Raw genomic sequence first — 57671 nt, 5'->3', positions numbered from 1 at the left:
AATCAGTGCTTCCAGCTGCGCCGTGGTGACGGTGATGCACAGACGCGGATTGATGCCGGACAGGATCGGGTCGATCAGTTCGAAAGTGCGCCGCACGCGTGTCGCAAAAGCCTCGCCGTGTTGATTGGCAAAAAGACCTGTGCTGGTGCGGGAAAACAGCGACATGCCAAGCTTGCGCTCTATTTTCGCCAGTGCCTGTGTCACGGCGGGTTGTGAAACATGGCAGGTTTCAGCCGCCCTCGTTACGGAATTGCTGTCGACAACCGCCAGAAACACGCGCAGATGCCGGAAATTATGACGTGTGTCCGATTGTGAAGACGACGATATGTGTGGGAAGAGCGGTGTTTCAGCGTTCATTTTTTCGAGCTTGCCAAGGGTAGCAAACTCTAGGCTGAGTTTAACGCTCTGTCCACGAGAGACACGGCGATGCGGTGTACTTGGTCGAGACTGATCCATGCGTCAAACCTCACATAACCGCTTTCGAAGCATAAACGGGAGCGGCAAATATTGCCGCTCCCGTCGCCGTTTACTTTGCAGGGTCCTTGACCTGATCGTAGGTCTTAAACTCGGTGTTATAGAGTTCTCCGTCAACTTTCTCGACCTTGCGCATATAGATGTTCTGGACGATATCCCGCGTTGCTGGATCGATGGAAATCGGACCACGTGGGCTGTTGATCTGCATGCCTTTGGCAGCATCGACAAATGTATCGCCGGTTGCATCGCCACCTGTCTTTTCCAGCGTCTTGTAAATCAGCTCCAGTGCGTCCCAGGCGGACACTGCCACCATGTTGGGACGCATGCCGCCGTTTTCCTTTTTGAAGGCTTCCACGAAGGCCTTGTTTTCAGGCGATGCATGGTTCGCAGAGTAGGGACCTCCGGTAATAACGCCGATAGCCGGTTCACCCATATCATTGATGAGGTCATCGTCGGTGACGTCGGCCATGGCGATGACTTTGATACCCGACTTGTCGAGTCCGCGCTCCACAAACTGCTTCATGAAAGCCGCACCCGCGCCGGTCGGTACGAAGACAAAGATCGCTTCTGGCTTTTCGTCTGCGGCGCGTTGCAGAAACGGAGCGAAGTCTGGATTTGCCAGCGGCACTTTGAGCTTGGACAACAGCGTGCCGCCATTGTCCTGCAACGTCTTTTCAAACCATTTTTCGGCATCCGCGCCCGGGCCATAGTCCGACACGATGCTGACGAATTTCTTGGTACCGTTTTCCGGTGCCCATTTGCCGATAACCGCTGCCATCTGCGGAATGGTCCAGGACGTCCGCAGAATGTAAGGCGATGCACCGGGGATTGAAGAAGTGGCTGCCACCATGATGATCTGTGGCACCTTGGCACGCTTTGAAAGCTGCGCAACCGATAAGGCCGTCGGTGTGTTGCCGAAGCCAGTCAGAATGGATACCTTGTCTTTGGTCACCAGTTCCTGCGACAGCCGCAAGGCGTTGTCGGGCGTGCTGGCATCATCCTTGATGATGAATTCGACCTTCTTGCCGCCCGCCGTATCACCATGCGTGGCGAGATAGGTTTTGAGTGCGGCATTGATCTGCCGTCCATTCGATTGAAAGCCGCCGGTCAGCGGAATGACCACGCCGACTTTAACAGTGTCTTCAGCCTGTGCCAGTGCAGGCAGACCGATTGCTGCTGCTGTCAGCGCTCCAATTGCAAGTTTCTTTAATCCCATTGTTTTCCTCCTCCAAATTTTACCGGATACCCACGGCTCCGGCGATGTGTTCAAGTTGTCGGCTGGTCCTACGAAAGGCCGACCCCCAGAAGCTGCCCCAGTGTGTGTTCATCACGGGCCAGCTCGTCACTTCGGCCCGCATAGGCCACAGTCCCGCGGTCGAGAACGATGGCTTCGTCTGTGATGTTGAGTATTTGTTGTGCGTGCTGTTCCACGATGATGGCAGAAAGGCCTTCCTCGCGAACGATCCGGCGGATGGCGGCCAGCAGTTCTTCCACGATGATCGGCGCCAGACCTTCGGTCGGCTCGTCGAGCAGCAGCACTTTGGGATTGATCACCAGCGCACGCGCGATAGACAGCATTTGTTGTTCGCCGCCTGACAGTTGATTACCCATATTGGCGCGCCGTTCCTGCAATCGCGGAAAAAGCGTATAGACGGCGTCGAGTGTCCAGCGACCGAGCCGCGCAATGGCCGTGATGTTTTCCTCGACTGTCAGTGAGCGGAAAATGCCGCGCTCCTGCGGAACCCAACCGATCCCCGCCGCAACGCGCCGTTCCGGTGCCATGCGCGCTATGTCTTCGCCATCCAGCAAAATGCGCCCGCTGTGAAAGCGGGTCAGCCCGACAATGGTGTTGAGCGTCGTTGTCTTGCCAACTCCGTTGCGTCCGAGTAGCGCCAACGCTTCGCCAGCACGCAAGTTGAAGTTCACGCCATGCAGCACGGTTGCCTTGCCATAACCGGCACAAAGTCCTTCCAGTTGTAGAAGATCAGCCATGCTGCCCGCCTCCAAGATAGACTTCCTTGACGCGTGGATCAGAGGCGATCTCTTCAACATTTCCTTCCGCAAACAAGGCTCCGGAAACCAGAACTGAAATGCGGTCGGCAAAGCTGAAGACGAGGTCCATATCGTGTTCGATCAGTAGAACCGAGACATCGGCCGGAAGTTTCGCCAAACGCTTGAGCACTTCCTGCCGGTCGGCCTGCGGCACACCTGCCGCGGGTTCATCAAGCAGCAAAACTTTCGGTTCGCAAGCGATGGCAAGGGCAATTTCCAGCAGGCGTTGTTTGCCATAGGGCAGGGACGAGCAGGTGGAATCCATGACGTTTTCCAGCCCGAAGTCCTCGACCAGCCGCGCAATTTCGTCGTCGATTCCAGGCAAGGCACCAGTGCGGCGATACCATTGGGTGCCATATCCTCGACGCTCATTGATGACGAGCGCCAGACTTTCAACGACGCTAAGCTCGGCGAAGAGCTGGTTGATCTGGAATGTGCGCACCAGTCCGCGTTTCACACGCTTCTCACGCGAAATGGTCGAGATATTGGCCCCATTCAGACGAATTTCGCCTTGTGACGGGGTAATCACGCCGGTCAACAGATTGATCAGTGTGGTTTTTCCGGCTCCGTTTGGCCCGATCAGGGCATGGCGTGCGCCGCGTTCCAGGCGGAAAGTCACATCATTAGTGGCTTTCAGTCCGCCAAAGAATTTGCTGAGATGAATAGTTTCCAGTGCGGCGACGGTCATTGTGTGGCCTCGCGGGATTTCTGAGTGCGCCGCGACAGCCGTGCCGAAAGCGCGCGGATGAATTGACGAGGACGGTCGCGCCCAAACAGAACGAAAGACACGAGAAGGACGCCGAGCCAGAACTGCCAATATTGTGGTGTCACGGATGACAAGGCGTCCTGGATCAGTTCGTAGACGAGTGCGCCAATCAGGCCGCCATAGAGATAGCCGGTGCCGCCGATGACAAGCACCATCAGGCCGTCTGCCGATTTCTGGAACGACAGAACATCGAGCGAAATGAACTGCTGTGTCTGGGTGAAAAGCGCACCCGCTATGCCGGCATAGGCACCGGCAATGGTGTAGATGGTCACCAGTCGGGAGCGCACGGGAACGCCGACTGCCGAAGCGCGCAGCGGGTTTTCGCGGATCGCTTGCAACGAATAGCCGAAAGGCGAGAAGACGATGAGGCGGGCAAGTACGAACAGCACGAATAATACGGCCAGACTGTAGGCGTAGCCGGTGTGGCCAAACAGATCGAACTCGAAGACGCCGAAGATTGGCTCGATGGTAATGCCCTGAAGCCCGTCCGCACCTCCTGTCAGCCAACTCGCCTGATTGGCGATTTCATGACACACGGCAGCAACGCCGAGTGTCACCATGAGGCGGGTGAGGTCGCCGCCGCGCAGCAAGAGAAAACTGGTGGCGAAGGCCAGAAGTGCACCGGAGACAGCGCCGACAGCGAGACCCGTCAGCGGTTCACCGGAAACATAGATCGAGAACAGGCCGCTGGCATAAGCGCCGACGCCGTACATTGCAGCCTGTCCAAGGGTTACCACGCCGCCATAACCGAGGATGAGGTCGATAGAAAGCGCCAGAATGGCAAAGCCGACGACCTCGATCAAAATGAGATGCTGGTCGGGAAAGAGGAACCAGGCGGCGATCGCTGCAACCCAGAAAACGGCTTCAAGTAATCCCCAGCGGGTTCTCCGCTTGAGGCTCTGCGCGACATCCGAGGCGGAAACTGTCTGTGTCAGGGCGTTAACCATCAGCTTGCCCTCGCAAACAGGCCCTGCGGACGGAAAACAAGCACCGCAACCAGAACGATATAGATGATGAAACCGCCGAGTGCGGGAACGTAATATTTGCCCATCACATCGGCAATGCCGAGCAAGATCGACGCGACAAGTGGTCCGGTCATGCTGGAGGTGCCGCCGATGGAAACGACGATCAGGAAATAGACCATGAATTTCAAAGGAAAGGTCGGGTCGAGGCCGAGGATTTCGGCACCCAGTGCTCCGCCTAGTCCAGCCAGACCAGAGCCGACAGCAAAGGTCACGGCGAAAACGGTGTTGACGCGAATGCCAAGTCCGCGCGCGACACGGCGATCATCGACCGAGGCGCGCAATTGGCTGCCGAAACGGGTCTTCGCTAAAGCCAATTGGAGCGCTATAGCAAGAGCGCCACACACGACAATAAGAAATGCGCGATAGATGCCGATGCCCACGCCAGCAATTTCTACCCGTCCGCGCAGGAACTCAGGGAGATTGAGGATCTGCTGCTGTGATCCCATCAGATAGTCGATTCCGGCCACGGCGATGAAAACAATGCCGATGGAAAACAGCACCTGATCGAGATGCGATTTCTCATAAAGACGGATATAGAGCGTCTTTTCCAGTATGACCCCGGCTATAGCCGTCACGATGAACGCGATGGGCAGCGTCGCCAAAAAAGGCACGCCAATACGGTTCGTGAGAATGACGGTGACATAGCCTCCGGCCATGGCGAAAGCGCCATGCGCGAGATTGATGAAATTCATCAATCCCAACGTAACCGCCAATCCGCATGACAATACGAATAGCAGCATTCCATAAGCTACCCCGTCGAACAAAAGGGTAAGCATTCTTCCTCCCAGTCGGATCGCGCCGAAAGGCGCGCCTCTCTATCGGATGATCGGAAGCAGCCATGCACTCGCGGCGCTTCCAATGCGTCCTGATTGGCTGTCAGGATTATGGAAAGTGCGCGTCAAACCCATTTAGAAATGGGCGTGACGACATAAGAAAATGCTATAGTTGGAATGGCACACATCGACGGGTTGGATTTATCTATAGCAAAAACTTATCATGTTGCGCCCATAACCAAATTGGAATGTGGCGCGGTCTGTTGTGAAGTTTCCTCAGATTAGAGGAGAGTTTCATGACCGAGAAAAAGACGGCGCTCGTTATCAGTGCGCATGCGGCCGATTTTGTCTGGCGCTGTGGCGGGGCAATCGCGCAGCACGCCGAGCTTGGATATAACGTAACCGTCGTCTGCCTTTCCTTTGGTGAGCGTGGAGAGTCAGCCAAGCTCTGGAAAGATGCAGGCATGACGCTGGAGCGCGTCAAGGCGGCGCGCCGTGCGGAATCGGAAAAGGCGGCAAAGGCTCTTGGCGTGCATGACCTCGTTTCGTTCGATCTTGGCGACTATCCGCTGCGTCTGAACGATGAGGACAAGTTCAAGCTCGTCGATGTAATCCGCGATGTGCAGCCGGCTTTCATGCTCAGCCATTCGCAATATGACCCCTACAATACCGACCATATGTATGCGACCGAGATTGCGCTTGAAACGCGCATGATCGCACAGGCCTGGGGGCATAAGCCGGGTGAGAAAGTGCTTGGCGCGCCGCAGCTTTATCTGTTCGAGCCACACCAGACCGAACAGATGGGCTGGAAGCCTGACACGTTTTTAGACATCACGTCGGTATGGGACAAGAAATGGGCCGCCATCCAGTGCATGGAAGGGCAGGAACATTTGTGGGCCTATTACAAGAATGTCGCCGAAAATCGCGCGAACCATTTCATGCGCAATTCGGGCGGGCAGTCCGGTGGTCGCAAGGCAAAATATGCCGAAGGCTTCCAATCAGTATTTCCACGTACCGTGGATGAGCTTTAAACAGCATGGCGTATGACAGGGAGGACGCCATGGAGCGGAGTTTTGATATTGCCCACCTCGCGCATGTTGAGGTGTATACCGACAAATTCGAGGAAAGCCTCGATTTTTTCACGCGCATCTACGGGCTGAAACTGTCCGGCATGGATGAGCAGTCCGCCTATTTGCGGGCCTGGGACGATTATGAATTCCATTCGCTCAAATTGACCCGGCATCACACCACTGGCGTCGGACATATCGCTTATCGCGTAGCGTCGCCGGAGGCATTGGAGCGCCGTGTGAAAGCGATCAGCGAAAGCGGATACAAGATCATCGGTTGGGTGGGGGGTGATCGAGGACATGGCCGAGCGTTCCGGTTTGAGGATCCGTTCGGCCATGTCTTCGAGATCTATTGGGATACCGTGCGTTATACGGGACAAGGTGCGGATGCGCCGGTGCTCAAGAACACCGCAAGCGCCTACACCGGCGCAGCACCGCGGCGGATCGATCATCTTAATCTCCTGTGCAGCGACGTGACGGAGTTCCGCAGGTTTATGGAAACCTGTCTTGGGTCGCGTGTCACGGAGATGATCCAGCTCGATAATGGCCGCATCGGTGGTGCGTGGTTCACCATCAACAACAAGACCTACGATCTCGCCTGCACGGAAGAGCATGGGGGTGGCCATGCGCGTTTACATCATCTCACCTATGCGACGGATCAGCGAGAAGACATTCTGCGTGCGGCCGACATCTTCCTTCAAAATGGCGTTCATATCGAGACCGGTCCGCACAAGCACGCCGTGCAGGGCACGTTCTTTCTCTATGTCTGGGAACCGGCGGGCAATCGTGTGGAACTGGCCAATTCAGGCGCACGTCTGATCCTCGCGCCGGACTGGGAACCGATCGTCTGGACGGAGTCGGAGCGCAGAAAAGGACAGGCCTGGGGTCTGAAGACCATTGAGACGTTCCACACCCATGGAACGCCCCCGGTCGCAGGAAGTAACAAGGAGCGTTGAAATGCCAGTTGTCGTTCAGAATATTGCGCGCGCCAAACCGGAAGTCATTGATGGGCTGGCGGCGGCAGGTGTGGCAACCGTCCATGAAGCGCAGGGACGCAAAGGTCTGCTGTCAAGCTATATGCGCCCGATCTATTCCGGCGCACAGGTTGCCGGATCGGCTGTAACGATTTCGGCGGCACCGGGCGACAACTGGATGATCCATGTGGCGATCGAACAGTTGCAGCAAGGCGATATTCTGGTTCTGGCGCCAACAAGCCCCTGCGAGGACGGCTATTTCGGCGATTTGCTTGCCACTTCGGCACAGGCGCGGGGTTGCCGCGGGTTGATCATCGATGCGGGTGTGCGCGATGTGCGCGATCTGACATCTATGGGCTTTCCAGTTTGGTCAAAGGCTGTCTTTGCGCAGGGAACGGTGAAGGAAACGCTGGGGTCGATCAATATTCCTGTCGTCTGTGCCGGAGGCTATATCGAGGCGGGCGATATTATCGTGGCCGACGATGACGGTGTCTGTGTCGTGAAGCGCACTGAGGCCGAAGACGTGTTGAGTGCAGCGCAAACGCGCCTTGCCAATGAGGAAGCCAAACGCGCGCGGCTGGCGGCGGGTGAACTGGGTCTCGACATCTACAAGATGCGCGAACGTCTGGCGGAAAAGGGACTCAAATATGTATGAGGACGGCATTCCCTGCCTCTGGATGCGGGGAGGGACATCCAAGGGCGCCTATTTTCTGGCCGCCAACCTGCCGTCTGATAAGCAACAGCGTGATGCAGTGCTGCTGGGCGTCATGGGCTCGCCGGATGTTCGCCAGATTGACGGTATCGGCGGTGCCGACCCACTAACCTCGAAAGTGGCCATCCTGTCGCCTTCCAGCCGCGATGATGCGGATGTGGATTATCTCTTTTTGCAGGTCTTTGTGGACCAGCCACTTGTCAGTGATGCGCAGGGTTGCGGGAATATTCTGGCAGGTGTTGGACCGGCAGCCATTGAAATGGGCCTGGTGGCTGCGAAGGACGATGTGACGCCGGTGCGCATTCACATGGTCAATTCGGGTGAGATTGCGCTTGCCCAGATTTCCACTCCCAACCGTCGCGTCAATTATGCCGGTGATACCGCAATTGCTGGCGTTCCGGGCACTCATGCCGCCATACCTCTTCTGTTCATGAATGTCGCCGGCTCCATGTGCGGAGCTCTGTTGCCGACCGGCAACGAAATGGACATCATAGAGGATGTCGAAGCAACTCTTATCGACAATGGAATGCCTTGCGTCATCATGCGCGCTGCCGATTTCGGCCTGACAGGCATGGAGACCCGCGAAGAGCTGGAAGCGAATAACGATCTTAAAGCAAAGCTTGAAGTAATCCGGCTAAAAGCCGGCTTATTGATGCATCTCGGCGATGTGCGCGAGGCGTCCGTACCGAAAATGACGCTCGTTTCTGCGCCCACTGCCGGAGGTGCCATATCGACGCGCAGCTTCATTCCGCATCGTGTTCATGCTTCCGTCGGTGTGCTGGCGGCGGTGACGGTCGCGACAGCAACACGCTTGCCCTCCAGTCCCGCAGCAAAGCTGGTGAACGCACCGCATGATGGTCGTTATGCGATTGAACATCCAAGCGGCGCGATGGAAGTTTTCCTCGATCTGGCAGCAGACGGAACGGTCAAAGGCGCAGGCACCATTCGCACGGCGCGCAAACTGTTCGAAGGCAGGGTTTTTCCGGCGGCGATTGAGTAGCCATTTGACATGCATTTGATGAATATGCCTGTGTGAGGAGCGAAACAGGCGGGAAACAAATGCTGACATTGCGACAAATCGAAGTTATCCGGGCAATCATGGTGACCGGGACGATTGCCGGTGCGGCCAAACTACTGAATGTCTCTGCTCCGGGGATCAGCAGGCTCATGAAATATTCGGAAGATTCCCTCGGCATCCGGCTCTTTGATCGTCGCGGCGGGCGTTATGTTCCAACATCACAAGCCCGCAATATCTTCGATCTTCTGGATACGGTGCACCGGAAAATCGATGATCTGCAATCGGCTGTCGCGGATTTAAGCAAGGGCAAGGCGCAGGAACTCTGCGTTGCGTCCGTGCCAAGCATCGCCAATGTGATGGTGCCGCGCGCGGTCGCAAAGGTGCGCGAGCGTTACAGCGATGTTCACCTCGACCTCAATATTCTCAAGATTGAAGAAGCCGTTGACTATCTTCTTCTAGGACGTGGCGAGATCGTTGCAATCTCATCGCGCTTCGATCATACGCTGATCGAATTCGAGCCGCTGGCAAAGGGGCGGTTGCTCTGCATCGTGCCTGAGACAAGCCCGCTGGCATCACGCGAAAAGATCACGCCTCGGGAAATGTCGGAACATCCGCTGATCGGCATCAACCCGAAAGACCCGTACGGTGCAATCATGGCGGCGATGTTCACCAATGCGGGCCTCGACTATCGCATGAACATCAAAGCCCGCTTCGGGACGACTGTGTGCAGTCTGGTTGCAGCCGGGCTGGGTATAGCGATAATCGACGAGTTTACGGTCGCGCATGGTGTGGTGCGAGGCCTGAAAAGCATTCCAATTGACGCGGAGAGCGCCTTTCACACTTATATTGCCTATCGCAACGATCTGCCGCTTTCCGTCTATGCGGAACATTTCATCGATGTGTTGCGCAAGGAAATGAACGCTGTCAGCTCATTCGGCCACAAATACTGACGCGCCGCCAATTAACATCATGTTATGGAATCCTATTCATTTGGTAGGCGATATTATCTCTGCCATTCGCTAATCTGTTCCTGGGAGCGCTCTAATGCGAGCGCGCAGGCTAGGATCAGTGAATTCATGGCATATGGCGATAATGCTCAATCTTTGCAGGACAACGGGCCGTTTCCGAATGGAGCGACGCGCCTTTTTCCTGTGGTTGGAGATCCGATTGAGCAGGTGCGTTCGCCGGAAGTCATGACGGAACTGTTCCGCGAGCGCGGCGAGAATGCGCTTGTTGTTCCGTTGCATGTTGCGCCATCCAATCTGCCAGTTGTTTTCGCCACATTGAGCGTGGTCGACAATATCGGCGGTTTGCTGGTGACGATACCGCACAAACAGCAGGCCTATGAGCTATGTGCCGGACTGACGGACAATGCCACCTTCATTGAGGCGGTCAATGTTGTTCGGCGCGCTGGAAATGGGTGGTACGGCGATAATACTGACGGCATCGGCTTTCTCGATGGCATTGAATGGGAAGGGTTCGATGTGCAAGGGAAAAGCGTCCTTCTCGTCGGATGCGGCGGTGCCGGAACAGCCATTGCGCTGGAAATGCTGAAGCGAGGAGCAGCGCGGCTTGCCATTCACGATGTCGATAGCGACAAGCGTGATTCTGTAATCGGCAAACTCAGTGCACGTTATCCGGGTAAGGTTGTCGTTGGCAGCGATGACCCTTTCGGGTTCGATCTGATTGCAAATGCTACGCCGATGGGTATGAAATCGAATGATCCATATCCCGTAAACGTAACAAAGTTGCGGTCAGAGCAGTTTGCTGCTTGCGTGATCACTAAACCGCACGTATCGCCATTTATCGAGGAAGCTAGAAAACGGGGCTGTCAGACGATGATTGGTGCTGGAATGTTCGATGCGCAGGCGGAGGTCCTGGCGGATTTTCTGACCGGTCACGACGGGCACCATGCAGGTTGTGCGCCGTTGCCGACACCCGAAAAAGGGTAGGCTTATCTCTATATCTTGATCTCTATGAACTTAAGGGGAGGAACTAAAATGCATTATCGTAAGAAACTTCTGGCGCTTTCGACGGCGGTTTTTGCGACTTTCGGCGCAGCCCACGCAGAAGACGTGGTCAAACTCGGCATGGTTGTCGAACTGTCCGGTCCGGGCGCGCCGTCTGGCACGAACTGGCGTGACGGCATCAAGATCGCCATTGATGAAGTGAATGCGGGCGGCGGCATTCTGGGCAAGAAGGTCGAGCTGGGCGAGTATGATACCCAGACCGATCCGCAGGTCTCGCGCGCGCTCGTGCAGAAGGCCATTGATGATGGCGCATATGCCATTCTCGGCACGATCTATTCGGGCTCGACGATGGTCAACATGCTGGTTGCCCAGCAGAACAGCATTCCGCAGTTCGTCGGTTCGGAATCGCCGAGCATTGTCGAAAAGGGCAATCCGTTCGTCTTCCGCACCTCGACCGGCGCTCAGAAGGGCGTTCCAGCACTGACGTCCTACTTCACAGACACGCTGAAGGCGAAGAAGGTTGGTGTGGCCTGGCTGAACAACGAGTTCGGCAAAGGCGGTCATGACGTTTTCGTTGAGGAAATGAAGAAGGCCGGTATCGAAATTATCGCCGATGTTGCCTCCGAGCAGGCGCAGACTGACTATGCGGCCGACGTTGCGAAGCTCAAGCAGGCTAATCCTGAAGCGATTTTCGTCTATATGAATCAGGAAGAATCTGCGCGTTTCCTGATCGAAGCCAAGAAGCAGGGGCTGAAGATGCCTCTCGTTGGCGAAGTAACGCTGACGGAAGCCAAGGTAGTTGAACTTGCAGGCGGTGCTGCGGATGGCGCTATCGCGCATGTTGGCATCACAGCTGCGGCGACGGATGTGCCGGGCATCGGCGAATTCGCCAAGAAGTTCGAAGAAGCCTACAAGCGCAAGCCGACGCATGACGCTTTGAAGGGTTATGTCGGCGTCTGGACCACCAAATATGTCACTGACATGGTGGGCAAGCTCGACGGTGAAGCATTTGCTGAAAAGATGCATGGTCTTTGCCTGAAGGCGGCTGACTATCCGAAAGTGCTTCTCGACACCTGCTGGGATGACCGCGGAGAAATGTCCCGCCCAAGCTTCATGGTTCAGGTGAAGGGCGGTGTGCCGACGGTCATTGGTACTGTTCCGGCAAACTGATCAATCCTTTCAGCAGAGGCGGCGGTCTGGCTGCCGCCTCAGACGGGTAAAGTCATGTCCCAGTTTCTACAGGTTTTGTTATCCGGTCTTGCGACCGGCTCCATTTACGCACTTGTTGCGATCGGTTTCACGCTTGTTTGGCAAGCAGCCCAGACCGTGAACTTCGCGCAGGGTGAATTCGTGATGCTGCCGGCCTTCTTCGTTCTGGCGGCAATGACCATCTTTGGTATTTCGTTCTGGCCCGCTCTGCTTATCGGGCTGGTGGTTGCTCTGATCGTGCTTGGGCTTTTGTTCAAGAAGCTGATCGTTGAACCCATTCTGCCCCATGGGGGGATCACGCTGATCATCGCGACGATGGTCTTGGGCATCTTGCTCAAAGAAAGCGTGAAAGAATTCTATTCCGCTGAAGCACAGCCGTTCCCATCGATGTTCCCGAACGATCCAATCGAGTTTTTCGGCGCGGTTCTCTCATTGCGTGACATTCTCAATCTGGCGCTATCGCTCGGTATCGTCGTTCTGCTAACGCTGTTCCTCAATCGCACCCGCACGGGTCGCTGCATGCAGGCAACAGCCCAAAACCCGGCTGTTGCTGAAATTCTTGGCGTCAATGTCAAGCGTATGATCCTCTATACATTTTTGATCAATGCAGCTCTGGCGGCTTTGGCGTCCTACTTGATCAGCCCCGTCTACCTCGCAAAGTTTTCCAACGGTGAAACGCTTGGCCTTATCGCCTTCATTGCGGCCATTGTTGGTGGTTTCAACCAGATCCGCGGTGCGCTCGTCGGAGGATTGCTGATCGGTGTTCTCGATAATCTCACGGCGGCTTATGTGACCGCGCAATATCGTGCCGCTTTGCCATTGGTCCTGTTGATCGTGATTATCCTCGTCCGCCCACAGGGCATCATGGGCACTTCCGAAGGGAGGGCCGTGTGATGACTGCAAGCAAGCGCAATATTTCAATTGCCGTATTGTTGCTTTTGTCGGTGCTCGCACCGATTGGGCAGGGCAACTACATCATCTACGTTTTGACATCCTGGCTGATCTTCTCGATCGCAGCGATGGGTCTTAACCTGACGCTCGGTTATGCAGGCCAGATTTCGCTGGCGCAGGCGTCCTTCATGGCGATTGGCGCCTATACCACGGCGCTTCTGACGCTCGCCGGATGGCATTGGTTTCTGGCAATGCCGGTCGGCCTGGTACTTTGCTTCATTGTGGGCCTTGTACTTGGATATCCGGCTTTGCGTGTCAAAGGGCATTTCCTTGCCTTCGTGACGCTTGCCTTCAACACTCTGGTCTTTCTGGTGTTGCGTAACGAAGAGTGGCTGACCGGCGGCAATTACGGTCTCGTCGGTATGCCGCGTCCTCATCTCGGACTGTTCGCCACCACCAAGCAGCTGCCATTCTATTACTTCACGCTTGGCATCACTGTTATCGCCGCGCAGATCATGTGGGGCATCGTGCGTTCCCCGTGGGGCCGCGCCTTCAAGGCTCTGCGGGAAAACCCCATCCGGGCTGAAAGTCTTGGCGTTGATACACGTCGCATCACGCTTCTGGCGTTTGCCATCGGCTCGGTCTATGGCGGGCTTGCCGGATCGCTGATCACGCCGCTGGTACAGTTTATCGAGCCGGGTTCGTTTGGTCTCGTCCATTCACTGCGCATTTTGCTTATGGTTGTTGTGGGTGGTGCAGGCTTCTTCTTTGGCCCCTTCATCGGTGCAGCAGTTGTCATTCTGCTACCGGAAGTGCTTCGCTTCACGGAAGGCTACTATCTGATCATTTATTCCGTGCTGGTGATCGTCATGCTGATCTTCGTGCCTTCGGGTCTGATCGGAGTGTGGGGCAAGTTCCGCGAAAAATTCTGGCCGAAGCGTCAGGTGCGCGGTGACATGAGCGAAGGAGCGCGGCTGAAATGAGCAGTCCTGTACTTTCCGTACGCAATATCGAGAAGCGTTTCGGCGGCATTCACGCCGTTCGCGACGTGTCCTTCGACGTCAATCAGGGTGAGATCCTCGGGCTGATCGGGCCGAACGGTTCCGGCAAGTCGACGCTGTTCAACTGCATCCTTGGCCAGCTTCAGCCCAATGCTGGCGAGGTGCAGGTCAACGGCAAGAATGTCTCGGGCATGCGTGCATCCGACCTCAACAAGCTTGGCGTCGGACGAACCTTCCAGCAGCTTTCAGTCTTTCCGAAGATGTCTGTTCTTGAAAACATCATCCTCGCTGGACAGGAACACATAGGCACCATGGCCTCGCGGCTTTTCGGTCCCGGCGATGCCGGACTGACCGAAGAAGCAGAGCAGATGATTTCGTTCTTCCGCCTCAACCATCTTCGCGACGAACTGGCGGGGTCGCTTTCCTACGGCCAGCAAAAGCTGGTCGATGCTGCCATGGCGTTCATGGCAGGCCCCAGTCTTGTTCTGCTCGATGAACCGGCCGGTGGCGTTAATCTGACAATGCTTGCTAATCTCAAGGATCGGCTCGTTGCTTATAATGCGGAACATGGAACGACTTTTGTGGTCATCGAGCACAATATGGAGTTCGTCATGAGCCTTTGCACGCGCATTATAGTGCTGGCGGAAGGCCGCATCATTGCTGAAGGCAAGCCCGAAGAAATCCGGTCAAACCAGATGGTTATCGACGCTTATCTGGGAGGATGACATATGCTTGAACTCAAAGACCTTCACGGTGGCTATGGAAAGATCACCATTTTGAACGGTGTGTCTTTCTCCATTCCGAAGGGCTCGATTACGACTGTGATCGGCCCGAATGGAGCAGGTAAGTCAACCGTATTCAAGGCGATCTTCGGTCTCTTGAACATCCACTCGGGACAAATCCTGCTGGACGGAAAAGACGTCACCCGCAATACGCCGCGCCAGATGATCGCCAACGGCGTGACCTATGTGCCGCAAGGGCGCAATGTGGTGCCGCAACTTTCCGTCTACCATAACCTTGAGCTTGGGGGTATCACATCACCTGATCCATCCAAGGTTCGCGCCCGCATCGAGCAGGTCATGGATCAGTTTCCAATGCTGCGGCAGTTCCGGGACCGTAAAGCGATTGAACTGTCAGGCGGCCAGCAAAAGCAGTTGGAGGTCGCCCGTGCTCTTCTGCTTGATCCGAAGCTCATTTTGATCGACGAACCGTCCATCGGTCTGTCACCCAATCTCGTTCAGGAGGTGTTTCAAACACTCATTCGCTTGCGCGATCAGGGTGTAACCATTCTCATGGTCGAGCAGAATGCGAAAGCCGCGCTCGCCATGTCGGATTACGGCCTGGTTCTCGAACTTGGTCAAACGCGCATGCATGATGAAGCCTCAAAGCTTCTTGCTGATCCGCGCGTGGGGCAGCTGTTCCTTGGCGGACATGTCGAGCATGACGACGCAAAAGTTTGACATCATCGACGCTCCTGCCAATCGTCTGGGGGAGTGTCCAGTCTGGTGTGAGCAGACGGGCACCCTATGGTGGGTCGATGTGCTCACACCGGCGCTCATGAGCTATGTCCCGCAAGCGGGGCAAGTTCAACAGCACAAGGTTGAGGCCCGCCGTATTGGGTCTCTGGCCTTGCGGGAAAAAGGCGGCCTTATTCTAGCTTGCGACAATGGTCTATTTGCCTTTGATCCCGCGAGCGGCGAACAGACGTTTCTTGTGGACCCTGAACCGGATGTCTCAGGTCATCGCAAGAACGATGGACGTGCGGATTGGGCGGGCAATTTCTGGATCGGCACCTTGCGCGAAGCGGATTACGCACCTGTGGGCGCGCTTTACCGGGTACAACCGGATTATGCCGTATCAAGGGAAGCCGCCGATCTTGCAATTCCTAACGGACTAGCCTTCGATCAAGATCGCAAGCGCATGTATTTCGCTGATACACGTGCCTATACGATCTGGATGCGCGATTATGACCCCGCGCAAAACCAGCTTGGGGAGCCGCAGATTTTCACAACGACGACTGCGCCGGAACGACCGGATGGCAGTTGCGTTGACGAAGAAGGCTTTATGTGGAGTGCGATTTACGCTGGCGGCAAGCTCATCCGTTTTGACCCGGACGGCGCGATAGACCGCGTGATCGAACTGCCGGTCAGCCATCCGACCTGCTGCTGCTTTGGTGGCGAAGCCCTCGATGCACTATTTGTCACCTCGGCGATTGAGCCCCTTGGTCCTCAAGAGCGAACGATAGAACCACTTGCTGGCAAGGTGCTGGCGTTCAAACCGGGCGTCCGGGGACGAGCCGAATTTAAAACCCGACTTTGAAACAACGCGCAATGAACCGACGATACTGGCCCGAATTTACTGAACGCGGGCGCAACAAGAACCGGAAGCAGGAGAGCACGCCATGAAAACTTCGATAGCAACGGTTTCGATCAGTGGTGATCTGCCGCAAAAGCTCGAAGCTATCGCCAAAGCCGGCTTCGACGGTGTGGAGATTTTCGAGAACGACTTTCTCACTTTTGATGAAAGCCCGCGTCAGGTTGGCCGTATGGCGCGTGATCTCGGACTAGAGATCACGCTGTTCCAGCCTTTCCGTGATTTTGAGGGCATGCCTGAACCGTTGCGCAGTCGCACCTTTGACCGCGCTGAGCGCAAATTCGATCTGATGCAGGAGCTAGGCACTGATCTCGTTCTTGTGTGCTCGAATATATCGCCGGTTGCTATGGGCGGCCTTGATCGGGCAGCCGATGACTTCCGCGAGCTTGGCGAGCGGGCAGCGCGCCGCAATTTGCGCGTGGGTTACGAAGCGCTCGCCTGGGGTCGCCACATTAACGATCATCGCGATGCCTGGGAGATTGTGCGCCGGGCAGACCATCCCAATGTCGGCCTGATCCTCGACAGCTTCCACACGCTTGCGCGCAAGATCGACGTGAATTCGATCCGCTCCATTCCAAAGGAAAAACTCTTCATCGTTCAGATGGCCGACGCGCCGCTGATCGATATGGATCTCCTTTATTGGAGCCGTCACTATCGCAATATGCCGGGTGAGGGTGACCTACCGGTTCTGGATTTCATGCGCGCCGTGGCCGCGACCGGCTATGACGGCTATTTCTCGCTGGAGATTTTCAACGATCAGTTCCGCGGTGGGTTGCCTGCGTCCATCGCGGCTGATGGCCGTCGCTCGTTGATTTATCTTGGCGATCAGGTGCGTCGTGTGGAACCAGAAAACCGGCTGACTGTGACCGATATGCCGGCGAGAGCCAAAGTGGCGCGCGTCAGCTTCATCGAGTTTACGGCCCATGCCGATAGCGCCGATAGGCTTGCATCGGTGCTGGGCGCCTTGGGTTTTCAGCTCGCGGGCAAGCACAAAACCAAGGATGTGGCGCTCTATCGTCAAGGTGAGATCAATCTGGTCGTCAATACCGATATACGCGGCTTTGCAAGCTCGGCCTATGCTGTTCATGGCACAACGGCTTATGCCATGGGCCTTGTCGTCGATGATGCTGCAGCCGCGCAAGCAAGAGCAGTTGCATTGGGAGCAGAACCGTTCGAACAGCCGCTCGACCCCGGCGAGATCGGCATGCCAGCGATACGCGGTGTTGGCGGTGGCCTCATCTATTTCCTTGATGAAAAGACCGATCTGGGTCGTATCTTCGATATAGAATTCGAACCTGTCGCAGAGGCTGGCAACTTCCACGGGGTGGGGTTGACCCATATCGACCATGTCGCCCAGACGATGAAGTTCGATGAGCTTTTGACCTGGCTTCTGTTCTACACGTCGCTTACGGAATCCCGGAAATCGCCTATGGTTGATATTGTCGATCCCGGCGGCGTCGTGCGCAGTCAGGTTGTTGAAAATGACAGCGGCTCATTGCGGATCACGCTTAATGGTGCTGAGAACCGCCGCACATTGGCTGGCCGGTTCATTGCAGAAACCTTCGGTTCAGGTATTCAGCATCTGGCATTTGCTACTGACGATATTTTCGCGACAGCCGCAGCACTGAAAGCCAACGGCTTTCATACACTGGAAATTTCGCCCAACTACTATGATGATCTCGAAGCGAGGCTCGGCCTCGATCCGGATTTCACGGATAAGCTCAAAGCCGCCAATGTGCTCTATGATCGCGATGAAACCGGCGAGTATTTCCAGCTCTATAGTCCGACCGACGATCAGGGCTTTTTCTTCGAAGTCGTGCAGCGGCGCAGCTATAAGGGCTATGGCGCTGTGAATGCCATTTTCCGCATTGCAGCGCTTCGGCGCTATCTGAGGCCCGATGGCATGCCCAGGATGATGCTCTGAGGCAATATCGCGATACGACCACGAGCTACTGCCTGAATATTTCAGTTACGCGCCGCAAACATTTAAGTGTTTGCGGCGCGTTTCATTATTATAGAAAACTATTTTAAGTCGGCTCGCTAGGGCTGATAGAACCTTCCTTGATAAATTCTATATAAATTATAGGCTTTTCGCGAATGCGAGAGACCATGACCAAAAATACGTTAGAAATATCAACGGATGTGCTTGTTGTTGGAGGAGGGCCAGCGGGTTGCTGGGCCGCGTGGAATGCTGCTGCAAACGGTGCGAGCGTCGTACTAGTAGAGAAGGGTTATGTTGGCACGAGCGGTGCTACCGCTGCCGGCAACACCACGACGATCTACACACGTCGCGGTAGTGCCGAACGGAGCGCGACGGTCACACAGAGGGTGCGGTTGGGGCAAGGGTTCGCAGAACAAGAGCGCATCGAGCGCGTGCTCGACCGAACCTATGAAAACCTCGATTTGCTCGCCCAGTGGGGCTACGACTTTCCAACTTATGAAGATGGAACACCCTATCGCGGCATGCTGCGGGGACCCGACTATCTGCGGTTTATGCGGCAGAAGCTCATCAAGGCGCGTGTCCAGATCATCGACCATTGCCCGATCGAAGAACTGCTTGTGTCGGACGGAGTGGTTGCAGGTGCCATTGCGCGATATCGGCGATCTGGTGAAACTCTGCATATCCGTTCCGGTGCAGTTGTGATCGCTACGGGCGGCTGTGCTTTTCGAAGTGGTGCGCTTGGCACCAACAACCTTACTGGCGATGGTTATCTTATGGCTGCGGAAGCGGGTGCCGTTCTTTCCGGCATGGAGTTTTCGGCGCAGTTTGGCATTTCTCCCGCCTATTCAAGTGTGACGAAAGGCGTTGTCTATTTCTGGGGCACGTTCAGTGACGAACAAGGCAATGAACTTTCTGCGGCAGGGGATCGCCAAAGCGTTGTCGCGCGGGAACTAATCAAGGGCCCGGTCTATGCGGTGCTGGACAAAGCGCCGCCGCGTCTACAAGAGGGGTTTCGCCGGGGACAGCCGAACATTTTTGTGCCCTTCGATCGCATGGGGATCGACCCATTCACGCAACGTTTTCCCATCACCCTCCGTCATGAAGGCACGGTTCGCGGTACTGGTGGGCTCAAGATTGACGGTCGTACAACGACGACGATCCCTGGTTTGTTTGCCGCTGGCGATGCCGCTTCCCGTCAGGGCATGTCTGGGGCTTCGAGCGGCGGTGGCGGACCGAACTCCAGCTGGGCGATGGCGACAGGTTCATGGGCTGGCGAGGATGCGGCGAAGTTTGTGCAATCGCTTGGTGCAAACTGGCGCGACCGGGCTGTGCGTTCCGCCAATGCGCAATTGAGCGAACGGGCCGATCAGGCAACTGGCGATGTCGATGCGGTTTTGGATGATGTCAAACAACAGGTTCTTCCGTTGGATGGCGGGTTCTTCAGGAATCATGATCGTCTGGTCGCCATGTCTGACAGGCTGACCGCACTTTGGCAGGACGAGCCCTGGCGATTACCACGCTCAACGAAGGCGCGTGAGGTCGAAGCGCTTATCGCGACCGCCCGCTGGGCAACCCATAGCGCGCTGTTGCGTAAGGAAAGCCGTGGCTTGCAGCGCCGTACGGATTTTCCGGAAGCAAATCCCACCATGGCGAAGCCGATCGACTCCGGTGGTGTCGACAACATCTGGGCTTCGTTCCAGAGCGCAAATCGAGTGAGTGCAGCATCATGATTGAGATCGTTAGTGAAGACCGCTGCATCAAGTGCGATCTTTGTGTTGAGGCCTGTCCGGACGATGTGTTCGAGGCTGTTCCCGATGGCGCACCCATCATCGTGCGGCAATCGGACTGCCAGACCTGCTTCTTGTGTGAGCTTTTTTGCCCGACAGACGCGCTCTACGTGTCGCCTCTTTCCGAGGCAATTGAAGGCGCGACAGAGAGCGAACTCATCGCACGAGGTGTGATGGGGAGCTTCCGTCGAGAGATGGGATGGAAAAATGCCAAGCCGCGCGGAACGGCTGGCGACTGGAGTTACCGGATCTTCGAGACCGGCAAAATCATACCCTGACTGGAGAAATGTATGAGACGTTTTCTATCAACCATGCTGTTGGCTGTCGGCGTTCTAACAGCTGCGGTGGCGCCATCGCATGCAGAGGATGCGCCTGAGACTATTCGCTTTGGTGATGTGGGCTTTGGGTTTGGGACGCCATTCGGCGTTGGCCTTCAGGCTATTGCTGACGCGAAGGGCTTTATCGCCGACGAATTCAAAGGCACCTCTACCAAGATCGAGTTTACCTATTTCACGGGAACGGGTCCAGCGATCAACGAAGCGCTGTCTAACGGTCAGCTGGACTTTGCGTCCTATGGTGCGGTTCCCAATATTATTGGCAAGGCCAATGGTCTCGATACTGTCATTCTGGCGTCCTATGGCGGCACCACGATCTTTGGCGCGTCCAGGCCGGACCTCGACATCAAGACGATTGCCGACTTGAAGGGCAAAAAAGTCGCCATCCAGAAAGCGACAATCATTCACTGGGCGCTGATTACGGCTTTGAAGAATGCTGGCCTCTCCGAAAAAGATATCACCATCGTCGATCTGAAAAATGCGGACCAGCTTGCGGCTATTGCAGCAAAGAGCGTCGATGCCGTATTCGGTGCAGACTTCCTGCTTCCACTTGAGGATAAAGGTCTGGCCAAGATCTTCTACAAATCCTCTGCTGTTGGCGCGACCGGCGACGGTTTCGGCGCATTCCTCGTCACCGACAAGTTCCGTAAAGCCTATCCGGAAGCAACGCAGAAAGTCGTGACGGGCTTTGTCAAAGCCGCGCAATGGCTGTCGGATGACAAAAACCGGGAAGAGGCATTCAGTATCTGGTCGCGGGCAGGGTCGCCAATAGAGGTCATTCGCAAGTCCAATGAAGGCGGCGAGCTTGGTAAGAAGTACAATCCGCGTCTCGATGGTTTCTTTGCGGCGCGTTATCGCAGCGGTATCGACTTCGACAAGCAGCAGAAGCTCATTAGGCATGATATCGATCTCGATACATGGGTCGATAGAAGCTACGTGGACAATGCCGTCAAGACATTGAACCTTCAGTCGTTGTGGCCTGATCGTTCCGCGACGGGTGAACTTCTGAACTGATCGGAGAAAGCTGATGGCGACGTTCGAAGCTGGAGCCGACTTTAGCGTCTCCCGGAGAATGAAAGACGAGCGACTGGCGAAACTGCAGTTTCTCATCAAAAGCTCAGTTCTGGCCTTGACCGGGCCGGTCTGCTTGCTGGTTCTCTGGTGGATTGCGTCGGCTTACAGCTGGATTTCGCCGCAAGTACTGCCGCGTCCGGATTGGGTCTTCAATACGTTTCTGGATCTTCTAAAGGATGGCGACATATTCTCTGCCGCCGTCGTCAGCTTCCAACGCATTGCCGAGGGTTTTCTGATTGGCGCATCCCTCGGCTTTGCGTTCGGTTTCCTGATTGGGAAATCTAAAATCGCAGAGGCCTATCTGGGGCCAAGCTTCAGAGCGCTTGCCGCAGTACCCTCACTTGGGTGGCTGCCAATACTGATCCTGCTATTCGGCATCGAAGAAAGCGTGAAGATCATCATCCTTTCTAAAGCCTGTTTCGTGCCCATGGCTATCAGTACTGCCGAAGGAGCAAGGAACATTCCTAAAGGGTTCAACGAGGTTGCCGACATTCTCGGCCTCCGTGCGCGTACCCGGTTTTTCAAGCTGACAATCCCGGCCATGGCGCCCTATATCGCGAGCGGCGTCCGACTTTCGCTCAGTCAGGCATTTGTTTCCCTGATCGTTGTGGAAATGCTCGCGGGCACTGACGGGCTTGGTTACATGATGGTCTGGGGCCGCACGCTTTTCCAGCTCGATATCGTTATTGTTGGCATGCTCGTTGTGGGCGTTGTCGGCTTTGCCCTCGACCTTCTCCTGAAGCGGGCGGAAGCGCTGATGCGGAAGGGTAGTCATGTCTAAAGCTGAACGTTCCGCTTTGCGGATTCCTCGTGGCGCAGTGGTGCCGCTTGTGGCGGTCGCCGTTTGGTGGGGTGGTGTATCTGCAGGGCTGATCACTGGCCCCATGGCCATTCATCCCTTGCAGGTGCTGGAGGCGCCGTTCTTTGACCCTTCTGGGCGCGAATTGTGGGCGGGGCTTTTAGCAAGCATTGTTCGCGTGATGATCGGTGGCACTATCGGGTGCATTGCTGGGCTTGCACTCGGCTATGTGGTTGGCAGCTACCGCTGGGCCGGTTTGGCATTCGCACCGTCTATTCATGCCGTGCGTCAGGTTGCGCTCTTTGCCTGGATACCACTGCTGACGGCATGGTTTGGAAACGGTGAGGGCACCAAACTTGTGTTTACCGCTCTCTCGACATTTTTCCCGCTCTTTCTTGCAACAGAGCAGGGTGTGCGGCAGGTGCCGTCCTCGTTGATAGAAGTTGCTGACACATTGAATTTGCGGCGCTGGACCCGCATTCGTCGCCTTTGCCTGCCGTCGGCGCTTCCGAACATCTATGTTGGTTTGCAGATTGCCGCTCTATCGGCCTGGATCGGAACTGTCGGTGCTGAATATGCTATTGGAAATGGTCGTGGATTGGGCAGCTACATTGCCAGCGCACGCGATCAATTCCGCATGGATATCGTGATCGTGGGCGTCTTCACCCTGGCAGCGGGCGGCGTCTTGCTTGCATCCATCATCCGCCGTGTCACATCGATTGTATCGCCCTGGAGCTCAGAGAATTGATGAACGCCCTTTCAATCGAACATGTCAGCAAGTCCTTTATTCTCGATGGCGCACCTCGACCCGTATTGAAGGATATCAATTTTCAGGTCGGGCACAAGGAGATCATATCCATTGTCGGCGCGTCGGGCTGCGGAAAATCCACTTTGCTGCGGCTGATTATCGGACTGGATGGCGACTATCGCGGATCGATTACGCGTGGCGACACTGACAAAACATCACCGACAAAGATCGGGATGGTCTTTCAGGACCATCGCTTGTATCCATGGCTGACTGTTGAGGGCAATGTCGAGCTGGCTTTCGACAAGTCTGATCTTTCGCCCGCATCCAAGCGCGAAAGAGTACAGCATTACCTCGCGCTCGTTGGTCTCAGCGACTATGCGAAGGCCTATCCGAAGCAGCTTTCAGGCGGGATGGCTCAACGCGCGGCGATAGCCAGAGCGCTGGCGCAAGAACCCGATATTCTGCTTATGGATGAACCTTTCGGTGCGTTGGATTCCATCCTGCGAATGCGTCTTCAAGATGAACTTTTGTCCATCTGGGAGAAGAACAAGGTCTCCATCATTATTGTTACGCATGATGTGGAAGAAGCGCTTTATCTCGCTGACCGGGTTTTGATCATGGAGCCTAATCCCGGTCGGGTGCGTGATGTGTTCGATGTCGGACTACCGCGTCCACGCGACCGCAGCGCGCCCATATTGGCTGATCTGAAAAAGCGCTGCCTTGCAATGCTGGTTTGAACCACTGCAGACCTTCTAAATCATGATTTCCCAAGCTGTCTGCACACCGCTCTGCACAGTTCCGAATATGAACGGAATCGCTTGACTCGCTCAAAACGATCACTAATGTTCACATTGGGAGCAGGACATGAGCGAAGCAAGAACACGTTTTCCGCAGGAACGTCACCGGCAGATGATGGACGTCATCGCCGACGCAAAGCGTATTGGCACCTCGGATCTGGCTGGCATCATGGGTGTTTCGCTTCCGACATTGCGTCGTGATCTCATCACGCTGGAACAGGCGGGGTTGATACTGAGAATTCACGGCGGCGTCGTTGCCCGTGGTGCGGGTGAGGGTGTTGCCGAGCCGATGTTTCTCGAAAAGCTACGCATAAGCCAGAGCGCCAAGGCGCGGATTGGCGAAGCTGCTGCTGCTTATGTTGCCAATAATTCCACCGTTATTCTTGATTCCGGCACGACAGCGCTTTCTGTCGCGCGCGCGCTTGCGGGCAGGGCGATCACGCTTGTAACGATGGACCTGAAGATTGCCGAAGCGGCGGCTGTTGGCGCAACGGAAGTGCATATCATCGGCGGTCGGGTCAGAAATGACTATTATTCGCTCATCGGGGCCTGGGCCACGGAAACGCTACGCCATATCCGCGCCGATTGTTTCTTTCTGTCCGCCGACTGTGTCGATCTTGACGGTGTTTCCACGTCTACCGTCGAGGAAGCAGAAGTGAAACGCGCAGCAATCGCCATTGCGCAAAAGACGATACTTGTCGCCGATCAGCGTAAACTTGGATGCCGCAGTTTTGCGCCGGTTTGTGGGCTGCAGGATTTGAGCGGCTTTATCACCGATATTGGTTTCGAAGGCTCTTTGCAGCCTTATCGCGACCAACTGCCTTTTCTGGAAACCGTTTAACGGGCGCCTCGGGGGAGGAACTGAAATGCTAATCGCCAAACACGTTTTCGCCCGCTAAGCGGGCCAAGGCAACCAGCGCAGGGGAGAGCGCCAATGGATGCAAGACAGGACACGACGGGCAATTATCTGAAGGGGCTGGCCGTTCTGGCTATTGCCATCTTTGGAGTGTTGAGCCTGCTCGCGCCGGGCTTTCTAACGGCTGCAAACCTCAATTCAATGGGATTTCAGTTTCCTGAATTCGGGCTGCTTTCGTTGGCCGTTCTGCCGACGATGGTGTCTGGCGGCATAGATCTTTCTGTCGTGGCCACAGCCAATCTCGCCGCTATCGTCGCAGCGGTGATGATGAGGGCCGGACCCGAACTCGCCATCCTCGCCATTCCGGTTGCGCTGCTGATCGGTGTTGCTTGCGGGCTGCTCAACGGCTTTCTGATTGCCTATCTGCGCCTGCCGCCAATTCTGGCTACGCTTGGCACGATGCAGCTGTTCTCCGGGATTGGTATCGTAATTACCGGCGGCCCTGCAATTACGGGCCTGCCACAGTGGTACACAGCCTTTGGCAACTGGTCGGTCGGCGGCGTGGTGCCACTGCCACTCGTTCTGTTTGTGGCCACAGCGCTTCTGTTGGGCTTTTTGCTGAAGAGAACACCGGTTGGTATCCACCTGCGGCTGTTCGGAGCCAATCCCGTCGCGTCCCATTTTGCGGGCACGCGCGAAAAAGGTCTGTTGCTTCGTATCTACGCTATTGCTGGTCTCATCGCATCGATTGCGGGGCTTGTTGTTCTGGCGCGTGTCAATTCCGCCAATGCCGATTATGGTAGCTCCTATCTGCTTCTTGTCATTCTCATCAATATTCTGGCAGGCGTTTCGCCAGCCGGCGGCTTTGGCACCGTGACCGGTGTGACGCTCGCCGTCATCTGTCTCCAGCTCATATCGAGCGGCCTGAACTTTCTGTCGTTCAGTGCGTTTTCACGCGATCTGTTCTTTGGTGGCCTGCTTGTGGTCGTCATGTCGGCACGCGTTCTGGCAGGCCTACTTGGCCTTGCGCCCGTTTTCCAAAGAAAGGCCCGTACGGCATGAAAAATCGATTACGTTCAACGCTCGAAGCATTGATGTTGACGCCTGGCCTGTCGGGCCATGAGGATCGCGTGCGGCGTCTCATCGCCCGCGATCTGGCTGATCTGCCGCTCGAATTTGCAACCGATCGTCTGGGCAATCTGATTGCAACGATGAAGGGGGATGAAAATGCGCCCTCCGTCATGCTGTTTGCGCATACGGATCAGCTGGGCTTCATCGTGCGCAAGGTCGAGGACAATGGCCTGATCCGTATCGAACGGTTGGGCGGTATTCCGGAAAAGGCGTTGCCTGCGCAAGCGGTGCTATTTTGTGTCGGCGAAGGGCGCGACGTTCACGGCGTCATTGCGAATAAGAGCCATCATGCCACGCCAGCCGAAGAAAAATACAAGGTTACGCCCTATGCCGAACTTTTCATCGATGTCGGCGCGGAAAGCGCTGCGGATGTAAAGGCGCTCGGCATTGAGATCGGTACGCCGGTGGTCTATGCACCGCGCGTCATCCATCTCAACGAAAACCGCGTTATTGGAACGTCGGTTGATGATCGGGCCGGTTGTGCCGTCGTGATGGAAGTTGCCCGTCAGCTCGCGAAAGGTGGTCCACGACCAACCGTTCATTTTGTTTTCGCGGTTCTGGAAGAGTTCAACCTGCGTGGTGCCATGGTCGCAGCGCAGGCCATCAAACCGGATATCGCCATTCAGCTCGATATCGGGCTCAACGCCGATACGCCGGATATGGCTCATCGCGGTGAAATTCAGTTGGGCGGCGGTCCGGCCATCAGCCTTTACTCTTTCCATGGGCGCGGCACGCTCAATGGAACGATCCCCCATCCGGCACTGCCGAAACTATTCTCCGACACCGCTGCCAGCGAAGCCATCCAGTTGCAACGCACGGCCCATACAGGCGCATTGACGGATTCGTCTTATGTACAGCTCGTCAATGAGGGCGTTGCCTGTATCGATGTGTGTTTCCCGTGCCGTTATACCCATACGGCGCTTGAAATGTGCGATCTGCGTGATCTTGAAAGTCTCACTGCGCTTCTGGTCGCGGCTATTGGCAGGATCAACAAGGACTTCAGCCTCGACAGGGATCTTTACACCTGATGCGCTATTATCTGGGCATCGATATAGGCACATTTGAATCGAAGGGCGTTCTTTCCGATGAGGAAGGAAGGATCGTCGCCTCTGCCGCACGTCCGCATCGCATGCTGGTTCCACAACCGGGGTGGGCGGAACATGATGCTGAACAAAACTGGTGGGGTGAATTTTGTTCGATTAGTCGTGAATTGATCGAACAAAGTTCTGTGGCAGCCAGCGATATTCGCGCAGTCGCGGCCAGCGGCATTGGCCCCTGTATGCTGCCAGTTGATGAAAACGGCGCTCCGCTCATGAATGCCGTTCTTTATGGCGTCGACACGCGCGCGGCTGCTGAGATAGAGGAACTGACCGCTGAAATCGGGCTTGAACGCCTGATGCGGGAAGGCGGCAATGCGTTGACCTCGCAATCGGTTGGCCCAAAAATCCTTTGGTTGAAGAAGAACCATCCTGATATTTTTGACCGCACACACAAGTTCCTCAATTCCTCCTCCTTCCTCGTTCACAGGCTGACGGGGAACTATACGATTGATCACTATTCCGCGGCCGGATTCTCGCCGCTTTATGACGTTGCACGGCAGGACTGGACTGACGATTTTGCCGAACGCATCGTTTCACGTGAGCAACTGCCCGATCTCCTCTGGACAACCGACATTGCGGGAACGGTGACGCCGCAAGCCGCAGCCGCGACCGGGCTCGCTGTTGGAACGCCTGTGATCGCTGGCACCATCGATGCTGCGGCTGAGGCTGTAAGCGTTGGCGTGCAGAAGTCTGGCGAAATGATGGTCATGTATGGCTCGACCATGTTCATCATTCTGGTTACGGATCAACGCATCGCTGATACGCGGCTGTGGTATGCGCCTTGGCTTTTCCGTGGAGAACATGCCTGTATGTCCGGCACGTCGACCAGCGGAACGCTGACACGGTGGTTTCAGGAGCAGTTCGCTCGCGAGTTGCCCGCCGCCAGCGCCTTGCAAGCACTGGCGGAAGAAGCCGCATCGTCACCGCCCGGCGCAAAAGGGCTCTTTGTACTGCCCTATTTTTCCGGTGAGAGAACACCAGTTCATGATCCGTCAGCACGAGGCATGATTTTCGGTCTCGATCTTACGCATAAGCGCGCTGACATTTATCGCGCGCTACTTGAAGGCGTCGCTTATGGCGTCAACGACATTTTCAATACCTATCACGCAGCAAATGCACCGCTGGAGCGAATAGCTGCTGTGGGCGGAGGCACCAGAAATGCCGTTTGGTCGCAGGCCATTTCCGATGTCAGCGGAAGGGTCCAACTCGTGAGAAGCAAGACCATCGGTGCGGCCTACGGAAATTGTTTTCTGGGTGCACTTGCGGTCGGCGACGTCGCGAAGGCCGATATTGAGCAATGGAACCCGGTGGAAAGGCGCATTGAACCTGATGCGGGAACAAAGCACGTCTACCAGCAGGGTTTCGATACGTTCAAGAAGCTCTACGAGCGGACTGCCGATCTGATGCGGATCGCATCGGCTTGAAGGGAGGCCGGACGCAGTCACGCGTCCGGAAAGGAATTGGTGAAAGCCGCAGAAGCTTCGCCAGAATACAGCCTGACTGATTGCCGGGAAGGCAAGCAGGGGCGAACCAACGGAGGGAATAACAATGAATATCAGCTTGAGGAAAATGGCAGCCGGTCTTGCTGTCAGCGCAGCTATTGTTGCTGGTGGTGCATTCTATGCGAACGCGCAGGACGCAAAACACACCATCGTCACCGTCGTCAAACTTTCCGGCATTGCCTGGTTCAATCGCATGGAAACCGGCGTGAAGGAATATGCCAAGGAAAGTGGAAACAACGCCACCCAGATCGGACCTGCTTCGGCTGATGCTGCCCTGCAGGTTCAGCTGATCGAAGACCTGATTGCCAAAAAGGTGGACGCGATCACCGTGGTGCCGAATTCCCCGGAAGCTCTGGAGCCCGTGCTCGGCAAGGCGTTGGAGGCCGGGATCAAGGTAATCGGCCACGAAGCATCAAGCATGAAGAACGTCACCTATGACGTCGAAGCTTTCGACAATGGCGCCTATGGCGAACATCTGATGAAGGCACTGGCCGAAGCGATGGGCGAAGAGGGCGAATATGCAGTGTTCGTTGGCCATCTGACGGCAAAAACCCATAATGAATGGGTTGATGCAGCCATTGCCTATCAGAAAGAGCATTATCCGAAGATGAAGCTCGCGACCGACAAGATCGAGAGCAACGAGCAACAGCAGACGGCCTATGCCAAGACCAAGGAACTGTTGAGAACCTATCCGAATCTCAAGGGCATTCAGGGCTCCGCAGGTGAAGATGTTGCCGGTGCGGCGCTCGCGGTCGAGGAAGCGGGTCTTGAAGGCAAGGTCAAGATTGTCGGCACGAGCCTTGTTTCGGTTTCAGGCCCATATCTTGAAAGCGGCACGATCAACATGATCTCGTTCTGGGATCCGGCCAAGGCTGGTATCGCCATGAACAAGCTCGCCGCAATGGCCATTGATGGCAAGGCCGTAACCGATGGCATGGACCTTGGTGTCGAAGGCTACAACAAGGTTCAGCTCAAGGACAAGGTTGTCTATGGCCAGGCCTGGGTCGATGTGACCAAGGAAAATATGGGCAATTACGACTTCTGATCCATGGACAATGGGCCGCCGGGACAACCGGCGGCCTCTATGGGAGAGCTGCATGAGTGATACGCAGAATTCCGGCGCTTTTGTTCTGGAAATGCAGGCTGTTGCCAAGTCTTACGGTCCCGTACGGGTGTTGGAAGATGTGGGTTTAAGCCTGCGACCGGGTGAGGTGCGCTGTCTTGCCGGTGAAAACGGGTCCGGTAAATCGACTTTGATCAAGATATTATCCGGTGTCGTTCGTGCCGACGCCGGGACGGTCACGATTGGCGGCAAGTTCATCGAAAATGACGCGAAAGCCGCGATAGCAGCGGGGCTTTCAGTCATCTATCAGGACTTTGCGCTTTTCCCCAATCTGACTGTTTGGGAGAATGTCAGCTTTCTGGCGGCAGTGACCGAGAACAAGCGTTTCTTCAATCGCATGTCGGGACGTAAACGGGCGATTGAAACGCTTGCACGAATGAAGGTCGATATTGATCCCGATATTCTGGTGGAAAGACTGCCTGTTGCTTCCAAGCAGCTGGTTGCCATTGCGCGTGCGCTTGCCAATGATGCGCGCATTATCGTTATGGATGAACCCACCACGGCCTTGACCCGCAGCGAGGTCGCCAAGCTTCTTGATATCGTCTTTGCGCTGAAAGCAGAAGGCGTTGCCTTTCTGTTTGTCAGTCACAAGATCGAGGAAGTTTTTGCTGTTTGCGACAGCGTCACGGTTCTGCGTGATGGTCATGTCGTGGTGGCAGGACCGATAGGTGAATTCGATCCAGCGCGTCTGGTAGAGGCCATGTCCGGTCGACCAATTGACAGCCAGCGTCTGGCGCGTGAGGCGGTCACGCCTTCGCAAGCCATATTCAAAGTGCGCGATCTTGGGCGACGCGGCCAGTTCGCCTCGATCAATCTCGATTTGCGCGCGGGCGAAATCATATCCGTTGTGGGCCTTCTGGGGTCAGGACGAACGGAACTTGCGCTGGCTTTGTTTGGATGTCTTACGCCGGACGAGGGTCGCATTGAAGATGTGAATGGACCAATACATCTCATGGCTCCTGCAGACGCGATGGAACACGGCTTTGCCTATGTGCCGGAAGATCGTCTGACAGAAGGCCTTTTTCTCAATCAGCCGATCCGTGAAAACATCATCGTCTCAAGTCTTGAAGCGGATACTAAAGGTGGCATTGTCAGCGCGTCGAGCCTCACCGAGCGCGCGCGCGAAGCCGTTAAGCGGTTGCGTATCAAGACACCCAGTGTCTTCCCACCTGTGGTGACGCTGTCAGGCGGCAATCAACAGCGTGTCGTTCTGGCGCGATGGATGGAGAGAAAACCGAAGCTGCTTATCCTCAATGGTCCAACAGTCGGCGTCGATGTTGGTTCCAAACGGGAAATCCACGAACTATTGCTCGCATTGAGCCGTTCGGGAACAGCGGTTCTGGTGGTGACTGACGACATTGGCGAAGCCATTGCACTGTCCGACACGATCAAGGTGATGGTGAAGGGGCGAATTGTTGCCAGTTTCGATGCCGGTGATATCGATGAAGAAACGCTCTATCAGGAAGTCATTCGGGAGGACCGGCCATGAATAATTCGTTGATCCGGGTGCTCTCGACACCACAGGGTGTCGTCTTTATGACCGCAGTTGCTTTTGCGATTGTGCTGAGCATTCTCAATCCTGCGTTCTTCTCACCGGCAACGCTGATAGACCTGGCACGTAACTCACTGGTGACCGGAATATTCGCGCTCGGCGTTATGATGGTGCTGGCATCCGGCGGCATTGACGTGTCCTGCACGGCAATCGGCGCCTTTGCGATGTATGCAACGGTGAAAATCGTCATGGGTATCGATATCCATGTTCCGATTGTCGCCTATTTCGGACTGGCAGCCCTCATAGGGGCCAGTCTTGGTCTCATCAATGGAATACTGGTCGGTGGAGTTGGTCTACCGACGCTTATCGTCACCCTAGGTACAATGAGCCTTTTTCGGGGCGCGTTGCTGACCTTCGTCGGGACGGTCTACATCACGTCGGTGCCGCGTGAAGTTATCAATTTCGCGCGCAGCATTCTGGTGCGGATGGAGAACGCATTGGGTCAGATGGTCTCGCTTCCAATGTCATTCTTTGTTCTGGTAGGGGTCGCTGTATTCGTCGCCTTCATCATGAACTTCACGCTGTTCGGGCGCAAAATCTACGCCATCGGCGGTTCTGAAGAAGCTGCCGCTCGCATTGGCATTCGCGTGGGGCGCGTCAAGCTGTTGATCTATGTTCTGGCGGGCGCAATTGCTGGTCTGGCTGGCATGACCCATATGACCCTGTCGCGCATGGCAAATCCGTTCGATCTTGTCGGCATGGAGCTGAATGTCATCGCAGCCGTTGTTCTCGGTGGAGCCCGAATAACAGGCGGTCACGGTACAGTGCTCGGGACGCTACTTGGAGTATTTGTCATCACAATGATCAATACGACGCTGTTGATGGCGGGTGTGCCATCCTATTGGCAAAAGGTCGTTATTGGTTGTCTCATTGTGGCGGGTACGGGCTTGCCGATATTGATCGAACGATTGAGCCGGCATCGGGCGCGTCTGGCACAGCCTTTGGGAGCATGATAGGCGTAAATCGCGCGCGGCGAACAGTCACCGCGCGCGATTGTCTTTTCATTAGTCCTTGCGGGCTTTCTTCACGATGTTCATGAATTCCTTGGCGCGTTCCGGATCGACCGCATTCCAGGTGTTGCCATCGACCTTCAGCGACGAACCGACAATGCAGCCATCGGCAATCTTGAGGATGTCGGTGACGGTTGCATGGCGTACGCCCGTATTGGCCAGCACCGCCGTGTTTGGCAGCACCCGCTTGACGGCTTCGAGGTCCGAAACATTGGCGGCTTCACCGGTGATCGTGCCCGACACCAGAACGGCATCCGGAATGGACGAGAAGACTGCCGATCGTGCCCGATCGGGCAGGGGGCGGCGATCCATTGAATCCGCGAATTCAGCAGATACGTTGTCCAGCATGACAAGATCCGAACGGCCCAGACGATTGCGATAGCGCATCGTTTCACCCGCATTTGGCGTCCATGGCCCCATGTCGGAGGCATAAGTGCCGGTCAGGATTTCGCGCATGAATGACGCGCCGGTTGCCGTGGCCAAAGCGACCGAGCTTTTGGGGTCCCAGAGAACATTGACGCCAAAAGGCTTTGCGATTTCACCACGCAGGCGGCCAATGACATAGGCCATGGTCGCCGTGGAGGCGACATCGACAGCAAGTTCGTATGGACGGTCGTTTTCATTGCCGAACATGACAGCATCGACATCAGCGTCCTGCAAAGCAGTGAGATCGCGACGCGCTGCCTCGACGATACCTTCGATGCCAGCTTCCGCGTCATAAAGCGGAGCGCCAGGCATCGGGTTAAGATGCACCATCGCGATGATGGGCTTCTTCGTCGGGAAAAGATCAAAAAACTTGCTCATGGTGAACCCCTTTGTTGTGCCCGTCTTCGGTTCAATCCGGAGACGGCGTTAGCTTCGTATTCTTCTTCCGACCTTGGGTCGGTTGATCTTCATGCGGTCTGCGCGCTCACATATGAGCGCGCAGGATTGCCGGTAGCTCGGCGTAGTGATGCAGGTAGTGATCGATTGGATTTCCGGGCTGTTCAGCCAAACCGTAGCCGACGACCTTCATGCCTGCGGCACGCGCCGAGATTGCTCCCGTCAAACTGTCTTCGATTGCTATCATCTGTGCTGGAGCAAGGCGTAGCCGCTCGGCCGCAGCCAGATAAGGCTCTGGATCAGGCTTGCCATGCAGTACATCATTGATGCTGATGGAAAAGCGCAGCTTATCTGCAATTCCAAGCGCGGCGATGTTGGTGTCGACAATATTTCGACCGGAATTTGAGACACATACCTGCAACAGACCGTAGTCCTTTGCCGCGTCCATTGCTTCCAGGACGCCCGTGATGGGCCGAAGTTCGCCCGCATGGGCGATGTAATGGTCACGAATGCGTTCGATCCATGGCTCAAAGCTCAAATCGGCTGGCAATCGCGGTTTGACCGCTTCAAAGACGGCATCCATATGGACCCCGCGAAATCGTTCTTCTGGAATATCGCTGAGATCGGTGCCGAAATGCGCCGTGCCAGCCAGAAGTGCCTTGTGGTGAAGCGGCTCACTATCCACGAGCGTACCGTCAATATCCCATGCGATGGCTTTGATCGTCATCGTTGTGATTACTCTCTGTAAAGCGGCTTGAGGTTGGTGTAGATCTCGCGGAAACGTTGGTAACCGCTGTTGTAAGTCGCTGCATTTTCGGGTCTTGGCAGGATGAGGTCGCCGTTTTCAACGAAGGCGGCAATTCCCGACCAGCCGTCTACGGCATTTGCGCCCACAGCCGCCGCCCAGGCTGCGCCTAATGATGAGCCTGGATGCCCTTTGAGCTGGCGAATTGGAGCCTGAAGTACGTCCGCCACGATCTGCATCCAGACGCGGCTGTTCGCACCGCCGTCAGAAGCGAGATATTGCTTGGGGTGGTGCCCCATATCCTGAAGCACCTCGATATGGTGGCGTGCAGCATAGGCATAGGCCTCAAGCAATGCCCGCCAAACATGGCCGACCTTGTGATTGAGACTAAGACCGGTAATGGTGCCTCGGGCGAAGGGGTCGTGGATAGGCGTCTTCTCGCCAAGAAAATACGGAACAATCGCCACGCCGTCAGCGCCCGCATCGATTTTCGCGGCAAGCGTGTCGAGATGCTGGTGCAAGCTTAAACCCGCATCAACTGCAGCTTGCTTTTCGCCGCCTGCAAAGTTCTCGGCAAACCAGTTGAGCCCGGAACCGCCGGTCGACATGCAACCATTCGGCATATAAAGCCCCGGTACCAGATGGTAGTCGAGGAACATGCGCGGATCTGGCGCTGCCTTTGCGGTCGCAACCAGAATGTCCAGCGCGCCGCCAAATTTGAGCAGTACCTGACCTTCTTGCGAAACACCTGCCGCAAGCGCTGAGGCAATCATATCGGCAGCGCCGCCGACGACCGGTGTCCCCTCTGCAAGGCCCGTGGAGAGGGCAGCGGATTTCGTTATCGTTCCCATGACCGCATGAGATGAGACCTTCGCTGGAACGACCGACAAAGGCAGGTGGGTGAGGGCGATCAACTCCGGGGACAACTCGTTGGTTGCGATGTCGACAAAACCAGCTTCCAGAGCCCAGTTTTGTTCAATCCGCCGTTCTCCGGTCAGCTTCCAGTTAATGTAATCATAGGAGCCGAAGACGGTTGCGATCTTGGCAAAGACCTCCGGTTCGTGCCGTTCGATCCAGCGCAGCTTGGTGGCGACAAGCTGCTGGTTTATGCCGTTGCCAGCCTTGGCAATGAATTCAACTTCCTCGATTTCACTGCGCAGTTCCGCGACTTCAGCGGCGACACGTCCATCGCTTTGCTGAATGCTTGGTCGAAGCACAGCACCATTCTCGTCAAGGAGAACAACTGCAGGCAACATACCGGTAACACCAACGCCAACAATCTCTGAGGCTGAGATGCCGGCTGTGCCAATCAGCTCTTGAATGATGGCACAGCAATTGCTCCACCATTGTTCCGGGTCTTCTTCAGCCCAGCCGGGCTGACGCGACGTCAAGGTAACGGGTCGCAATGTGATGCCGAGCACTTCGTCCGGAAGTCGCACGAGAATGCCGATCGTAGAGGTGGTACCGATATCAAGACCTAGAACGCAGCTCATGGAAATTTCCGGTCAAATGCCTGTAACAGGGGGAGCGATGATGATCTCGACATTCGCTCTGGAAAGCGCGCTGGCGATATTCGGAGGAGGGGCCGCGTCGCTGATCAGGGTGTCGATTTCGTCGAGATCGGCGATCCTGATGAGGGACATATGGTTGAACTTGGCGCTATGGCAGAGAAGCACCTTGCGATTGGCGCGGCGCAGGTAAACCCGCTTCAGGTCGCTATCTTCCGGCGAATAATCGAAGAGACCATCTGCCGTAATGCCCGAAACGCCAATAAAGGCGATATCAAACCACAAGCGCTCAAACTCATCGCAGGCCGACTTGCCGCAGATGGAAAGTTCTTCACCGCGGATCTGACCAGCAGGGACGTAGACTTCGCGTTGTGCGCCACCGAGAAGCTGCGCGGTCCGGAGGCTGGAAGTAAAAAACTTGACACCCACAGTGTCACACAGGGCTTCGGCGAGAAGATAAGTGGTCGAACCGACATCAAGCGCGACGCTCATGCGGCGTTCAACAAGCTCCAGTGCCTTGGCGACGATGCTCATCTTTTCGGGATTGTGTTCACGCAAGCGGGCTGAAAAGGCAGGTTCCTCGCGGTCGAGAAAAGGCTCCGGCGCGTCCTCGTCGATAACCGCTCCGCCGTGGGTTCGAACCAGCAGGCCGTCGCGTTCCAGTTCAACGAGATCACGGCGAATGGTCATTTCAGAGACGCCAAGTTCAGCAGCGATATCAACGACCTGGAGAAATCCACGCTTGCGTGCGGCGTCGACGAGATGGGCATGGCGAACACGGGCAGGCAGCCGTTTTGCTTCCGCTGGCTGGATGTCCTTTTGCTTGTCCGTCATGCTTTCCTCCGGAGGTTCGACCAGACATTCAACTTATTCATTAGGAGAAGGATCGAACAAAATCAATCGCAAAAAAACATAAACGAACATAATTTTATGTATTGCCAACATAATCAAACAGTGAATATGCTTTTTCGTGATCGATAACATTCGTTCCGAGGGTGAACAAAATGACCAACGCTGCAATGCCGGGCAAACTGGCCAGCGAACTGAACGGAAAGCGCGCCATTGTGACGGGTGCTGCTTCCGGCATAGGCAATGCGATAGCGCGTGCATTGGCGCGCCATGGCGTTCGTATTGCAATTGCTGATATCAACGATGATGCTGCGAAACGCGCAGCAAGCGAACTTGGCGGTGATGCTGTCGGACTGGCGATGGATGTCAGCCAGCGTGCATCCGTCGAGGCAGGCTTCGATGCTCTGATCGCCCAATGGGGTGGTCTTGATATTGTCGCGGCAAATGCCGGTGTTTCCACGATGAACCGTGCCGTCGACCTCACTGACAAAGAGTGGGACTTCAATTTCGACGTCAACACACGTGGCGTGTTTCTGACCAATCAGATTGCCGCCCGCTATTTTCTGGCCAGCGATACAAAGGGCGTGATCGTCAATACGGCATCGCTCGCCGCCAAGATTGGGGCGCCGCTTCTGGCCCATTATTCAGCAAGCAAATTTGCAGTTCTTGGTTGGACACAAGCACTGGCGCGTGAACTCGCGCCGAATGGAATTCGCGTGAACGCAGTTTGTCCCGGTTTCGTGAAAACCTCCATGCAATCGCGTGAAGTGGAATGGGAAGCGGAACTGCGCGGCATTACCCCTGAACAGGTCATTGCCGATTATGTATCGCAGACCCCGCTTGGTCGTCTCGAAGAACCGGAAGATGTCGCTGAAGTGGTTGTTTTCCTCTGCTCGGATGGCGCGCGCTTTATGACCGGACAAGGCATCAATGTGACCGGTGGCGTCTATACGACCTAGTGCAGACAAAGCGCTTCACGCCAGATGTGAGGCGCCCACGAACAAGAATGGCTGACAAAGTGCAGTCACCTCCAGGGGAATAACGGCGGCCGGCTAAAAATGGCCCGTGTCGCTGATCGTGCAGAAGGGTAGACCTGAATGGCGTCGATCGAACTAGAACACGTCTCCAAACTATACGCCAATGGCGCCTATGGGGTGCGTGATGTCGATCTCAAGATCGAGGACGGCGAGTTTGTAATTTTTCTCGGACCATCTGGTTGCGGGAAATCGACGACATTGCGCATGATTGCAGGGCTTGAGGGTATCACCTCCGGCGACCTGCGTATTGGTGGTAAATCCGTGACACGGCTCCCGCCAAAAGATCGCAATGTTGCGGTCGTGTTTCAATCCTATGCACTCTATCCGCATATGAGCGTGCGGCAGAATATGGGTTTCGGTCTCAAGATGCGTGGCGTGCCCGCAGCCGAGATTGCAGCCAAGGTTTCCGATGCTGCCAATATGTTGGGGCTGAACAAATATATTGATCGCAAGCCCGCCGCGCTTTCTGGGGGACAGCGGCAGCGCGTTGCGCTTGGCCGGGCGATTGTCCGCGAGCCTAACGCCTTTCTCCTCGACGAACCGCTTTCAAACCTTGATGCACAATTGCGCGCAGAAATGCGGCTGGAACTGGTCAAGCTGCATCGCAGGCTCGGCAAGACCATCATCCATGTGACGCACGATCAGGTCGAGGCCATGACCATGGGTGATCGCATCTGTATCATGCGCGACGGTGTGATGGTTCAGGTGGGGGCTCCTCTGGAGGTTTATGCCAATCCTGCGGATACGTTTGTTGCAAAGTTTCTGGCGACACCGCCGATGAACCTCATCCCTGTGCAACTCACTTCATCTGGCGATGGCGAGTTGCAGGCAAAGGGTGATGGCGTCGATATTCGCATTCCAGCGATGCACAAGCCGCATTATGCGGCCAGCAGCGGCAAACCGCTTCTGTTAGGCATCAGGCCTGAAGACATTTACGAAGCCCAGAACAATCCCGATTGGCAGCCGCTTGATCTGACTGTTGTTGCCGTCGAAAAACTGGGCGTCGAGACGGTCGTCATCGGGCAGATTGGAAACGACAAACCGCTGGAACTGAATGCCCGCGTGAGCCGCCACTTTACCGCCGAAGTCGGGCAAAAGGTACGGTTGTTCATCGATACCAGACCGATGCATCTCTTTGATGCCCAGACGGAAAAGGTCATCAAACGACCACCGTTAGAACCCGGCCTTGTGACGGTCTAGGAGATGGCGATGCGCAAGATAGTCATCCATACGGGCCTTTTCATCGTATCGCTTGCGATCCTGTTACCATTGCTGTGGACTCTTCGAACAAGCTTTGTTCCAGAGCAGATGGCCTATTCCACCGAACTGATGCCTCAGTTCACCTTCCAGAACTATGTGGATCTGTTCACGCAAAAGCGCTTTGGCGTCTATTACCTCAACAGTCTGATTGTGGCGACGGGGTCTGTGCTACTCGCGCTGCCCTTTGCGGCAATGACGGGCTATGCCTTTGCGCGCTTCAAGACCGGCGGTCCGCTGGCCCGTTTCACCGTGCTTGCCACTCAGATGCTTCCGCCAGTGGCTATTGTCTTGCCAGCCTTCATGCTGTTCCGCTCAGTGGGCATGACCAATTCTGTGCTCGGCCTGACGATTGCTTATGCTGCAATCAATCTGCCGTTCCTGATCTGGATTCTCATGGGTTTCTTCGAGGGGATTCCTGTCGATCTGGAATGGGCAGCGCAGACAGATGGCGCCAGCGCCTGGGGTGCGTTCTGGCGTATTGTCGTGCCTGTTTCTCTGCCCGGTATCGCAGCGGCAGGTGTGCTGGGTTTCATCCTCGCCTGGAACGAATTCCTGTTTGCTCTGGTGCTAAGCGGCCCGGCGACAGCGACCGTGCCCGTCGGTCTTGCCTCTCTACAGACCTCTAACGGGGTTCAGATTGCGAAAGTGGCGGCGGGCGTCATTCTGGCTATTTTGCCGCTCGTGATCGCATCGCGTTTCATCCAGCGCTTCATCGTGCAGGGGCTCACATTCGGCAGCGTCAAATGACGCGAAGATAAATTGCATGCGGGTAAACATAACAAAGGGAACCACGAAAATGCTGAAATATGGGAACAAATTAATGGCGGGCGTCAGCCTGCTTCTTCTGGCGAGTGCGGGATACGCACACGCGGAAACCGTCACGCTGCGCGCACTGATGGAAGATGTGCCCGAAACGCACATCATTGAAAAACTGCTGCCGGACTTCGAGAAGGAAACCGGCATCAAGGTGGAATTTGAAAAGGTGGGCTATGGCGACATGCATGACAAGCTCGCCACGCAGCTTGTCTCGCCGGAAAGCTATTACAATCTCCTTGAGGTAGATTTTCTGTGGGCGGGCGAATTTCCCGCTGCCGGTTGGTTGACAGATCTGAAGCCTCTCGCCGAACGCGACAAGCTTGATCTGTCCGAATTTATCCCCTCAACACTCGATCTGCTTGGCCGGACTGACCAGGCCATGCCGATCCTGCCGATGTACAACTACTCGATGGGCATGCTTTATCGAAAGGACCTGCTCGACGATCCAAAGCTCAAGGAAGCCTATAAGAGCGAGTTCAATGCCGAGCTGAAGAAGCCAGAAACGCTTGAAGACTATGTGCAGGTCGCCAAATTCATGAAGGCGAAGGCAAATGTTGCGGGCGCGGCCATGCAGGGCCAGCGTGGCGATCCGAACAGCATGGAGTTCTCCAACTACCTGTTCTCGGCAGGTGGCGGCTATCTCGACAAGGACCGCAAGGTTACGCTCGACAGCCCGGAAGCCGTCAAGGCGCTGACACTCTATGTCGATGCGATCAAGAATGCGGCGCAACAAGGCGCACTGTCAGCCACGCTGGATGACACGATGCGCCTCATGTGCAGTGGTGAAGCTTTCAGCATGGTCACCTATTGGTGGATGCTGCCTCAGATGGACAATGCCGAAAAGTGCCCGAATGTTGCTGGCAAGGTCGGTCTTTCCGTGATGCCGGGTGGCCACGGCGAAAGCGGTGGCTGGGGTTGGGGCATTCCGAAGAACACATCACCAGAAGCACAGGAAGCAGCCTGGACTTTCATCAAGTGGGTGCAGAGCAAAAAGATCGGCGTCGCACGCGCGCTTGAAGGCCATGCGCCGGTCAGCGAAGCTGTCTACAAGGACGCCGACGTCTTGAAGAAGTACCCGTTCTATGAACAGGCTCTGGATGTCGTCGCTTCTGGAAAATCGTTCCCGATATTCGCCTATTCGGCGCAGTATGAAGATGTTCTCGGTACGCAAGTATCGCAGGCGGCAGGCGGCGAGATTGCGCCGGATGCAGCCATAAAGGCAGCCGCTTCCGGTCTGGAAGACCTTCTCAAGAAATAATGCTTTTGCCGCCCTCCCTGTTGAAGGGAGGGCGGCAGAAAATTTTCAGTTTCATCCCGGCGGCATTCTAGGAAACGTTCGTATGTCCACGTCCACCACTGCAATCGACAGAACCTGGAAAACCGGCTGGGCGTTTTCCCTGCCAGGATTACTGACTCTTGCGGTCGTCATGGGGCTGCCGCTTCTGTATGCCGTTCTCATGTCGATTTCCTCTATGACACTGATGCGGCCATCGCTGTTACCGTTCACGGGCTTTGAAAACTACGCGCGCATCATGAGCAATGCTCAGTTCTGGAGTTCACTATGGCTGACGGTCAAATATTCGATCGTCACCGTGGTTGCCGAGTTTATACTCGGGCTGGGGATTGCGCTCATGCTGAACGCGGTCGTGAAAACTAAACCCATCTACTTCGCAATCCTGACCATACCGATGGCCATGTCTCCGGTGAGTGTCGCCCTTATCTGGCGTATGCTGCTGCAGCCCAATCTGGGTATCGTGAACCACATGATGGAGACCATAGGTCTGCCAAGGCTTGACTGGCTTGGCTCGTCGGACCTCGCGATCTGGTCTATGGCAGCCATCGATATCTGGCAGCAAACATCCTTTGTCGTGCTTATCCTTGCGGCTGGACTGGCTTCGTTGCCGCGTGACCCTTACGAGGCAGCGGAAGTAGACGGCGCTGGCAAGATCGCACAGTTCTGGTACCTGACGCTGCCGATGTTGCGTCCCGTTGCGGCTATCGCCATCATCATCCAGTTGATCAATGAGTTCCGCACGTATGATCTGACCTATGTTCTCACAAAGGGTGGCCCCGGCACGTCGACGGAAGTCTTGAGCTTCTTCGCCTATAGACAGGCGTTTCTTGGACTCTCCCTCAACGAGGGTTCGGCAGCAGCATTCATCCTGCTTCTGATCGTGCTCGTCATAACAATTGTCTTCTTCTGGGTTCTAGAAAACAGACGGTTTCGGGACGTCGGCTAACCCTTAGCAAGACTATGCAGTTTCAGCCTTACTTCATTTCGGGCAGAAGCAACCGTTCAGAACACCAGTTCCAAACGGCATCGACAGCCTTTCTCGGTGAGGTCGACCGTTTGCGGACAAGGTAATAGTCCGGTTCTATCATGATTGTAGGCTCGGCCACTTGCACCAGTCGTCCGGCCGCCAGGTCGGACGCAACGAAGGCTCTACATGCGAGAGCGACGCCTTGACCGGCGAGAGCAGCATCCAGTGCAAGTGCTGTCTGGTTGAACATCGCGCCTGGCAGTTTTCCTTTTGAGCCAAGAAGCTCGGGCCAGTGATTATGGGCATCGTGCAGAAGCGGCATTTCCCGAAGCTGTTCGCTTGTCAGCGGCAAAGGCCTGCCGTCGATGAGATAGGGGCTGGCAACAGCTACCAGTTCCTGACGAAACAGCAGCTTTGCATCAAGCGTAGACGGGAAAGGAGGTCGTGTGAGGCGCACCGCTATGTCCACATTGTCCCGGTCGAAATCGGAAACCGCCTCGGTCGCAACGGTGCGCAATTCCACACCTGTGAGATCGGCATGGAGTCTGGCCAATCGTGGAATAAGAAGTTTCGCCGCGACAGTCGGCGTAACGCTAATCGTAACCGTCTCCGGTCTGTCCAGAAGCCGTTCGGTCGCTTCTCCAAGCGTATCGAAGGCACGGGTCACATCCGCCAGATAGTTCGCACCTTGCGTAGTCAGGGCTAGCCCACGTGGCAGGCGATGAAAAAGCGTCAGGCCGAGATGATCCTCCAACGCACGGACTTGTTGCGCGACAGCGCCTTGCGTGACACGCAATTCGTCCGCCGCGGCGCGAAAATTAAGCCTGCGGCCGGAAGCTTCAAAGGCGCGCAGGGCATTTAATGGAGGCAATTTGCGGCGTGACGTGTTCATGGATTAGCCTGTAGATTTTCTACAGTATAATGCGTTTCTTTCTGGCGCGAAAGTCTTATCGAAATTTGGCATAGTGTGCTCAATATCGAAACAAAGGAGCCTTTGATGTCTGGAGAAAAAGTTGCAATCATCACCGCTGGCGGTTCCGGCATGGGCGCTGCGGCTGCACGTAAGCTGGCACAGGACGGATATCGCGTGGCGATCTTGTCGTCATCCGGCAAGGGCGAAGCGCTGGCGCAGGAATTGGGCGGCGTGGGCGTCACCGGGTCAAATCTGGTCAATGACGATGTGAAGCGACTTGTCGATCTGGCGATGGACAAGTGGGGCAGGGTGGATGCACTGGTTAATTCTGCCGGTCACGGTCCGCGTGCGCCGATCCTCGAACTGACCGACGAAGACTGGCACAAGGGCATGGAGGTTTACTTCCTGAGCGCCGTGCGCCCGATCCGTCTCGTTACGCCGATCATGGAAGCACAGGGCGGCGGCGCTATCGTCAACATTTCGACGGCATGGGCCTCGGAGCCTTCGGCTATGTTTCCGACTTCGGCGACATTCCGGGCGGGTCTCGCCAGCTTCACCAAGATCTTCGCGGACAACTATGCCGCCAAGAACATCCGTATGAACAATGTGTTGCCCGGCTGGATCGACAGTCTTCCGTCCACTGATGAGCGGCGCGACAGCGTGCCGATGAACCGCTATGGCACGGCAGAGGAAATCGCCGCGACGATCGCGTTTCTGGTGTCTGATGGGGCAGGTTACATTACCGGGCAGAACCTTCGCGTTGACGGTGGCGTGACCCGTTCCGTTTGATCGGTTCTCGTCTGAAACAATCAAGAAGCGGTGTCGGTCATTGGGCCAGCGCCGCTTCTTATTATATGGAGTGACGCAGAATGGAGCCCATCGAAGAAGTGGAACTTGCTGCATGGGCAGAGCTTGAAGCGGCGGCGGCGTCTCCGGAATCCGGCTTCCGTTATGTGAATCTCTGTTCGGTTGATGCCGAAAACCTCCCTCAGGCGCGAATGGTTGTGCTTCGGCGAACCGAGGTGACCAAACGGATGCTTGAATTCCACACGGATACACGCAGCGCCAAATGGCGTGAATTTGGCGCGCATCCTTATGCGACATTGCTCGGTTACTGTTCACAGACGCGTTTGCAACTTCGATTGCAGGGAACGGTTGAGCTTCACGCGCCGGGTAGCACAGTTGCCGAAACGGCTTGGGATGTGCTCCCCGCCAGGACGCGTGCGACCTATACGGGAGGCCCACCCGGAGACGAATGCGCCTTTGTGACTGACGAGCAGCCCTTTGTATCGGAACTTGCAAACGGTGCTGATGGTAAAGAGCACTTCGGCGTGCTGGCTTTTCGAGCGGGTATGCTGGATTGGTTTCAGCTTCGGCGGGAGTGTAATCGCAGGGCGCGATTCAGCTATGACCATGCTGGCGTGGTCACGGCCTCTGAATGGATCAACCCTTGATACGAAACCACCTCGCTTGCAAATCGCACTTCAAGCTAGAACCCACCCTAGCCAAACAAGTGGATCGCGTAATCTATCTTATGGAACTTTAGGAAAGCCTGAGTGCGCACCGCAGCTGATCAGATAACTCTTTCAGCTTTAACCCATCGCAACGACTTCAGTTCGGTTGCGTCCGTTATTCTTTGCAGCGTACAGTGCTTTATCTGCACGTATCATCACATCATCAAATTTGGTCGGCGCATTCCGTGTCACCAGTCCAATCGAAACCGTCACAGATATGGACACATTTTCTATCGCGAAACTGCTCTCAGCAACTGCATTGCGGATATGTTCCGCCGCTATTTCGGCGTCCAGACTACTTTTCTCTCCAAAGATGATAACGAATTCCTCACCACCAGTCCGAGCGATGAAGTCGTCTGCTTCCAGGACACTTTTCAATCTCTGTGAAAGAGTTTGTAGGACAAGATCGCCTGCAAAATGGCCATAGGTATCATTGATGGATTTGAACCAGTCAATGTCCAGAACCGCTACTGCGCGATGCCTCGAATTCTCGTCGTTGGCTTCGATAATTGATGTACCATAAGCGATCAGTGAGCGCCGGTTCGGAAGATCAGTCAAATAATCGCGAGACGCGGCATTCTGCCAACGGCGCTTCACCTGATCGGAGCACATCAGCAGAAATGTTGTTGTCCCAATAACAGGCAGTACCGATAAGAAGACAGGCGTGACACTATTCATCCAATGGGTGTTATCTGCGATTGTGAAGTTTGCTTTCGTATCCAGCGACACATATAAAATCGCGCGCAGTATCGTCGTGAACGCGGCCATCATATAGATGACCGACATTGCAAACCGGCTTCGGGATTGATACTCCGCCGAATGCTCTTTGCTGATCAGAATTGACGTGGATGCAAGCATAATGATGGCCCAGAGAACCGATACTATGACCACACGTGCTTTGATATCTGGGACGTAAACTACATAGTAGAGAAATGCGAGCATTCCAAAAAGCGGCACCAACAACACATTTGAGTAAAGTGGCAAGCCGTGAAACCTTCTTATGGCAAGATGATACATGCTGAGCGCCGTAACCAGAACCACATTGGCGACAATGACAGTGAGATCTTTGGGCAAGTAAACTTCGGCCGCAAAAATCCCGCAGCCTAATGCCACAAGAAGCGTTGCCCACTGCCAAATACGGGCGGCTGGTCGCAGAGCGGCAGGAAAATCCGAAAGGATGGCACTCAGAACGCCACCATTTGCGAGAATGATCAGCATGACTGTGATATAAACTGATTTTGCGTCCATGCCCCGCCCTCTTCGATACTGAAGAAGTCGAAATGCTCCCCAGGTCGCCGGAATGCTTTATATTAAATGTGCTTATTTTCCCAAATCGAATTCAAGATAGCAAGTAGTGCCTAAACGATACTAACAAATATAATGTAGAGCGCGCTCATTGATAAATGCATAAGAATTGATAATTGCAGTATCGTAGAGTGACGCGTCGGCCTTTACCTGTTCAGCATTTTCCGCATTTGTTGATTTTCGGTGTTAAGCTTTTGGGCCAGTTGCCGTTTTAGCGTGGTATTTTCTGCTTCAAGCGCAGCCAGTTCATCCAATATGTCAGCTGGGGCTTTGGAAACGGGCTTGGCTTTCATCGGCTTGTCAGCAATCGGCTTCAAGCGACGGGGAGTATTGGTTTTTTTCTTGGCAGGGACGGGAGAAACCTTGGCTTCAACTGCGGCAGGCACTTCCGGTTCTGGCGAGGCTATGCTCACTTTTGTGGCGACAGGTTCTGCCATATCGACAACGAGAATCTTGGGCTCAGTCTTGGCTTCTATCCGTGGCGTTGGCGCGTGGACAGGCGCGGCTGGCTCATTGTCTGCCTGGGAGACGGCCGGTGTTACCTGCTCGGCAGACATTGGCGCCTTGGTATCCTCTTCCACTTCCCGTGCAATCGACTTCAGATCAAGGTTGCCCCAAAGCGCATTGCCGCTCTTGCGCGCACGCCGGTTCTTATATTCAACGACAACATTGCGGATTGGATTCTTCATCCGAAAATAGCTTTCTCAATCAAATTCCGTGGAGGTGCCCCGACAGGTACTGTGCTCTACCTACAGATTTAAACCTCAGTTTTCAACAATCAATCCTGCTTCATAATAGATCGTCTCATCATCCTTATGTGAGGGCATCTCTTCACAAATTGTCAAAGTAATGGCACTTATAGTTGCATTAAGCATTGTCCCATATATTCGGCACCCGGAAAGCTGACCCGAGTATCAATTCAGGAGAAACTGAACATGGCTGATGAAACCATCGTAGAAGCAAACCAGACCGCAGCAGCAGAGCCTGTGAGCGCCAAGCCGAAAACCCGCGCACCACGCAAGAAGGCTGAGCCTAAAGCCGCGGCTGCCAAGCCGGCTGTAAAGGCCGCCAAGGCTCCCAAAGCAAAAGCTGCACCCAAGGCCGCCAAGGTTGTTGCAGCCGTCGCAGCCCCGGCTGGTCGCAAGGTGAAGAAATATACGCCAGCTGAACGCGCTTCCATTCTTGCTTCGGTTGAAAAGGCCACCAAGGGCGGTAAGACCACGTTGAAGGCTGCATTGCAGCATGCTGAAGTTAGCGAGCAGACCTATTACAACTGGAAGAACGCGGCTGGAAAGACCGCAGCTCCGGCAGCCGCAAAGGCATCACCGACGAGCGACGATCTGAAGGCGCTTGTGGCACTGGAAGCCGAAAACCTAAAGCTGCGCAAGGAACTGGCTGCAAAGCTTCGCTCCGAAAACACCGAACTGCGCAAGCGTCTCGGCAAGGCGTAACAAACACACTATCGGGACAACCCCTGCCCCGAACCTGACCTAACCTATCAGTGCACATCGCGCTGAACGAAACGAACAAACAGGTGGCCTGCTAAAATGCAGACCACCTGTTTTCGTTTCACTATCTTCTGCGAAATAACCTTGGGAAGAGTGTATTATGGTTCTGTTACTCCTCCCGGATGCTGTTCCAATTGTCAGTAGCACCGAGGCTGACATTGATCGATCATTTCAGCCCTCCCGGTAGAGTTGCGGAAACAGACATTCAACAAACTTGGCTGCTGTTGGCCGTGGCTCATGATTGGCAAGTCCAGGTCGCTCATTAGCCTCGACAAAGATGTATTCCGGTTTGTCCGGTTGCTTGATCATGAAGTCGATGCCGACCACGGGAATATTGATTGCACGTGCGGCACGGCAAGCAGCATCAACAAGCTTTGGATCGACAACCGACGTCACGTCATGGATGGTTCCACCTGTATGCAGATTGGCCGCCTTGCGCACGGTGATCTCACGACCGTCATCAAGCACGCTATCGAGCGACAAACTTTGTTCCTGAAGGCATCTCTTCGTTTCGGTGTCGATAGGAATGCGACTTTCACCACCAGTAGCGGCAGCCCGTCGACGTGATTGAATTTCGATGAGTTTTCGCACCGTCGTCTTTCCGTCACCCACCACACGTGGAGGTCGACGCACTGCTGCTGCGACCAGCTCATAGTTGATGATGACCAACCGTAAATCTTCACCCTCGAAGCAGGCTTCCAGCAACACGCGATCACAAACAGTACGAGCCTGTTTGATCGCCGTCTGCAGGTGCTTCATGTCTGAGATGCCGACAGAAATGCCCCGCCCCTGTTCTCCGCGCGCCGGCTTGACGACAAGTTTCCCGTGTTGGCGCAAGAAAGATTCTTGCGTTTCAACGCTTTCGTCTGCGGAAATCTGTGCAGGAACGACCAGCCCCGCTTTTTCAACGACACGCCTTGTCACGGCTTTATCGTCGCAGATCGACATGGCAACACCGGATGTCATCTCTGACAGGCTTTCGCGACAGTGAACGGAACGGCCGCCATAAGAAAGACGAAAGAAGCCGCCTTCAGCATCTGTAACATCAACTTGCACACCCCTGCGCATTGCCTCATCGACAATGATCCGCGCATAGGGATTGAGTGCTTCTACCGCTTCGAGGCGGGACGCAAAAAACTTTTCATTGATCGCGTTTTTGCACTTCACTGCAAAGAGCGGAACACGATTGAAACCAAGCTTTTCATAGAGCCGAATGGCGTTCTCATTGTCGTGTAACACAGACAAATCCATATGACGCAACCCACGCGCCTGAAAGTGTTCGGCAAGCATACGCACCAGCTTTTCACCGATGCCGGGCTGGCGTGCCTGTGGGTGAACGGCAAGGCACCAAAGCGAAGCTCCGCGGTCCGGATCGTCGAACAGGCGCTGATGGTCAATGCCTGTCACCGTGCCGACAATTTCGCCAGTGGCATCGTCCTGAGCGACAAAATAGGTGACTGCACGGTTTACACGCTCTGCAGAAAAGAAATCAGCTCGAAGCTGAACCATGCCGCACGCGGCGTAAACTCCGTTGATGCCGTCCGCATCAATTTCCGAAATGGCGCGGCGAATGGTGACGCCGCGCGTGCGGCGTCCTCCGGCCCGATAAGTCGACAGTTCCAGACGATAGGTGTGCGAAGGATCAAGAAAAATCTCGTGGGGTGCAAGTGACAACAGCACGTGCGGATCGCTGACATAAAATAGAATATCGCGGCTTGCCGGGGCCTCCGCTCGCATCGCGTCGACAATGGCCTGATTGCTGTCAAATGTCTGCGCAAACAACAGTCGCCCCCAACCGCAATCGAGGGTCACATTGTGTTGTCTGCTATCAGCTTCTACCTTGTTGGCGCCATGCGAATGCTCCTGGTAAAATCCAGCGCTTTCCGGCGTGCGCAAGCGTGTCAGACGATGCGAAAGAGCCTTACCGCCCCTGACTTTCTGCCGGGTCATTTGTTCCTCACCATGATTTCGCATTCATGCCTCCCGCGTCTGGAGCCACATTTCCAGCAGTCCTGCTTGCCACAGCTCCGACCCGCGCAGAGGCGTGATGTGGTCTGATGGGTTGGCGAACAAGCGCTCAAGATAGTCACGCTGGAAAAGACCGCGCTCGCGCGCCTTCTGGGATGACAATGCATCGCGCAGCATATCGAGATAGGGCCCGGCGATATATTTGAGCTGCGGTACCGGGAAATAGCCCTTCTTGCGATCAATGACTTCGCTTGGGATGACTTTCCGCGCAACGTCCTTGAGGATACCTTTACCGCCATCGCGCAGCTTTTCTTCTGGCGGAATTCGCGCTGCCAGCTCGACCAATTCGTGGTCCAGGAAAGGCACACGCGCTTCCAGTCCCCACGCCATCGTCATGTTATCAACGCGCTTGACCGGATCATCCACGAGCATCACATTGGTGTCGAGCCTCAGCGCACGGTCAACCGGCGTATCGGCACCGTCCTCAAGCAACTTCTCTTCGAGAAGCGCCTGACTGTAATCCTGCTCAGGCATCCAGTCTGCGGACAATTGTGTGGCAAGCACAGCATGCGTGCGGTCGCGAAAGCCCTCGGCATAGTCACGGACCACATCGTTGGAATCCACAAGCGGCGGATACCAGTGATAGCCGCCGAAAACTTCGTCAGCACCCTGACCGGACTGGACAACCTTGATGTGTTTCGACACTTCTTTTGAGAGAAGGTAGAAGCCGACATTGTCATAGGAAACCATCGGCTCCGACATGGCAGCGATCGTTCCGGGCAAAGCGTCCATAAGGTCCGCTGACGGAACGAAGATTTTGTGATGGTCCGTTCCGAAGTGCTTGGCTATGAGGTCCGAATAGACGAATTCGTCGCCCTTCTCACCATTGGCTTCTTCGAAACCGACAGAAAAGCTCATAAGACCAGTCTGGCCTGCTTCCGCCAGCAAGCCTACGATGAGGCTGGAATCCACGCCGCCCGAAAGAAGAACACCGACTGGAACGTCTGAAATCATGCGCCTTTTGACTGCCAGGCGGAGCATGTCCAACAGTTGTTCCTGCCATTCCTCCCGGCTCAGCGCGTTGTCACCCGGCAGGCGGCGATAAGGAGCTTGCCAATAGATGCGATCTTTGAAACTGCCATTGGCCTCATAAATACGCATCGTTGCTGGGGGCAGCTTGCGTACGCCTTCATAGATCGTACGCGGTGGCGGCACGACAGCGTGAAAGCTCATGTAATTGTGGAGCGCAGCACGATCAATTGAGGTATCAACGCCGCCAGCCTTTACCAGTGCTGGCAACGAAGATGCAAAGCGCAACGCGCCGTTGACCTCGGAGAGATAGAGCGGCTTTATCCCGAAACGATCGCGGGCAAGAATGATCCGTCCCGTATCCCGTTCGTGGATTACAAAAGCGAACATGCCTAAAAACCGAGAGACGCAGTTTTCTCCCCAGGCGTGCCAAGCCTTCAGGATCACCTCGGTATCTCCATCGGAAAAGAAGTGATAACCCTTCGCTTCAAGCTCTGCGCGCAACTCACGGAAATTGTAGATACATCCGTTGAAAACCAATGTCAGACCTAGATCTGCATCGATCATGGGTTGCTGTGATTTTTCGGAAAGATCGAGAATTCTCAGTCTTCTGTGACCGAAGCCTATATTGCCCCGGACGACGATACCAGATGCGTCGGGCCCTCTGGGACTCAAAACATCTGCCATTTTCGAGACTGCCGAAACCGATGGCGTGCCGCCATCGAACCTGACTTCTCCGCAAATTCCACACATAAAAAGGGTCGAAACCTCCATTGTCATAACGAGAGCGCATCTGTGACCGTAACGCCGTCAAATCCGCTTCGTCTCTTTGCACAGCCCGAAAACTGCTTGCTATATCTGCGGGCTATGCCCTCACGAATGGGGCCGTCGCGTTTGTTTTGGCGGCGGCCCTCCCAGTTGCAAATGCAACAGCGCCGGGATGGTTCCCATTTTTATCGGCTTTTCCTAAACCTTTCCGACGACGGTCGTGGCCTTTGAAAGCATATAATCTTCGGCGGAAACCATATGTTCGTAAGCGATCAGCCGGGCATCCTCCCGTCTGTTTTCGATAAGAGCGGCCAGCAGACGATGTTGAAAAACCAGCCCAGCTTCACGAGACGCAGGCGTTGGATCCGCATAGATGGCGCGGGCAACAGGCAAGTTGCGCAAAAGATGGTGAGTGAGCCCGGAAACGAAGCCCAGCAGCCGGTCTGGACATTGTTGCGCTAACAGTGAATGGAAATCCAATTCGGCCACGCGCTGTTGATATTGATCGTCCAGATCGACAGGCGGGCGATCATAAAGACGCATGGTGTTCTCAAGTTGAACAATATCACCGTGCGTCAGCTTGCCTGCCAGCAATGCCGCAATTTCCGGTTCCAGCAACTTGCGTATCGAGTAGATTTCGCTCAAGCTAGGCTGATCGAAGAAGAAAAAACTGCCCAGCATTTCCATGGCATGTCGCGCCGATGGCTCCGCCACAAATGCACCCCCGCCCGGCCCGCTTCGCGTATAGATAAGCCCTTGCGTTTCAAGTGCTTTCATGGCCTCTCGAACCGTGCCCTTCGCAGCTTTAAACTGGTCGATCAGCTCCTTTTCCTGTGGAAGGCGGTCACCAGGCTTCAATGTTTTGGCTCTGATGAAATCCTTGATGCGGTCCGCAATTTCTTCCGGCCTGCGCTTGGGCTTTGTTGCCTTCGCGCTTACACGCTCCAGTGTTTCGCCGCTGTTTTTAAGGCCCGTTTTGACCATGCCACTTCTACTCTTTCCTGATGCGTGGTGCGCTATCCAGCAATTGTCGCGTATAGGCGTGTTGCGGGTGATCGAAAAGATCGCGAACGGGAGCCTCTTCCACAATTTCCCCGAAATACATCACTGCCACCCGATCCGAAATGGCCTCTACAACAGCAAGATCGTGACTTATGAAAAGATAGGACAGATCGAATTCCCGCTTAAGCTCATCTAGCAACAAGAGAACCTGAGCTTGTACCGAAACATCAAGAGCGCTGACTGGCTCATCAAGCACGACAATCTCGGCTTCCGCTGCGAGCGTACGCGCTATCGCAATACGCTGTGCCTGTCCGCCTGAGAACTCATGCGGATAGCGTTCCAGCGTGTCTTTGGGCATTTGCACCGCATCGAGCAATTGTAACATTTTCTTTGTGCGCTGCGCTGTGTCGTATTTGCCGAGAAGCTTGAGCGGAACGTCTAGGATGTGTTTGATGGTTTTACGCGGATTGAGCGAGGCGACGGGGTCTTGAAAGACATATTGAATGACCTTGCCGAATGCACGCGCGCCCGATCTACGCAAATCAGTCGCATCGCGGTCAGCGATTTTCATGGTCCCGCTTGTCGGTTCCGTCAGCCCCACAAACATGCGCGCAAGCGTACTCTTTCCCGAGCCGCTTTCGCCTACCACGGCAAGGGTTTCACCTCGCCGCAGATCAAGAGACACTTTTTTGACTGCATCGACCTGATGGCGTTTCCTGCCAAAGAGAGTTCGCCCACCACCAAATGTCTTGGTAAGCTCCCGTGCACTGATCGCAATTTCACTCATGCTTTTATGCCTTTATTCTCACGTCCGAAGACTTTGGCTACCTTTTCGAGAAAGCTCGGGCCTTGTCCGAGTTCCGGCACGCAAGCAATGAGCCGGCGCGTATAGTCATGCTGCGGATTGGATAAGACCGCCCTCGCCGTACCTGTCTCGACAATCTCGCCATCCTTCATCACCGCAACGCGGTCGCAGATTTCTGAAACGACCCCAAAGTCATGGGTGATAAACAACAATGCTATGCCGCGTTCGCGTTGCAACTCACGCAGCAGATCAAGAATTCGTGCCTGCACAGTCACATCCAGCGCCGTCGTTGGCTCGTCTGCGATGATGATATCGGGGTCATTGGCGAGAGCCATCGCAATGCCGACACGTTGGCGTTGCCCCCCGGAAAGCTGATGCGGATAGTGACTGGCGCGTTCTCTGGCGTCTGGAATACCAACCTTCTCAAGCAGGGCTATTGCTTGTTCGCGTCGCTCGGCTGCGGTGAGGCGACGATGCGCTCCAATAGCTTCCTCAACCTGCCATCCAATGGAATACATCGGATGCAGTGTCGTCAGCGGATCCTGAAACACATAGGCCACTTTGTTTCCGCGAAGGGTCGTAAGTTCCGTTTCCGGAAGGGAAAGAACGTCCCTGCCCTCCAGAAATATCGAGCCGTTGCGAATAAGCCCGGGCGGCGATGCCACCAGCCCCATGATGGAAAGTGCTGTAACGCTTTTACCTGAGCCGCTCTCTCCAATGAGGCCGAGACACTCGCCCTTGTGCAACTTGAGAGAAATATTCTTCACTGCAGGCGTGAAACGTCCACCGCTGACGAAACCAGTTTCCAGAGCCTCAACCGACAATACCGCATCGTCGGGCGCGTCGGATTTCGTGGCGCGATCACGGGCTATCTCAGTTCTGGCACCGGGGCGTGCAAGCGCTCCAGACCGCAGGCGAGGATCGAGTATATCGCGTACGCCGTCACCAAGCACATTCAAGCTGATCACAAGCAGGAAGATCATCAGGCCCGGGACTATGGAGACATGCGGTGCATTGAAAAGCTGCGCCCTGCCTTCACCCAGCATCGATCCCAGATCAGCTTGTGGAGGTTGCGCGCCCAGACCGAGAAAACTGAGCCCTGCCGTTTCGAGGATCATCCAACCGGCAGTCGTCGACATGGTGATAACGATCACCGGCATGACATTTGGAAGAACCTCGCTCGCCAGGATCGAGAGTGGGCTTTTACCGGAAAGCCGCGCCGCATCGATGAATTCTCGATGGGCAAGACCTAGCGTAACACCACGGACATTGCGTGCAAAAAACGGGATATTGACGACCGCTATTGCGAAAAGCGCATTCATCAAACCGGGTCCAAGGACAGCTACAATCGCCAAGGCAAGCAATATGTAAGGAAATGCCATGAGCATATCGATGCCGCGCATCATCAGATTGTCGGTGCGTCCACCGACAAAGCCAGCGACAAGGCCAATGCAAGAACCGATGATGGCCGCTATTAAAGTGGCGGCAAAGCCGACCGCCACCGACACGCGTGTACCCCAGATAACCCGGCTTAGAATATCCCGGCCCAGTTGATCCGTACCGAGCAAGTGGCCGGACGTGAATAAAGGCTGCAAACGTGTCGCGGGTGATGTAGCATCTGGATTTGGCAACGGCAGCATGGGTGCTGCCAGAACAACAAGGCAGATTGCTATCAACAGGAAGAATCCGAAAGCAGCCAACCGGTTACTCATGAGTAGTCCCCATGAGGTCAGACGTATCGGCGCGGGACCCGCCGCGGTTTGTGTCAGCAAACTCATGTACGAATCCTCGGGTCAAGCATGGTCTGGAGAATATCGGCAACCAGATTGAAGATGACGTAGCTTGCAGCCACCACAAGAACACCACCTTGCACCAGCAGGATATCGCGTGTGGAAATGGCCTTCACCAACATCGCGCCGATGCCAGGCCACTGAAATACAGTTTCGATATAAACCGCACCGCCAAGGACAAAACCGGCTTGTATGCCGATGACGGGAATAACACTGACAAGGGCAGCGCGAAACGCATGGCGGTAGATCACCCGTCGCTCGTTAAGCCCCTTGGCGCGAGCCGTGCGGATATAGTCTTGTCGCAAGACTTCCAGCATCGCGCTGCGTGTCAATCGCGCGATAACGCCGGCCGCCACAACGGCAAGCGTTCCTGCCGGTAAAATCAGATGCCAGAGCAGGTCCCTCAGATCACCGCCGCCATAAACGGCATACATTCCCGAAGCCGGCAGCACCCGCCAATGAACTGCGAAGAGATAAATCAGCAATAGGCCGAGCCAGAATGATGGAATCGAAATTCCGGCCAGAACCACGAAGGTTATTGCACGGTCGACCCAGCCGAACTGGCGGACAGCTGAGACAATCCCCGCCAGCAATCCCACGATGGAACACAGGAAGAGCGCCACACCAGCCAGGATCAGTGTAGCGTGAAATCGCTCCAGAACTTCATCAAGGACAGGCCTGTTGAGCACAAAGGAACGACCAAAATCGCCATGCAACAGATTGCCGATCCAGATAAAATATTGCTGCACCAGCGGCTTATCCAGACCAAGATCGCGGTTGACCCGTTCAACGTTTTCAGGCGTCGCATAGGAGCCAAGCAATGCGGTAGCCGTGTCGCCGGGGATCATGGCCATCACGAGAAAAACGATGATTGAAAGCCCCAGTAAGACAGGGACGACCGCGGCAAGACGCTTTAGAATATAGGCTGGCATTTCAAGCCCTCCTGTATGTCATGGGAAATTGCTGCCGTGAACTTCGGCAAACGGGCTTGAGGCTTACTCCTTTGTCACGTTTTTCAGATGCAGCAGGAAGGACGGTTGCAGCTTGAAGCCTTTGACAGTCGCTGTTGTGACCGCATTCTGCTTCCAGTTGGCCACAAAAAGCCACGGCGCATCGTCATGCACGATTGCTTGGACCTCGCCGTAGAGCTTGCCCCGTTCAGCCTGATCGGTTGAAGTGCGCGCCTTTTCGAGAAGTGTGTCCAGTTGCGGGTTGGAGTAATAACCGGAATTAAAACCGCCCTTGTCCGGCAAGGCATCCGTACGCAACGTCAGATATGGAACAGTGTCGGGATCATTGGTCATCCACGCCATTTCCGCCATATCGGCTTTGCCATCGAGACCCGTGTTGACGCGGCCCAGAAATGTGTTCCATTCATAGGTTTCGATTTTCACCTTGAACCCAACGGCCTGAAGATCAGCCTGTATCGCCGCACCCATGGTGATGGGATCGAGCATACCGGAACCGCCCTCCGTCACATAAAATGTAATCTCCGGATTGGTGACGCCTGCTTCCGCCAGCAGTGCTTTGGCCTTTTCTGGGTCATAGGGATAAGGTTCGGTTTTGTCTTCCACCCAGTTGAAAGCAGGCGGAATAGGACCTGCCGCCACGGTTGCCGAGCCTTGCAGAACATTGTCGACGAGCGCTGACTTATTGACTGCGTAATTTGCGGCCTGACGCACCTTTTTATCCGCGAAAGGCCCCGTTTTTGCATTCAGAATCGTGAACCAGACATGAGGTCCTGCCTGTTCTGCAACGGCGAAGTTCCCATCCTGCTTGAAGGTCGCGAGATTGTCTGGCGGCACTTCCACCATGACATCAAGACCACCAGCCATCATCTCCGCGACGCGGGTATTTGGATCGGTAATCGGGCGGAATACGATGGCTTCCAAGGTGGGCGCACCATCCCAATAGTCGGGATTCCGTTCCACCAAAACGCGTTGACCCGATTGCCATTCGGCAAATTTGAACGGACCTGTTCCCGACGGATGGCGCCCAAATTCCTTACCGTATTTCTTCACGGCTTCAGGCGACACGATCAGACCGGTTGGATAAGCCAGATTGGAGAGGAACGGCGCAAATGGCTCCTTCAGTTTGAACTCGACTGTTGCCGGATCAATCGCATTGACCGCTTCAATCGACGAGAAATTGAAGGAGAGCGGGAACGGCCCCGTGTTGTAGAAAGGGTGATCCTCCCTCAACATTCGATCGAAGTTAAACTTCACTGCTTCGGCGTTGAAATCGGACCCGTCATGAAATTTGACACCCTGACGCAACTTGAAGCGATAGGTTCTACCGTCATCCGAAATTGTCCAGCTTTCAGCGAGTGCCGGTTCAACCTCAAGCGTCCCATCCTTATAGCGCACGAGGCCGTCATATATATTCACGAGTATGCGGAAGTCATTGGTCGCCGTCACCGTATGGGGATCGAGCGATTGCGGTTCAGCAATCTGTCCCACGATCAGCACGTTTGGCGGCGTTTGAGCCAGCGACGGCATTGCAGGTCCTGCAATTGCGAGCGTCATTGCCGCCAGCGCAGCACGAAATAATCTTCTCATAGAGCGATCCCCTTTCGTTATGCCAATTAGCTAACTCTAATTTATAGGCATAAAATCGATGGGATCAATGAATTATCATAATAAATTTCCAACCGAAGAAAATGCTGGGCCTCAGCTGGCCCGCAATATCAGGTGATTTTTTGCTATTCGGCAGGCGTGTGTTCTGGCTTCAAGTCCTGCTCGGCTTTGGTCGATTTCTGATGCGTGAAGCCCTTCAATCCCTTGGCGGTTTCCTCGGCATCGCGCTTTATTTCCACGTCGCTCATAGCGTAATGAACGGCCAATTTTGCTATCGATGTCAAAGCACTCAAATGAATGCGTTCATATCCGTGAGAAGCGTCCACACCGAACGTCAATAGCGCTGTGCGCACGTCATGTCCGGCTTCAACAGCGGAAGCTGCATCTGAACGATAATAACGGAACACATCTTTCTGCACCTGAATTTCGTGCTCGCCGCAAAGCTCATAGAGCTTCTTAGTCAGGTGATAATCGAACGGACCCGTCTGGTCAGCCATTGCAAGCGTTACGCCAAATTCGGATGAGTTCTGCCCTGGCGCGGTGGTTCCGTTGTCGATGGCAACGAGAGAGGCAATATCGGGAACCACCACAGCCGATGCGCCGACACCCACTTCTTCACCGATCGTGAAAAGCCAATAGGTGTCAACTGGCGTTTCGACGGCAGCTCGCTGCATGGCTTCAAGTGAGGCCAGCATGATGGCCACGCCTGCCTTGTCATCGAGATGGCGAGACACGATGAAGCCGTTATCGATAAACTCCGGCGCAGGATCGACAGCTACAATATCACCGACATCAATGCCAAGCTGAACAAGGTCGTCCTTATTGCGCGCCAGTGCATCGACCCGCAATTCGACATAGGGCCAGCCGACCGGCTGGCTATCCACTTCTTCATTGAAAGTGTGACCGGATGCTTTCAATGGCAGGATTGACCCGCGATAGGTCCCCTTGCCGGAAAAGATGGACACCCGCGCGCCTTCCGCGAAACGGGCAGACCAGTTTCCGATAGAGACCAGTTCAAGACGGCCATTATCTTTCAGGTACTTAACCTGAGCACCTAATGTGTCGACATGGGACACGATGCCCCGAGCCGGGCGTCTGGAAATGCCTGGTCGGCGCGCCCGGATTGCACCACGT

55 protein-coding genes (2 of these 55 only partly in view) are annotated in these 57671 nt (G+C 55.2%); 34 read left to right on the top strand and 21 right to left on the bottom strand.

The window, feature by feature from the left end; translation table 11 throughout:
• From FHW00_RS12225 to FHW00_RS12200, 6 genes are all read right to left on the bottom strand, one after another.
• A protein-coding gene (locus FHW00_RS12225) for a LysR family transcriptional regulator (protein WP_078337134.1) crosses the window boundary here: on the bottom strand, positions 1 to 357 show its 5' portion. Its footprint begins 861 nt before the window's first position; only the first 357 of its 1218 coding nucleotides appear in the window; the start codon lies at positions 355 to 357; its stop codon lies off the left edge, out of view.
• Between the two features lie 169 nt (positions 358 to 526).
• Positions 527 to 1690, bottom strand: a complete 1164-nt coding sequence (locus FHW00_RS12220) for an ABC transporter substrate-binding protein (protein ID WP_078337133.1) — start codon at positions 1688 to 1690, stop codon at positions 527 to 529.
• A gap of 68 nt (positions 1691 to 1758) precedes the next feature.
• A complete protein-coding gene (locus tag FHW00_RS12215; RefSeq protein WP_078337132.1) occupies positions 1759 to 2466 on the bottom strand; it encodes an ABC transporter ATP-binding protein in 708 nt (235 codons plus the stop codon).
• A complete protein-coding gene (locus FHW00_RS12210; RefSeq protein WP_078337131.1) occupies positions 2459 to 3214 on the bottom strand; it encodes an ABC transporter ATP-binding protein in 756 nt (251 codons plus the stop codon). Before FHW00_RS12210 ends, FHW00_RS12215 begins: the two co-directional genes overlap by 8 nt.
• On the bottom strand, positions 3211 to 4239 hold the full coding sequence (locus tag FHW00_RS12205; RefSeq protein ID WP_078337130.1) for a branched-chain amino acid ABC transporter permease: 1029 nt from the start codon (positions 4237 to 4239) through the stop codon (positions 3211 to 3213). Before FHW00_RS12205 ends, FHW00_RS12210 begins: the two co-directional genes overlap by 4 nt.
• The gene (locus FHW00_RS12200) at positions 4239 to 5093 is read right to left on the bottom strand and encodes a branched-chain amino acid ABC transporter permease (RefSeq protein WP_078337129.1); all 855 of its coding nucleotides are present in this window, start codon (positions 5091 to 5093) and stop codon (positions 4239 to 4241) included. Before FHW00_RS12200 ends, FHW00_RS12205 begins: the two co-directional genes overlap by 1 nt.
• A 293-nt stretch (positions 5094 to 5386) precedes the next feature.
• On the opposite strand from FHW00_RS12200, the gene FHW00_RS12195 reads away from it, so the two are divergent.
• The 26 genes from FHW00_RS12195 to FHW00_RS12070 all read left to right on the top strand — a co-directional run bounded on the left by FHW00_RS12195 (position 5387) and on the right by FHW00_RS12070 (position 32004).
• Positions 5387 to 6121, top strand: coding sequence for a PIG-L deacetylase family protein (locus FHW00_RS12195; RefSeq protein WP_078337128.1), 735 nt, complete (start codon positions 5387 to 5389; stop codon positions 6119 to 6121).
• Positions 6122 to 6150: 29 nt separating this feature from the next.
• Positions 6151 to 7113 carry a VOC family protein gene (locus tag FHW00_RS12190; RefSeq protein WP_078337127.1) on the top strand — a complete coding sequence of 321 codons (963 nt, stop codon included), beginning with the start codon at positions 6151 to 6153 and terminating at the stop codon, positions 7111 to 7113.
• 1 nt (position 7114) lies between these two features.
• Positions 7115 to 7786, top strand: coding sequence for a 4-carboxy-4-hydroxy-2-oxoadipate aldolase/oxaloacetate decarboxylase (locus tag FHW00_RS12185; protein ID WP_078337126.1), 672 nt, complete (start codon positions 7115 to 7117; stop codon positions 7784 to 7786).
• Positions 7779 to 8843 carry a 4-oxalomesaconate tautomerase gene (locus FHW00_RS12180; RefSeq protein ID WP_078337125.1) on the top strand — a complete coding sequence of 355 codons (1065 nt, stop codon included), beginning with the start codon at positions 7779 to 7781 and terminating at the stop codon, positions 8841 to 8843. The genes FHW00_RS12185 and FHW00_RS12180 overlap by 8 nt, the downstream gene beginning before the upstream one ends.
• Positions 8844 to 8902: 59 nt before the next feature.
• Positions 8903 to 9811, top strand: a complete 909-nt coding sequence (locus FHW00_RS12175) for a LysR family transcriptional regulator (RefSeq protein ID WP_078337124.1) — start codon at positions 8903 to 8905, stop codon at positions 9809 to 9811.
• Between the two features lie 126 nt (positions 9812 to 9937).
• Positions 9938 to 10813, top strand: a complete 876-nt coding sequence (locus tag FHW00_RS12170) for a shikimate dehydrogenase family protein (RefSeq protein ID WP_078337123.1) — start codon at positions 9938 to 9940, stop codon at positions 10811 to 10813.
• Between the two features lie 48 nt (positions 10814 to 10861).
• Positions 10862 to 12001, top strand: a complete 1140-nt coding sequence (locus FHW00_RS12165) for an ABC transporter substrate-binding protein (RefSeq protein ID WP_078337122.1) — start codon at positions 10862 to 10864, stop codon at positions 11999 to 12001.
• A gap of 54 nt (positions 12002 to 12055) precedes the next feature.
• A complete protein-coding gene (locus FHW00_RS12160; protein ID WP_078337121.1) occupies positions 12056 to 12934 on the top strand; it encodes a branched-chain amino acid ABC transporter permease in 879 nt (292 codons plus the stop codon).
• Positions 12934 to 13914 carry a branched-chain amino acid ABC transporter permease gene (locus FHW00_RS12155; protein ID WP_078337120.1) on the top strand — a complete coding sequence of 327 codons (981 nt, stop codon included), beginning with the start codon at positions 12934 to 12936 and terminating at the stop codon, positions 13912 to 13914. Before FHW00_RS12160 ends, FHW00_RS12155 begins: the two co-directional genes overlap by 1 nt.
• A complete protein-coding gene (locus FHW00_RS12150; RefSeq protein ID WP_078337119.1) occupies positions 13911 to 14657 on the top strand; it encodes an ABC transporter ATP-binding protein in 747 nt (248 codons plus the stop codon). The genes FHW00_RS12155 and FHW00_RS12150 overlap by 4 nt, the downstream gene beginning before the upstream one ends.
• Positions 14658 to 14660: 3 nt before the next feature.
• Complete coding sequence (locus FHW00_RS12145; protein WP_078337118.1) at positions 14661 to 15392, top strand: ABC transporter ATP-binding protein; 732 nt, start codon at positions 14661 to 14663, stop codon at positions 15390 to 15392.
• Positions 15373 to 16251 (top strand): SMP-30/gluconolactonase/LRE family protein, encoded by an 879-nt coding sequence (locus FHW00_RS12140; RefSeq protein WP_176168286.1) that lies wholly within the window; start codon positions 15373 to 15375, stop codon positions 16249 to 16251. The genes FHW00_RS12145 and FHW00_RS12140 overlap by 20 nt, the downstream gene beginning before the upstream one ends.
• Before the next feature lie 82 nt (positions 16252 to 16333).
• Complete coding sequence (locus FHW00_RS12135; protein WP_078337116.1) at positions 16334 to 18229, top strand: bifunctional sugar phosphate isomerase/epimerase/4-hydroxyphenylpyruvate dioxygenase family protein; 1896 nt, start codon at positions 16334 to 16336, stop codon at positions 18227 to 18229.
• Positions 18230 to 18414: 185 nt separating this feature from the next.
• Positions 18415 to 19977 carry an FAD-dependent oxidoreductase gene (locus FHW00_RS12130; RefSeq protein WP_078337115.1) on the top strand — a complete coding sequence of 521 codons (1563 nt, stop codon included), beginning with the start codon at positions 18415 to 18417 and terminating at the stop codon, positions 19975 to 19977.
• A complete protein-coding gene (locus tag FHW00_RS12125; RefSeq protein ID WP_078337114.1) occupies positions 19974 to 20312 on the top strand; it encodes a 4Fe-4S dicluster domain-containing protein in 339 nt (112 codons plus the stop codon). The genes FHW00_RS12130 and FHW00_RS12125 overlap by 4 nt, the downstream gene beginning before the upstream one ends.
• A gap of 12 nt (positions 20313 to 20324) precedes the next feature.
• On the top strand, positions 20325 to 21383 hold the full coding sequence (locus FHW00_RS12120; protein ID WP_078337113.1) for an ABC transporter substrate-binding protein: 1059 nt from the start codon (positions 20325 to 20327) through the stop codon (positions 21381 to 21383).
• A gap of 13 nt (positions 21384 to 21396) precedes the next feature.
• Entirely contained in the window at positions 21397 to 22224 is an 828-nt protein-coding gene (locus FHW00_RS12115) for an ABC transporter permease (protein WP_078337112.1), read from the top strand.
• Entirely contained in the window at positions 22217 to 22990 is a 774-nt protein-coding gene (locus FHW00_RS12110; protein WP_078337111.1) for an ABC transporter permease, read from the top strand. The genes FHW00_RS12115 and FHW00_RS12110 overlap by 8 nt, the downstream gene beginning before the upstream one ends.
• Positions 22990 to 23727 carry an ABC transporter ATP-binding protein gene (locus tag FHW00_RS12105; RefSeq protein WP_078337110.1) on the top strand — a complete coding sequence of 246 codons (738 nt, stop codon included), beginning with the start codon at positions 22990 to 22992 and terminating at the stop codon, positions 23725 to 23727. The genes FHW00_RS12110 and FHW00_RS12105 overlap by 1 nt, the downstream gene beginning before the upstream one ends.
• Positions 23728 to 23854: 127 nt before the next feature.
• Entirely contained in the window at positions 23855 to 24628 is a 774-nt protein-coding gene (locus FHW00_RS12100) for a DeoR/GlpR family DNA-binding transcription regulator (RefSeq protein WP_078337109.1), read from the top strand.
• Positions 24629 to 24721: 93 nt separating this feature from the next.
• On the top strand, positions 24722 to 25705 hold the full coding sequence (locus tag FHW00_RS12095) for an ABC transporter permease (RefSeq protein WP_078337108.1): 984 nt from the start codon (positions 24722 to 24724) through the stop codon (positions 25703 to 25705).
• On the top strand, positions 25702 to 26802 hold the full coding sequence (locus FHW00_RS12090) for a M42 family metallopeptidase (protein ID WP_078337107.1): 1101 nt from the start codon (positions 25702 to 25704) through the stop codon (positions 26800 to 26802). Before FHW00_RS12095 ends, FHW00_RS12090 begins: the two co-directional genes overlap by 4 nt.
• Positions 26802 to 28298 (top strand): FGGY-family carbohydrate kinase, encoded by a 1497-nt coding sequence (locus FHW00_RS12085; protein ID WP_078337106.1) that lies wholly within the window; start codon positions 26802 to 26804, stop codon positions 28296 to 28298. The genes FHW00_RS12090 and FHW00_RS12085 overlap by 1 nt, the downstream gene beginning before the upstream one ends.
• Before the next feature lie 124 nt (positions 28299 to 28422).
• Positions 28423 to 29421: an autoinducer 2 ABC transporter substrate-binding protein gene (locus FHW00_RS12080; protein WP_078337105.1), complete on the top strand. Its 999-nt coding sequence runs from the start codon at positions 28423 to 28425 to the stop codon at positions 29419 to 29421.
• 52 nt (positions 29422 to 29473) lie between these two features.
• Positions 29474 to 30988 (top strand): sugar ABC transporter ATP-binding protein, encoded by a 1515-nt coding sequence (locus FHW00_RS12075; protein ID WP_078337104.1) that lies wholly within the window; start codon positions 29474 to 29476, stop codon positions 30986 to 30988.
• Complete coding sequence (locus tag FHW00_RS12070; RefSeq protein WP_176168285.1) at positions 30985 to 32004, top strand: ABC transporter permease; 1020 nt, start codon at positions 30985 to 30987, stop codon at positions 32002 to 32004. Before FHW00_RS12075 ends, FHW00_RS12070 begins: the two co-directional genes overlap by 4 nt.
• 51 nt (positions 32005 to 32055) lie before the next feature.
• On the opposite strand, the gene FHW00_RS12065 is transcribed toward FHW00_RS12070, so the two are convergent.
• The 4 genes from FHW00_RS12065 to FHW00_RS12050 form a co-directional block, all read right to left on the bottom strand.
• A complete protein-coding gene (locus FHW00_RS12065) occupies positions 32056 to 32865 on the bottom strand; it encodes a BtpA/SgcQ family protein (RefSeq protein WP_078337103.1) in 810 nt (269 codons plus the stop codon).
• Positions 32866 to 32971: 106 nt separating this feature from the next.
• Positions 32972 to 33610: an HAD family hydrolase gene (locus FHW00_RS12060; protein ID WP_078337102.1), complete on the bottom strand. Its 639-nt coding sequence runs from the start codon at positions 33608 to 33610 to the stop codon at positions 32972 to 32974.
• 8 nt (positions 33611 to 33618) lie between these two features.
• Positions 33619 to 35121, bottom strand: a complete 1503-nt coding sequence (locus FHW00_RS12055; protein WP_078337101.1) for an FGGY-family carbohydrate kinase — start codon at positions 35119 to 35121, stop codon at positions 33619 to 33621.
• A gap of 12 nt (positions 35122 to 35133) precedes the next feature.
• A complete protein-coding gene (locus FHW00_RS12050) occupies positions 35134 to 35970 on the bottom strand; it encodes a DeoR/GlpR family DNA-binding transcription regulator (RefSeq protein WP_078337100.1) in 837 nt (278 codons plus the stop codon).
• Between the two features lie 170 nt (positions 35971 to 36140).
• Here FHW00_RS12050 and FHW00_RS12045 point away from each other — a divergent pair, with 170 nt between their 5' ends.
• The 5 genes from FHW00_RS12045 (at position 36141) to FHW00_RS12025 (ending at position 41338) form a co-directional block, all read left to right on the top strand.
• On the top strand, positions 36141 to 36944 hold the full coding sequence (locus tag FHW00_RS12045; RefSeq protein ID WP_078337099.1) for an SDR family NAD(P)-dependent oxidoreductase: 804 nt from the start codon (positions 36141 to 36143) through the stop codon (positions 36942 to 36944).
• Between the two features lie 138 nt (positions 36945 to 37082).
• A complete protein-coding gene (locus tag FHW00_RS12040) occupies positions 37083 to 38222 on the top strand; it encodes an ABC transporter ATP-binding protein (RefSeq protein ID WP_078337098.1) in 1140 nt (379 codons plus the stop codon).
• Between the two features lie 9 nt (positions 38223 to 38231).
• On the top strand, positions 38232 to 39029 hold the full coding sequence (locus tag FHW00_RS12035) for a carbohydrate ABC transporter permease (protein ID WP_078337097.1): 798 nt from the start codon (positions 38232 to 38234) through the stop codon (positions 39027 to 39029).
• 73 nt (positions 39030 to 39102) lie between these two features.
• Positions 39103 to 40356, top strand: coding sequence for an ABC transporter substrate-binding protein (locus FHW00_RS12030; RefSeq protein WP_445557863.1), 1254 nt, complete (start codon positions 39103 to 39105; stop codon positions 40354 to 40356).
• Positions 40357 to 40438: 82 nt separating this feature from the next.
• On the top strand, positions 40439 to 41338 hold the full coding sequence (locus tag FHW00_RS12025) for a carbohydrate ABC transporter permease (protein WP_078337096.1): 900 nt from the start codon (positions 40439 to 40441) through the stop codon (positions 41336 to 41338).
• Positions 41339 to 41366: 28 nt separating this feature from the next.
• On the opposite strand, the gene FHW00_RS12020 is transcribed toward FHW00_RS12025, so the two are convergent.
• Positions 41367 to 42251 (bottom strand): LysR substrate-binding domain-containing protein, encoded by an 885-nt coding sequence (locus FHW00_RS12020; RefSeq protein ID WP_078337095.1) that lies wholly within the window; start codon positions 42249 to 42251, stop codon positions 41367 to 41369.
• 105 nt (positions 42252 to 42356) lie between these two features.
• On the opposite strand from FHW00_RS12020, the gene FHW00_RS12015 reads away from it, so the two are divergent.
• On the top strand, positions 42357 to 43061 hold the full coding sequence (locus FHW00_RS12015) for an SDR family oxidoreductase (RefSeq protein WP_078337470.1): 705 nt from the start codon (positions 42357 to 42359) through the stop codon (positions 43059 to 43061).
• An 80-nt stretch (positions 43062 to 43141) separates the two neighbouring features.
• Complete coding sequence (locus FHW00_RS12010; RefSeq protein ID WP_078337094.1) at positions 43142 to 43726, top strand: pyridoxamine 5'-phosphate oxidase family protein; 585 nt, start codon at positions 43142 to 43144, stop codon at positions 43724 to 43726.
• Positions 43727 to 43864: 138 nt separating this feature from the next.
• Here FHW00_RS12010 and FHW00_RS12005 read toward each other — a convergent pair whose 3' ends face one another.
• Together FHW00_RS12005 and FHW00_RS12000 are read right to left on the bottom strand one after the other, a co-directional pair.
• Entirely contained in the window at positions 43865 to 45034 is a 1170-nt protein-coding gene (locus FHW00_RS12005; protein ID WP_078337093.1) for a GGDEF domain-containing protein, read from the bottom strand.
• Between the two features lie 203 nt (positions 45035 to 45237).
• On the bottom strand, positions 45238 to 45780 hold the full coding sequence (locus FHW00_RS12000; RefSeq protein ID WP_182514658.1) for a hypothetical protein: 543 nt from the start codon (positions 45778 to 45780) through the stop codon (positions 45238 to 45240).
• Between the two features lie 246 nt (positions 45781 to 46026).
• On the opposite strand from FHW00_RS12000, the gene FHW00_RS11995 reads away from it, so the two are divergent.
• On the top strand, positions 46027 to 46542 hold the full coding sequence (locus tag FHW00_RS11995) for a transposase (protein WP_078341371.1): 516 nt from the start codon (positions 46027 to 46029) through the stop codon (positions 46540 to 46542).
• A gap of 228 nt (positions 46543 to 46770) precedes the next feature.
• Here the strand turns inward: FHW00_RS11995 and ngg are convergent, their stop codons facing one another.
• From ngg to FHW00_RS11955, 8 genes are all read right to left on the bottom strand, one after another.
• Positions 46771 to 48573, bottom strand: a complete 1803-nt coding sequence (gene ngg, locus FHW00_RS11990; protein ID WP_078340934.1) for an N-acetylglutaminylglutamine synthetase — start codon at positions 48571 to 48573, stop codon at positions 46771 to 46773.
• Positions 48574 to 50349, bottom strand: coding sequence for an N-acetylglutaminylglutamine amidotransferase (locus FHW00_RS11985; RefSeq protein ID WP_078340935.1), 1776 nt, complete (start codon positions 50347 to 50349; stop codon positions 48574 to 48576).
• Between the two features lie 213 nt (positions 50350 to 50562).
• The gene (locus FHW00_RS11980; RefSeq protein ID WP_078340936.1) at positions 50563 to 51348 is read right to left on the bottom strand and encodes a FadR/GntR family transcriptional regulator; all 786 of its coding nucleotides are present in this window, start codon (positions 51346 to 51348) and stop codon (positions 50563 to 50565) included.
• A gap of 7 nt (positions 51349 to 51355) precedes the next feature.
• Positions 51356 to 52153, bottom strand: coding sequence for an ATP-binding cassette domain-containing protein (locus FHW00_RS11975; protein ID WP_078340937.1), 798 nt, complete (start codon positions 52151 to 52153; stop codon positions 51356 to 51358).
• On the bottom strand, positions 52150 to 53949 hold the full coding sequence (locus tag FHW00_RS11970) for a dipeptide/oligopeptide/nickel ABC transporter permease/ATP-binding protein (RefSeq protein WP_078340938.1): 1800 nt from the start codon (positions 53947 to 53949) through the stop codon (positions 52150 to 52152). Before FHW00_RS11970 ends, FHW00_RS11975 begins: the two co-directional genes overlap by 4 nt.
• A complete protein-coding gene (locus FHW00_RS11965; protein ID WP_078340939.1) occupies positions 53946 to 54893 on the bottom strand; it encodes an ABC transporter permease in 948 nt (315 codons plus the stop codon). The genes FHW00_RS11970 and FHW00_RS11965 overlap by 4 nt, the downstream gene beginning before the upstream one ends.
• Positions 54894 to 54956: 63 nt before the next feature.
• Positions 54957 to 56519 (bottom strand): ABC transporter substrate-binding protein, encoded by a 1563-nt coding sequence (locus tag FHW00_RS11960; protein WP_078340940.1) that lies wholly within the window; start codon positions 56517 to 56519, stop codon positions 54957 to 54959.
• A 143-nt stretch (positions 56520 to 56662) separates the two neighbouring features.
• Positions 56663 to 57671: the 3' portion of an osmoprotectant NAGGN system M42 family peptidase gene (locus FHW00_RS11955; RefSeq protein ID WP_078340941.1), read on the bottom strand. The gene runs 152 nt beyond the window's last position; the window shows 1009 of its 1161 coding nt (coding positions 153–1161); its start codon lies beyond the right edge, outside the window; the stop codon is at positions 56663 to 56665.

The sequence above is a fragment of the Ochrobactrum sp. P6BSIII genome, from assembly GCF_014138065.1.
GTDB lineage: Bacteria > Pseudomonadota > Alphaproteobacteria > Rhizobiales > Rhizobiaceae > Brucella.
The sequence above is the reverse complement of the archived record's forward strand: the minus strand, read 5'-3'. Positions and strand labels throughout refer to the sequence as shown.

Coding starts and splice junctions, on each gene's coding strand:
- FHW00_RS12195 (WP_078337128.1), top strand. CDS start 5,387: ATGACCGAGAAAAAGACGGCGCTCGTTATCAGTGCGCATGCGGCCGAT.
- FHW00_RS12085 (WP_078337106.1), top strand. CDS start 26,802: ATGCGCTATTATCTGGGCATCGATATAGGCACATTTGAATCGAAGGGC.
- FHW00_RS12135 (WP_078337116.1), top strand. CDS start 16,334: ATGAAAACTTCGATAGCAACGGTTTCGATCAGTGGTGATCTGCCGCAA.
- FHW00_RS12120 (WP_078337113.1), top strand. CDS start 20,325: ATGAGACGTTTTCTATCAACCATGCTGTTGGCTGTCGGCGTTCTAACA.
- FHW00_RS12175 (WP_078337124.1), top strand. CDS start 8,903: ATGCTGACATTGCGACAAATCGAAGTTATCCGGGCAATCATGGTGACC.
- FHW00_RS11975 (WP_078340937.1), bottom strand. CDS start 52,153: ATGAGTGAAATTGCGATCAGTGCACGGGAGCTTACCAAGACATTTGGT.
- FHW00_RS12150 (WP_078337119.1), top strand. CDS start 13,911: ATGAGCAGTCCTGTACTTTCCGTACGCAATATCGAGAAGCGTTTCGGC.
- FHW00_RS11970 (WP_078340938.1), bottom strand. CDS start 53,949: ATGAGTTTGCTGACACAAACCGCGGCGGGTCCCGCGCCGATACGTCTG.
- FHW00_RS12165 (WP_078337122.1), top strand. CDS start 10,862: ATGCATTATCGTAAGAAACTTCTGGCGCTTTCGACGGCGGTTTTTGCG.
- FHW00_RS12115 (WP_078337112.1), top strand. CDS start 21,397: ATGGCGACGTTCGAAGCTGGAGCCGACTTTAGCGTCTCCCGGAGAATG.
- FHW00_RS11985 (WP_078340935.1), bottom strand. CDS start 50,349: ATGTGTGGAATTTGCGGAGAAGTCAGGTTCGATGGCGGCACGCCATCG.
- FHW00_RS12070 (WP_176168285.1), top strand. CDS start 30,985: ATGAATAATTCGTTGATCCGGGTGCTCTCGACACCACAGGGTGTCGTC.
- FHW00_RS12145 (WP_078337118.1), top strand. CDS start 14,661: ATGCTTGAACTCAAAGACCTTCACGGTGGCTATGGAAAGATCACCATT.
- FHW00_RS12025 (WP_078337096.1), top strand. CDS start 40,439: ATGTCCACGTCCACCACTGCAATCGACAGAACCTGGAAAACCGGCTGG.
- FHW00_RS12080 (WP_078337105.1), top strand. CDS start 28,423: ATGAATATCAGCTTGAGGAAAATGGCAGCCGGTCTTGCTGTCAGCGCA.
- FHW00_RS12045 (WP_078337099.1), top strand. CDS start 36,141: ATGACCAACGCTGCAATGCCGGGCAAACTGGCCAGCGAACTGAACGGA.
- FHW00_RS12090 (WP_078337107.1), top strand. CDS start 25,702: ATGAAAAATCGATTACGTTCAACGCTCGAAGCATTGATGTTGACGCCT.
- FHW00_RS12040 (WP_078337098.1), top strand. CDS start 37,083: ATGGCGTCGATCGAACTAGAACACGTCTCCAAACTATACGCCAATGGC.
- FHW00_RS12035 (WP_078337097.1), top strand. CDS start 38,232: ATGCGCAAGATAGTCATCCATACGGGCCTTTTCATCGTATCGCTTGCG.
- FHW00_RS12000 (WP_182514658.1), bottom strand. CDS start 45,780: ATGAAGAATCCAATCCGCAATGTTGTCGTTGAATATAAGAACCGGCGT.
- FHW00_RS12125 (WP_078337114.1), top strand. CDS start 19,974: ATGATTGAGATCGTTAGTGAAGACCGCTGCATCAAGTGCGATCTTTGT.
- ngg (WP_078340934.1), bottom strand. CDS start 48,573: ATGCGAAATCATGGTGAGGAACAAATGACCCGGCAGAAAGTCAGGGGC.
- FHW00_RS12205 (WP_078337130.1), bottom strand. CDS start 4,239: ATGGTTAACGCCCTGACACAGACAGTTTCCGCCTCGGATGTCGCGCAG.
- FHW00_RS12170 (WP_078337123.1), top strand. CDS start 9,938: ATGGCATATGGCGATAATGCTCAATCTTTGCAGGACAACGGGCCGTTT.
- FHW00_RS11960 (WP_078340940.1), bottom strand. CDS start 56,519: ATGAGAAGATTATTTCGTGCTGCGCTGGCGGCAATGACGCTCGCAATT.
- FHW00_RS12015 (WP_078337470.1), top strand. CDS start 42,357: ATGTCTGGAGAAAAAGTTGCAATCATCACCGCTGGCGGTTCCGGCATG.
- FHW00_RS12110 (WP_078337111.1), top strand. CDS start 22,217: ATGTCTAAAGCTGAACGTTCCGCTTTGCGGATTCCTCGTGGCGCAGTG.
- FHW00_RS11965 (WP_078340939.1), bottom strand. CDS start 54,893: ATGCCAGCCTATATTCTAAAGCGTCTTGCCGCGGTCGTCCCTGTCTTA.
- FHW00_RS12100 (WP_078337109.1), top strand. CDS start 23,855: ATGAGCGAAGCAAGAACACGTTTTCCGCAGGAACGTCACCGGCAGATG.
- FHW00_RS12065 (WP_078337103.1), bottom strand. CDS start 32,865: ATGAGCAAGTTTTTTGATCTTTTCCCGACGAAGAAGCCCATCATCGCG.
- FHW00_RS12060 (WP_078337102.1), bottom strand. CDS start 33,610: ATGACGATCAAAGCCATCGCATGGGATATTGACGGTACGCTCGTGGAT.
- FHW00_RS12140 (WP_176168286.1), top strand. CDS start 15,373: ATGACGACGCAAAAGTTTGACATCATCGACGCTCCTGCCAATCGTCTG.
- FHW00_RS12050 (WP_078337100.1), bottom strand. CDS start 35,970: ATGACGGACAAGCAAAAGGACATCCAGCCAGCGGAAGCAAAACGGCTG.
- FHW00_RS12210 (WP_078337131.1), bottom strand. CDS start 3,214: ATGACCGTCGCCGCACTGGAAACTATTCATCTCAGCAAATTCTTTGGC.
- FHW00_RS12010 (WP_078337094.1), top strand. CDS start 43,142: ATGGAGCCCATCGAAGAAGTGGAACTTGCTGCATGGGCAGAGCTTGAA.
- FHW00_RS12030 (WP_445557863.1), top strand. CDS start 39,103: ATGGCGGGCGTCAGCCTGCTTCTTCTGGCGAGTGCGGGATACGCACAC.
- FHW00_RS12160 (WP_078337121.1), top strand. CDS start 12,056: ATGTCCCAGTTTCTACAGGTTTTGTTATCCGGTCTTGCGACCGGCTCC.
- FHW00_RS12095 (WP_078337108.1), top strand. CDS start 24,722: ATGGATGCAAGACAGGACACGACGGGCAATTATCTGAAGGGGCTGGCC.
- FHW00_RS12220 (WP_078337133.1), bottom strand. CDS start 1,690: ATGGGATTAAAGAAACTTGCAATTGGAGCGCTGACAGCAGCAGCAATC.
- FHW00_RS12190 (WP_078337127.1), top strand. CDS start 6,151: ATGGAGCGGAGTTTTGATATTGCCCACCTCGCGCATGTTGAGGTGTAT.
- FHW00_RS11980 (WP_078340936.1), bottom strand. CDS start 51,348: ATGGTCAAAACGGGCCTTAAAAACAGCGGCGAAACACTGGAGCGTGTA.
- FHW00_RS12180 (WP_078337125.1), top strand. CDS start 7,779: ATGTATGAGGACGGCATTCCCTGCCTCTGGATGCGGGGAGGGACATCC.
- FHW00_RS12005 (WP_078337093.1), bottom strand. CDS start 45,034: ATGGACGCAAAATCAGTTTATATCACAGTCATGCTGATCATTCTCGCA.
- FHW00_RS12200 (WP_078337129.1), bottom strand. CDS start 5,093: ATGCTTACCCTTTTGTTCGACGGGGTAGCTTATGGAATGCTGCTATTC.
- FHW00_RS12020 (WP_078337095.1), bottom strand. CDS start 42,251: ATGAACACGTCACGCCGCAAATTGCCTCCATTAAATGCCCTGCGCGCC.
- FHW00_RS12075 (WP_078337104.1), top strand. CDS start 29,474: ATGAGTGATACGCAGAATTCCGGCGCTTTTGTTCTGGAAATGCAGGCT.
- FHW00_RS12215 (WP_078337132.1), bottom strand. CDS start 2,466: ATGGCTGATCTTCTACAACTGGAAGGACTTTGTGCCGGTTATGGCAAG.
- FHW00_RS11995 (WP_078341371.1), top strand. CDS start 46,027: ATGGCTGATGAAACCATCGTAGAAGCAAACCAGACCGCAGCAGCAGAG.
- FHW00_RS12130 (WP_078337115.1), top strand. CDS start 18,415: ATGACCAAAAATACGTTAGAAATATCAACGGATGTGCTTGTTGTTGGA.
- FHW00_RS12155 (WP_078337120.1), top strand. CDS start 12,934: ATGACTGCAAGCAAGCGCAATATTTCAATTGCCGTATTGTTGCTTTTG.
- FHW00_RS12105 (WP_078337110.1), top strand. CDS start 22,990: ATGAACGCCCTTTCAATCGAACATGTCAGCAAGTCCTTTATTCTCGAT.
- FHW00_RS12055 (WP_078337101.1), bottom strand. CDS start 35,121: ATGAGCTGCGTTCTAGGTCTTGATATCGGTACCACCTCTACGATCGGC.
- FHW00_RS12185 (WP_078337126.1), top strand. CDS start 7,115: ATGCCAGTTGTCGTTCAGAATATTGCGCGCGCCAAACCGGAAGTCATT.